This window comes from Asanoa iriomotensis, assembly GCF_016862515.1.
Classification (GTDB): Bacteria; Actinomycetota; Actinomycetes; order Mycobacteriales; family Micromonosporaceae; genus Asanoa; species Asanoa iriomotensis.
Window position 1 is genome coordinate 1 of the sequence record NZ_BONC01000031.1, and the last position, 54121, is coordinate 54121.

Annotated in this window: 59 protein-coding genes, 1 tRNA gene, 3 pseudogenes and 1 riboswitch (1 of these 64 cut by a window edge); of the genes and pseudogenes, 31 read left to right on the forward strand and 32 right to left on the reverse strand. The window is 71.3% G+C overall.

Annotation, left to right across the window (positions count from 1 at the left end; all coding sequences use genetic code 11):
• From cbiE to cobF, 9 genes are all read right to left on the reverse strand, one after another.
• Window positions 1–1126, reverse strand: a 1126-nt coding sequence (gene cbiE, locus Air01nite_RS21595) for a precorrin-6y C5,15-methyltransferase (decarboxylating) subunit CbiE (protein ID WP_203704630.1), incomplete at its 3' end; no start/stop codon positions are given.
• Window positions 1119–1919, reverse strand: coding sequence for a precorrin-4 C(11)-methyltransferase (gene cobM, locus Air01nite_RS21600; protein WP_203704631.1), 801 nt, complete (start codon window positions 1917–1919; stop codon window positions 1119–1121). The genes cobM and cbiE, both read right to left, overlap by 8 nt.
• Window positions 1916–2629, reverse strand: a complete 714-nt coding sequence (gene cobI, locus Air01nite_RS21605) for a precorrin-2 C(20)-methyltransferase (RefSeq protein WP_203704632.1) — start codon at window positions 2627–2629, stop codon at window positions 1916–1918. The genes cobM and cobI overlap by 4 nt, the downstream gene beginning before the upstream one ends.
• Entirely contained in the window at window positions 2620–3954 is a 1335-nt protein-coding gene (locus Air01nite_RS21610; RefSeq protein ID WP_239090867.1) for a cobyrinic acid a,c-diamide synthase CobB, read from the reverse strand. The genes cobI and Air01nite_RS21610 overlap by 10 nt, the downstream gene beginning before the upstream one ends.
• Complete coding sequence (gene cobO, locus Air01nite_RS41220) at window positions 3948–4562, reverse strand: cob(I)yrinic acid a,c-diamide adenosyltransferase (RefSeq protein ID WP_239090868.1); 615 nt, start codon at window positions 4560–4562, stop codon at window positions 3948–3950. Before cobO ends, Air01nite_RS21610 begins: the two co-directional genes overlap by 7 nt.
• 2 nt (window positions 4563–4564) lie before the next feature.
• Complete coding sequence (locus Air01nite_RS21615; RefSeq protein ID WP_203704634.1) at window positions 4565–6556, reverse strand: VWA domain-containing protein; 1992 nt, start codon at window positions 6554–6556, stop codon at window positions 4565–4567.
• Between the two features lie 57 nt (window positions 6557–6613).
• A riboswitch (cobalamin riboswitch) is annotated at window positions 6614–6786 on the reverse strand.
• 35 nt (window positions 6787–6821) lie between these two features.
• Window positions 6822–10367: a cobaltochelatase subunit CobN gene (gene cobN / locus Air01nite_RS21620; RefSeq protein ID WP_203704636.1), complete on the reverse strand. Its 3546-nt coding sequence runs from the start codon at window positions 10365–10367 to the stop codon at window positions 6822–6824.
• Entirely contained in the window at window positions 10364–11116 is a 753-nt protein-coding gene (locus Air01nite_RS21625; protein ID WP_203704638.1) for a cobalt-precorrin-6A reductase, read from the reverse strand. Before Air01nite_RS21625 ends, cobN begins: the two co-directional genes overlap by 4 nt.
• Window positions 11113–11859, reverse strand: coding sequence for a precorrin-6A synthase (deacetylating) (gene cobF / locus Air01nite_RS21630; RefSeq protein ID WP_203704640.1), 747 nt, complete (start codon window positions 11857–11859; stop codon window positions 11113–11115). Before cobF ends, Air01nite_RS21625 begins: the two co-directional genes overlap by 4 nt.
• Before the next feature lie 41 nt (window positions 11860–11900).
• Here cobF and Air01nite_RS21635 point away from each other — a divergent pair, with 41 nt between their 5' ends.
• Window positions 11901–12689, forward strand: coding sequence for a (2Fe-2S)-binding protein (locus Air01nite_RS21635; RefSeq protein ID WP_239090869.1), 789 nt, complete (start codon window positions 11901–11903; stop codon window positions 12687–12689).
• Here the strand turns inward: Air01nite_RS21635 and Air01nite_RS21640 are convergent.
• The gene (locus Air01nite_RS21640) at window positions 12671–13150 is read right to left on the reverse strand and encodes a MarR family winged helix-turn-helix transcriptional regulator (RefSeq protein ID WP_203704644.1); all 480 of its coding nucleotides are present in this window, start codon (window positions 13148–13150) and stop codon (window positions 12671–12673) included. The genes Air01nite_RS21635 and Air01nite_RS21640 overlap by 19 nt on opposite strands.
• Window positions 13151–13240: 90 nt before the next feature.
• Between Air01nite_RS21640 and Air01nite_RS21645 the strand changes: the two genes are divergently transcribed.
• Both Air01nite_RS21645 and Air01nite_RS21650 read left to right on the forward strand, forming a co-directional pair.
• A complete protein-coding gene (locus Air01nite_RS21645) occupies window positions 13241–13876 on the forward strand; it encodes an FMN-dependent NADH-azoreductase (RefSeq protein WP_203704646.1) in 636 nt (211 codons plus the stop codon).
• Window positions 13877–13890: 14 nt separating this feature from the next.
• Window positions 13891–14727, forward strand: coding sequence for an alpha/beta hydrolase (locus tag Air01nite_RS21650; protein WP_203704648.1), 837 nt, complete (start codon window positions 13891–13893; stop codon window positions 14725–14727).
• Between the two features lie 10 nt (window positions 14728–14737).
• Here the strand turns inward: Air01nite_RS21650 and Air01nite_RS21655 are convergent, their stop codons facing one another.
• A complete protein-coding gene (locus Air01nite_RS21655; protein ID WP_203704650.1) occupies window positions 14738–15571 on the reverse strand; it encodes a hypothetical protein in 834 nt (277 codons plus the stop codon).
• Window positions 15572–15753: 182 nt separating this feature from the next.
• On the opposite strand from Air01nite_RS21655, the gene Air01nite_RS21660 reads away from it, so the two are divergent.
• Both Air01nite_RS21660 and Air01nite_RS21665 read left to right on the forward strand, forming a co-directional pair.
• Complete coding sequence (locus tag Air01nite_RS21660; RefSeq protein WP_203704652.1) at window positions 15754–16068, forward strand: ArsR/SmtB family transcription factor; 315 nt, start codon at window positions 15754–15756, stop codon at window positions 16066–16068.
• Window positions 16065–16472, forward strand: a complete 408-nt coding sequence (locus tag Air01nite_RS21665) for an SRPBCC family protein (RefSeq protein ID WP_203704654.1) — start codon at window positions 16065–16067, stop codon at window positions 16470–16472. Before Air01nite_RS21660 ends, Air01nite_RS21665 begins: the two co-directional genes overlap by 4 nt.
• Before the next feature lie 60 nt (window positions 16473–16532).
• Here Air01nite_RS21665 and Air01nite_RS21670 read toward each other — a convergent pair whose 3' ends face one another.
• A complete protein-coding gene (locus Air01nite_RS21670) occupies window positions 16533–16964 on the reverse strand; it encodes an SsgA family sporulation/cell division regulator (protein ID WP_089247988.1) in 432 nt (143 codons plus the stop codon).
• Window positions 16965–17258: 294 nt separating this feature from the next.
• On the opposite strand from Air01nite_RS21670, the gene Air01nite_RS21675 reads away from it, so the two are divergent.
• Window positions 17259–17792: a TIGR02611 family protein gene (locus Air01nite_RS21675; RefSeq protein WP_203704743.1), complete on the forward strand. Its 534-nt coding sequence runs from the start codon at window positions 17259–17261 to the stop codon at window positions 17790–17792.
• Between the two features lie 49 nt (window positions 17793–17841).
• Window positions 17842–17913: transfer RNA gene (locus tag Air01nite_RS21680), tRNA-Val, on the forward strand.
• Window positions 17914–18306: 393 nt separating this feature from the next.
• Here the strand turns inward: Air01nite_RS21680 and Air01nite_RS21685 are convergent.
• Window positions 18307–19053, reverse strand: coding sequence for a phosphotransferase family protein (locus tag Air01nite_RS21685; protein WP_203704656.1), 747 nt, complete (start codon window positions 19051–19053; stop codon window positions 18307–18309).
• Window positions 19013–19996, reverse strand: coding sequence for a helix-turn-helix transcriptional regulator (locus Air01nite_RS21690; protein ID WP_203704657.1), 984 nt, complete (start codon window positions 19994–19996; stop codon window positions 19013–19015). Before Air01nite_RS21690 ends, Air01nite_RS21685 begins: the two co-directional genes overlap by 41 nt.
• 43 nt (window positions 19997–20039) lie before the next feature.
• On the opposite strand from Air01nite_RS21690, the gene Air01nite_RS21695 reads away from it, so the two are divergent.
• Window positions 20040–20594, forward strand: a complete 555-nt coding sequence (locus Air01nite_RS21695) for a DinB family protein (protein ID WP_203704659.1) — start codon at window positions 20040–20042, stop codon at window positions 20592–20594.
• A gap of 9 nt (window positions 20595–20603) precedes the next feature.
• Window positions 20604–20990: a hypothetical protein gene (locus tag Air01nite_RS21700; RefSeq protein WP_203704661.1), complete on the forward strand. Its 387-nt coding sequence runs from the start codon at window positions 20604–20606 to the stop codon at window positions 20988–20990.
• Here the strand turns inward: Air01nite_RS21700 and Air01nite_RS21705 are convergent.
• Window positions 20987–21508: a TetR/AcrR family transcriptional regulator gene (locus tag Air01nite_RS21705; RefSeq protein ID WP_203704663.1), complete on the reverse strand. Its 522-nt coding sequence runs from the start codon at window positions 21506–21508 to the stop codon at window positions 20987–20989. The two genes, Air01nite_RS21700 and Air01nite_RS21705, sit on opposite strands and share 4 nt — an antisense overlap.
• Window positions 21509–21637: 129 nt before the next feature.
• On the opposite strand from Air01nite_RS21705, the gene Air01nite_RS21710 reads away from it, so the two are divergent.
• From Air01nite_RS21710 to Air01nite_RS21725, 5 genes are all read left to right on the forward strand, one after another.
• On the forward strand, window positions 21638–23047 hold the full coding sequence (locus Air01nite_RS21710) for an amidase (RefSeq protein WP_203704665.1): 1410 nt from the start codon (window positions 21638–21640) through the stop codon (window positions 23045–23047).
• A gap of 24 nt (window positions 23048–23071) precedes the next feature.
• Window positions 23072–23488 (forward strand): nuclear transport factor 2 family protein, encoded by a 417-nt coding sequence (locus tag Air01nite_RS21715; protein WP_203704667.1) that lies wholly within the window; start codon window positions 23072–23074, stop codon window positions 23486–23488.
• A gap of 440 nt (window positions 23489–23928) precedes the next feature.
• Entirely contained in the window at window positions 23929–24321 is a 393-nt protein-coding gene (locus Air01nite_RS21720) for a hypothetical protein (RefSeq protein WP_203704669.1), read from the forward strand.
• Between the two features lie 759 nt (window positions 24322–25080).
• On the forward strand, window positions 25081–25320 hold the full coding sequence (locus Air01nite_RS42095; protein ID WP_505606726.1) for a DUF4279 domain-containing protein: 240 nt from the start codon (window positions 25081–25083) through the stop codon (window positions 25318–25320).
• Window positions 25280–25555 (forward strand): DUF4279 domain-containing protein, encoded by a 276-nt coding sequence (locus Air01nite_RS21725; protein WP_373310443.1) that lies wholly within the window; start codon window positions 25280–25282, stop codon window positions 25553–25555. The genes Air01nite_RS42095 and Air01nite_RS21725 overlap by 41 nt, the downstream gene beginning before the upstream one ends.
• Window positions 25556–25658: 103 nt before the next feature.
• Here the strand turns inward: Air01nite_RS21725 and Air01nite_RS21730 are convergent, their stop codons facing one another.
• The 4 genes from Air01nite_RS21730 to Air01nite_RS21745 all read right to left on the reverse strand — a co-directional run bounded on the left by Air01nite_RS21730 (window position 25659) and on the right by Air01nite_RS21745 (window position 28523).
• The gene (locus Air01nite_RS21730) at window positions 25659–26951 is read right to left on the reverse strand and encodes an IS256 family transposase (protein WP_373310441.1); all 1293 of its coding nucleotides are present in this window, start codon (window positions 26949–26951) and stop codon (window positions 25659–25661) included.
• 197 nt (window positions 26952–27148) lie between these two features.
• Window positions 27149–27730, reverse strand: a complete 582-nt coding sequence (locus Air01nite_RS21735; RefSeq protein ID WP_203704671.1) for an HD domain-containing protein — start codon at window positions 27728–27730, stop codon at window positions 27149–27151.
• A gap of 23 nt (window positions 27731–27753) precedes the next feature.
• A complete protein-coding gene (locus Air01nite_RS21740; protein ID WP_203704672.1) occupies window positions 27754–28221 on the reverse strand; it encodes an SRPBCC family protein in 468 nt (155 codons plus the stop codon).
• Window positions 28218–28523 carry an ArsR/SmtB family transcription factor gene (locus tag Air01nite_RS21745; RefSeq protein WP_203704673.1) on the reverse strand — a complete coding sequence of 102 codons (306 nt, stop codon included), beginning with the start codon at window positions 28521–28523 and terminating at the stop codon, window positions 28218–28220. The genes Air01nite_RS21740 and Air01nite_RS21745 overlap by 4 nt, the downstream gene beginning before the upstream one ends.
• A gap of 63 nt (window positions 28524–28586) precedes the next feature.
• On the opposite strand from Air01nite_RS21745, the gene Air01nite_RS21750 reads away from it, so the two are divergent.
• Genes Air01nite_RS21750 through Air01nite_RS21760 form a run of 3 tightly spaced genes read left to right on the forward strand, consistent with a single transcriptional unit; the run spans window position 28587 to window position 30907 of the window.
• On the forward strand, window positions 28587–29162 hold the full coding sequence (locus tag Air01nite_RS21750) for a dienelactone hydrolase family protein (RefSeq protein WP_203704674.1): 576 nt from the start codon (window positions 28587–28589) through the stop codon (window positions 29160–29162).
• Between the two features lie 15 nt (window positions 29163–29177).
• Complete coding sequence (locus tag Air01nite_RS21755) at window positions 29178–29810, forward strand: 4'-phosphopantetheinyl transferase family protein (RefSeq protein WP_239090870.1); 633 nt, start codon at window positions 29178–29180, stop codon at window positions 29808–29810.
• Window positions 29807–30907, forward strand: a complete 1101-nt coding sequence (locus Air01nite_RS21760; RefSeq protein WP_203704675.1) for a DNA glycosylase AlkZ-like family protein — start codon at window positions 29807–29809, stop codon at window positions 30905–30907. Before Air01nite_RS21755 ends, Air01nite_RS21760 begins: the two co-directional genes overlap by 4 nt.
• Before the next feature lies 1 nt (window position 30908).
• On the opposite strand, the gene Air01nite_RS42100 is transcribed toward Air01nite_RS21760, so the two are convergent.
• Window positions 30909–31235 carry a cellulose binding domain-containing protein gene (locus tag Air01nite_RS42100; RefSeq protein WP_505606727.1) on the reverse strand — a complete coding sequence of 109 codons (327 nt, stop codon included), beginning with the start codon at window positions 31233–31235 and terminating at the stop codon, window positions 30909–30911.
• Window positions 31223–33007 (reverse strand): annotated as a pseudogene (locus Air01nite_RS21765) (glycoside hydrolase family 44 protein); the annotation flags it as partial. The gene Air01nite_RS42100 and the pseudogene Air01nite_RS21765, both read right to left, overlap by 13 nt.
• A gap of 149 nt (window positions 33008–33156) precedes the next feature.
• Here Air01nite_RS21765 and Air01nite_RS21770 point away from each other — a divergent pair.
• Genes Air01nite_RS21770 through Air01nite_RS21780 form a run of 3 tightly spaced genes read left to right on the forward strand, consistent with a single transcriptional unit; the run spans window position 33157 to window position 34873 of the window.
• Window positions 33157–34086: a helix-turn-helix domain-containing protein gene (locus Air01nite_RS21770; RefSeq protein WP_203704677.1), complete on the forward strand. Its 930-nt coding sequence runs from the start codon at window positions 33157–33159 to the stop codon at window positions 34084–34086.
• Between the two features lie 7 nt (window positions 34087–34093).
• Window positions 34094–34549 (forward strand): RrF2 family transcriptional regulator, encoded by a 456-nt coding sequence (locus tag Air01nite_RS21775; protein ID WP_203704678.1) that lies wholly within the window; start codon window positions 34094–34096, stop codon window positions 34547–34549.
• Window positions 34550–34573: 24 nt separating this feature from the next.
• On the forward strand, window positions 34574–34873 hold the full coding sequence (locus tag Air01nite_RS21780) for a thiamine-binding protein (protein WP_203704679.1): 300 nt from the start codon (window positions 34574–34576) through the stop codon (window positions 34871–34873).
• On the opposite strand, the gene Air01nite_RS21785 is transcribed toward Air01nite_RS21780, so the two are convergent.
• Window positions 34862–35518, reverse strand: a complete 657-nt coding sequence (locus tag Air01nite_RS21785) for a class I SAM-dependent methyltransferase (protein WP_203704680.1) — start codon at window positions 35516–35518, stop codon at window positions 34862–34864. The two genes, Air01nite_RS21780 and Air01nite_RS21785, sit on opposite strands and share 12 nt — an antisense overlap.
• Entirely contained in the window at window positions 35515–35799 is a 285-nt protein-coding gene (locus tag Air01nite_RS21790; protein ID WP_203704681.1) for a hypothetical protein, read from the reverse strand. Before Air01nite_RS21790 ends, Air01nite_RS21785 begins: the two co-directional genes overlap by 4 nt.
• Window positions 35800–35861: 62 nt before the next feature.
• On the opposite strand from Air01nite_RS21790, the gene Air01nite_RS21795 reads away from it, so the two are divergent.
• Window positions 35862–36503: a TetR/AcrR family transcriptional regulator gene (locus Air01nite_RS21795; protein ID WP_239090871.1), complete on the forward strand. Its 642-nt coding sequence runs from the start codon at window positions 35862–35864 to the stop codon at window positions 36501–36503.
• Window positions 36504–36507: 4 nt separating this feature from the next.
• Window positions 36508–36930 (forward strand): annotated as a pseudogene (locus Air01nite_RS21800) (YybH family protein); the annotation flags it as partial.
• On the opposite strand, the gene Air01nite_RS21805 reads toward Air01nite_RS21800, so the two are convergent.
• Window positions 36914–38266, reverse strand: coding sequence for a transaminase (locus Air01nite_RS21805; RefSeq protein ID WP_203704683.1), 1353 nt, complete (start codon window positions 38264–38266; stop codon window positions 36914–36916). The pseudogene Air01nite_RS21800 and the gene Air01nite_RS21805 sit on opposite strands and share 17 nt — an antisense overlap.
• A gap of 36 nt (window positions 38267–38302) precedes the next feature.
• Between Air01nite_RS21805 and Air01nite_RS21810 the strand changes: the two genes are divergently transcribed.
• Complete coding sequence (locus Air01nite_RS21810) at window positions 38303–38905, forward strand: nitroreductase family protein (protein WP_203704684.1); 603 nt, start codon at window positions 38303–38305, stop codon at window positions 38903–38905.
• Here Air01nite_RS21810 and Air01nite_RS21815 read toward each other — a convergent pair.
• Window positions 38894–40453 (reverse strand): glycoside hydrolase family 10-like protein, encoded by a 1560-nt coding sequence (locus tag Air01nite_RS21815; protein WP_239090872.1) that lies wholly within the window; start codon window positions 40451–40453, stop codon window positions 38894–38896. The two genes, Air01nite_RS21810 and Air01nite_RS21815, sit on opposite strands and share 12 nt — an antisense overlap.
• 126 nt (window positions 40454–40579) lie before the next feature.
• Between Air01nite_RS21815 and Air01nite_RS21820 the strand changes: the two genes are divergently transcribed.
• From Air01nite_RS21820 to Air01nite_RS21830, 3 genes are all read left to right on the forward strand, one after another.
• Window positions 40580–41098, forward strand: coding sequence for a GNAT family N-acetyltransferase (locus Air01nite_RS21820; protein WP_203704686.1), 519 nt, complete (start codon window positions 40580–40582; stop codon window positions 41096–41098).
• A complete protein-coding gene (locus Air01nite_RS21825) occupies window positions 41095–41478 on the forward strand; it encodes a RidA family protein (RefSeq protein WP_203704688.1) in 384 nt (127 codons plus the stop codon). Before Air01nite_RS21820 ends, Air01nite_RS21825 begins: the two co-directional genes overlap by 4 nt.
• A 72-nt stretch (window positions 41479–41550) precedes the next feature.
• Window positions 41551–42657 carry a damage-control phosphatase ARMT1 family protein gene (locus tag Air01nite_RS21830; protein ID WP_203704689.1) on the forward strand — a complete coding sequence of 369 codons (1107 nt, stop codon included), beginning with the start codon at window positions 41551–41553 and terminating at the stop codon, window positions 42655–42657.
• Here the strand turns inward: Air01nite_RS21830 and Air01nite_RS21835 are convergent.
• Both Air01nite_RS21835 and Air01nite_RS21840 read right to left on the reverse strand, forming a co-directional pair.
• Complete coding sequence (locus tag Air01nite_RS21835) at window positions 42623–43531, reverse strand: transglutaminase-like domain-containing protein (protein ID WP_203704691.1); 909 nt, start codon at window positions 43529–43531, stop codon at window positions 42623–42625. The genes Air01nite_RS21830 and Air01nite_RS21835 overlap by 35 nt on opposite strands.
• Window positions 43528–44376: a MerR family transcriptional regulator gene (locus Air01nite_RS21840; protein ID WP_239090873.1), complete on the reverse strand. Its 849-nt coding sequence runs from the start codon at window positions 44374–44376 to the stop codon at window positions 43528–43530. The genes Air01nite_RS21835 and Air01nite_RS21840 overlap by 4 nt, the downstream gene beginning before the upstream one ends.
• A 213-nt stretch (window positions 44377–44589) precedes the next feature.
• Here Air01nite_RS21840 and Air01nite_RS21845 point away from each other — a divergent pair, with 213 nt between their 5' ends.
• Both Air01nite_RS21845 and Air01nite_RS21850 read left to right on the forward strand, forming a co-directional pair.
• The gene (locus tag Air01nite_RS21845; RefSeq protein ID WP_239090874.1) at window positions 44590–45627 is read left to right on the forward strand and encodes an LCP family protein; all 1038 of its coding nucleotides are present in this window, start codon (window positions 44590–44592) and stop codon (window positions 45625–45627) included.
• 10 nt (window positions 45628–45637) lie between these two features.
• Entirely contained in the window at window positions 45638–46300 is a 663-nt protein-coding gene (locus Air01nite_RS21850; protein WP_203704693.1) for a class I SAM-dependent methyltransferase, read from the forward strand.
• Here Air01nite_RS21850 and Air01nite_RS21855 read toward each other — a convergent pair.
• A complete protein-coding gene (locus Air01nite_RS21855; RefSeq protein ID WP_203704694.1) occupies window positions 46285–46596 on the reverse strand; it encodes a hypothetical protein in 312 nt (103 codons plus the stop codon). The two genes, Air01nite_RS21850 and Air01nite_RS21855, sit on opposite strands and share 16 nt — an antisense overlap.
• Before the next feature lie 308 nt (window positions 46597–46904).
• Entirely contained in the window at window positions 46905–48062 is a 1158-nt protein-coding gene (locus tag Air01nite_RS21860; protein WP_203704695.1) for a cytochrome P450, read from the reverse strand.
• A 124-nt stretch (window positions 48063–48186) separates the two neighbouring features.
• Between Air01nite_RS21860 and Air01nite_RS21865 the strand changes: the two genes are divergently transcribed.
• Together Air01nite_RS21865 and Air01nite_RS21870 are read left to right on the forward strand one after the other, a co-directional pair.
• Window positions 48187–49236: a TetR/AcrR family transcriptional regulator gene (locus tag Air01nite_RS21865; protein WP_203704696.1), complete on the forward strand. Its 1050-nt coding sequence runs from the start codon at window positions 48187–48189 to the stop codon at window positions 49234–49236.
• 68 nt (window positions 49237–49304) lie between these two features.
• Window positions 49305–50123, forward strand: coding sequence for an alpha/beta hydrolase (locus Air01nite_RS21870; RefSeq protein ID WP_203704697.1), 819 nt, complete (start codon window positions 49305–49307; stop codon window positions 50121–50123).
• Between the two features lie 16 nt (window positions 50124–50139).
• Here Air01nite_RS21870 and Air01nite_RS21875 read toward each other — a convergent pair whose 3' ends face one another.
• Together Air01nite_RS21875 and Air01nite_RS21880 are read right to left on the reverse strand one after the other, a co-directional pair.
• Window positions 50140–50709 carry a mycothiol transferase gene (locus tag Air01nite_RS21875; protein WP_239090875.1) on the reverse strand — a complete coding sequence of 190 codons (570 nt, stop codon included), beginning with the start codon at window positions 50707–50709 and terminating at the stop codon, window positions 50140–50142.
• Window positions 50710–50718: 9 nt separating this feature from the next.
• Window positions 50719–51720, reverse strand: a complete 1002-nt coding sequence (locus Air01nite_RS21880; RefSeq protein WP_239090876.1) for a zinc-binding alcohol dehydrogenase family protein — start codon at window positions 51718–51720, stop codon at window positions 50719–50721.
• A gap of 291 nt (window positions 51721–52011) precedes the next feature.
• Here Air01nite_RS21880 and Air01nite_RS21885 point away from each other — a divergent pair, with 291 nt between their 5' ends.
• The gene (locus tag Air01nite_RS21885) at window positions 52012–52278 is read left to right on the forward strand and encodes an SHOCT domain-containing protein (protein WP_203704699.1); all 267 of its coding nucleotides are present in this window, start codon (window positions 52012–52014) and stop codon (window positions 52276–52278) included.
• An 86-nt stretch (window positions 52279–52364) separates the two neighbouring features.
• Here Air01nite_RS21885 and recQ read toward each other — a convergent pair.
• Window positions 52365–54121: pseudogene (gene recQ, locus Air01nite_RS21890) on the reverse strand (DNA helicase RecQ) (its annotated part continues 70 nt past the right edge of the window); the annotation flags it as partial.

Below are 54121 nucleotides of genomic sequence, written 5' to 3' on the forward strand. Positions count from 1 at the left end.
GGTTGGTCGCCGCCAGGCGGTGGCGGCCCGCGAGGTCGGTCAGGCGGTTGGCCTGTAGCTGTGCGCCGCCCGTGGTGTAGCCGGCGGCGGCGAGGGCGGCGGCGGTCGGGCCGATCGGCTCGACGGCCGCGAATGCGGCGACCACCCGGGACGGGCGGCGGTCGAGCACGGCACCCAGCACGTCCGGCCCGCCGCCGCCCACGAAGACCGCGTCCGGGTCCGGTAGGTCGGCCAGGGCCTCGGGTGCCGTGCCGGTCACGACCCGTACGTCGACGCCGTGTTGCGCCGCGTTGGCCCGCACCAGGTCCGTCGCCGCGGGGTCGCGGTCCACCGCGATCACGGCCGCGCCGAAGCGTCCACATTCGACGGCGACCGAGCCGGACCCGGCGCCGAGGTCCCAGACCAGCGTTCCGGGTACCGGCGCCAGGTGGGCCAGCGCGACCGCGCGTACCTCCGCCTTCGTGATCATCGAGGCGCGGTGGTGGAACGCCTCCTCCGGGAGCGCCCACCCGTCCGGCATGCGCACGCCGCCGGCGAGCCAGCCGGCCGGGCCGGCGGCACCGTCCTCGGCCAGCACGAGAACCACGTTCGGGTCGGTCCAGTCGCCGTCCGGGCCGGTGAGCCGTTCCTCGGCGGTGCCGAGCCGGGAGGCCACCACGATCCGGCGGCGCCACCCCTCCAAGGCCGCCGCGAGTGCCGGCGGGTCCGCGCCGGGGCCGGTCAGCACAGCCACCTTCGGGTACGCGCGACAGACGTTCGCCGCCCGGCGCAAGCCGTCGTCCCGGCCGTGTGCCGACACCACGACCGCGTCGTCCCACGGCAGTCCCAGCCGGGCGAACGCCTGCGCCACCGACGACACCGCCGGTCGCACCACGGGGTCCACGCCCGCCCGGCGCAGTGTGCGCACGATGCCGAAGAAGCCGGGGTCGCCGCTGGCCACCACCGCGACCGGTCCATCGTGGTCGGTGATCCGGTCGACGGCCGCGGCCACGTCGCCCATCACCACCCGTTCGGCGTTCGACGACACGTCGGCCAGGTGTCGGGCGCCGCCCACCAGCAGCGTGGCCGGGCCGACCGTGGCCGGCAGGGGGCCGCCGTCGTGGCCGTACACCGTCACGTCAGGCATGTCGGGCCTTCAGCTCTTCGCGGGCCGTCCGCTCGGCCTTGCGGTGTCCGTGGAAATGGCCCGGGTGGTAGAGGTGGCTGCGCGTGCCGTGCGCGGCCAGCGCCGGCCCGACCAGGAACAGCGTGTGCTTCCACAGCTTGTGCGCCCGGACCGTCTCGGCCAGCGTGCCGATCGTGCACCAGGCCAGCAGCTCGTCGGGCCAGCTCACCCGCGAACCGATCACCACCGGTGTCTCGGCCGGGTAGCCGCCGGCCAGCAGTTGCTCGGCGAGCTGTTTGGCGCGCGCCGCTGACAGGAACACCGCCATCGTGGTGCCGTGCCGGGCGAAGTCCGCGATCCGCTCCCCGTCGGGCATCGGTGTCTTGCCGCCCTCGAGCCGGGTCAGGATCACCGACTGGGCCACCTCGGGCACCGTCAGCTCCCGGCCGGCCGCCGCCGCGACGGCCGCGAACGCCGAGACACCCGGCACGATCTCCGTCTCCAGGTCGAGGTCCGCACAGGCGTCGAGCTGCTCCGCCACCGCGCCCCACAGGCTCGGGTCGCCGGAGTGCAGCCGCACCACGTGCAGACCCTCGGCCGCCGCGCGGTGGTAGATCTCGACGACCGCCTCCAGCGGCACGGCCGCCGAGTCGACCACCTCGGCCCCGGGCCGCACGTGCGTGAGCACCTCGGCGGCGACCAGGCTGGACGCCCAGACCACCACGTCGGCCTCGCCCAGGCGGCGGGCCGCGCGCAGCGTCAGCAGGTCGGCGGCGCCCGGGCCCGCACCGACGAAGCTCACCCGACCGGTCACAGCTTTCCTCCCCGCCGCTCGCGCACGGCCGGGATCAGCACCGTCGCCAGGTACGGCAACGGACCGTCGACCGCGTCGAGCGGCTGCACCTTCTCGTCCGGCAGCCCGAGGTGGCTGCCCACCACGGCACCGCGCCCGGCGGCCGCCGAGGCGATCGCCGCCATGTGCCGCCCGCCCTTGTAGACCACCACGGTCGCGTCCCGTTCCAGCGCCGCGTGCAGCGCGCCCAGGTCGCCGCGGGCCATCGGCAGCAGCACCAGCTCCTCGCCGCCCTCGACCAGCGGCCGTCCGGCGGCGGCGGCCAGCGCCTGCATCGCGGTGATGCCCGGCACGGTCTCGATCTCCACCTCCGGTACCAGCCCGCGCACGGTCTCCGCCAGATAGCCGAAGGTCGCGTACACGTTGGGGTCGCCGATCGTGGCGAACGCCGCCGTGCCGCCGGTCTCCCGCAGCCACTGCGCGACCCGCCGCCCGGCCTCGTCCCAGTAGTGCTCGCGCCGGCCCGCGTCCGTCCGCTCGTTGAGCGCGAACACCAGCCGCTCGATCCGCTCGTGGGCGGCGTGCGCCCGCACGGTCGCCTCCGCGCGCCCGACATCGGCCGGATCGAGCACGGGTACGAACACCCGGCCGGCGGTCGCCAGCGCGCGCACGCCCTTGAGCGTCATCAGCTCCGGATCTCCGGGCCCGACGCCGACTCCGATCAGGCGCATGCCGCCACCAGCCGTTCCGCGATCTCCGGGGCACCGGCCCAGTGCAGGTGCAGGTAGGAGGCGTGCACGTTGCCCGCCACGAAGCCCTCGCCGGGCTTGTCCCGCCAGGCGTACGCGGGCGCCTCCCCGGCGCCGGGCGTGGTCGCCGTGCGGTGGAACTCGTGCCCGGTGAGCCGGGTGCCGACCGGCGCGAGCCAGCTCGGCGAGATCGCCACCGCGTCCCGGTAGCCGAGCGTGAGCCGGCCGGTCATCTCGGCGTCCGCCGGCAGCACGCCGCACATCGGTGCGCCGTCGAGGCTGCGGGCCAACCAGAGCAGGCCCGCGCACTCGGCCGCGACGGGAGCGCCGGCGGCGGCCAGCCCGGCCACGGCGGCCCGCAACGGGACGTTGGCGGACAGCTCGGCCGCGTACACCTCGGGGAAGCCGCCGCCGACGACCAGCGCGGCGGTCCCGGGCGGCAAAGCCTCGTCGTGCAACGGGTCCACGGTCACGACCTCCGCGCCCGCGGCGGCCAACAGCTCGGTGGTCTCCGCGTACGAGAAGCTGAACGCCGGCCCACCGGCCACCGCGACCACCGGCCGGTCAGGCCGAGAAGCAACCGGTGGCGACCACGGCTCGACCGCCAACGGCGGCGCCGTGGCGGCCGCCGCCTCGATAGCGGAAAGGTCCACACTGGACGCGATCAGCTCGGCCAGCGCGGCCATGGCCGTCGCCGCCGTCGCGTGCCGTTCCACGACGGGCACGAGCCCGAGATGCCGGGACGGCGCGGCGACCGCCTCCGATCGCCGCAGCACGCCGAGCACCGGGGTTCCGGTCTCCTCCAGCGCCTCGCGCAGGATCGCCTCGTGCCGGTCCGAGCCCACCTTGTTGAGCACCACGCCGGCCAGCCGCAGCGTCGGGTCGAAGCCGCGGAACCCGTGCACCAGCGCGGCCACCGACCGTCCGACCGCCGAACCGTCGACCACGAGCAGCACCGGCGCGGAGAGCAGCTTGGCCACCTGCGCGGTCGAACCGTGCTCGCCCGCGTGCGCCCGGCCGTCGAAGAGCCCCATCACACCCTCGACGACCGCGAGGTCGGCGCCCTCGGCGCCGTGCGCGAACAGCGGCGCGATCCGTTCCTCGCCGACCATGACCGGGTCGAGGTTGCGGCCGGGACGGCCGCTGGCCAGCGCGTGGTAGCCGGGGTCGATGTAGTCCGGACCGACCTTGAACCCGGCCACCCGCTTGCCCCGGGCGGCGAACGCCGCCAGCAGCCCGCCCGCGACGGTGGTCTTGCCGTGCCCGGACGCCGGCGCGGCCACCACGATGCGCGGGGTGGTCACCACTCGATGCCCTGCTGTCCCTTGCGGCCGACGTCCATCGGATGCTTGACCTTGGTCATCTCGGTGACCAGGTCGGCCGCCTCGACCAGCGCCGGCGCTGCGTCCCGCCCGGTCACGACGACGTGCTGGTTGCCCGGCCGGGCGCGCAGCGTCGTCACGACCTCGGCGACGTCGACCCAACCCCATTTCATCGGGTACGTGAACTCGTCCAGCACGTAGAACCGGTAACGCTCGTCGGCCAGGTCCCGCTTGACCTGCGCCCAGCCCTCGGCCGCTTCGGCGGCGTGGTCGCGCTCGTCGCCGGGCCGGGCCAGCCACGACCAGCCCTCGCCCATCTTGTGCCAGGTGACCGGCGCGCCTGCCCCGGTGGCCTCGTGGTGAGCACCCAGCGCTTTGAGCGCCGACTCCTCGCCGACCCGCCACTTCGGACTCTTCACGAACTGGAACACCACGATCGGCCAGCCGGCGTTCCAGGCACGCAGCGCCATCCCGAACGCGGCCGTCGACTTGCCCTTGCCGACGCCGGTGTGCACGGCGAGCAGCGGCTGCCGCCGCCGTTCCCGCGTGGTCAGGCCGTCGTCGGGAACCTGTTCGACCTTGCCCTGTGGCATCGTCACACCGCCTTGAGGGTGGCGGCGGACAGCGCCGCGAGCGGGAGGTACTCGGCGTCCAGGGCACCGGCCAGCGTGCGGGCCATGCCGAGCTTGACCGGGCCGGTCTCGCAGTCGACCACGACGCTCGGCACGCCGGCGAGGGCCGGTGCGACCGTGCGCGGGTCCGGGCCGCGGGTGTGCCGGCCGTCGGTGACCACGACCAGCAGCGGGCGGCGCAGCGGGTCACGGCGCCGCTCGCCGGCCAGCGTGCGGGCGGCGGCGGCGAGGCCTGCGGCCAGCGGCGTGCGCCCGCCTGTGCGCAGGTCGGCCAGCCGGCGCACGCCGACCTCGTGGCTGGAGGTCGGGCGCAGCACGGTGGTCGCGTCGGTGTCCCGGAACGTGATCATGCCCACCGTGTCGCGCCGCTGGTAGGCGTCGCGGAGCAGCGAGAGCACGGCGGTCTTGACGGTGGCCATCCGGGCCCGGGCGGCCATCGAGCCGGACGCGTCGACCACGAACAACACCAGGTTGGCCTCGCGTCCGATGTGGACCGCCTCGCGCAGGTGCCGCTCGCGGATCGCTATTCGGGCAAGGAACGGTCCGTTGTTAACGCTATGCGTTAACAACGGACCGTTCCTTGCGCTCTGGTCCCGGGCGGCGGCGAGGACGGTGTCGGGCAGGTGCACGGCGCCGATCCGCCCGCGTGGGGCACGGGAACCGGCGACCCGGCCCCGGGCGGCGTAGGCGGGCGAGCGGCGTCCACTGTGGCCGTAGCGGCCACGGGAGCGTGCGGTAAGGGTGCGGGTCTTGTAGGCGGAGCCGACCGGGGCCGCCGCGGCCGGCGGGGGAGTGGCAGGTGCGCCGCCCGGCCGGTCCTCGGCGTCGGGCGCGGCAGCGGCACCGCCGCCGTCCGGGCCGCCCGCGTCCGGGGGCGGATTCTCCGAGCCCTGGCCGCCGCCCTGGTCCGGGTCGTCGTCCGGCTCCGGCGGCGGCTGTTCGGACCCGCCGGCCTGCTCGAGCGCGTCGTCCAGGGCCTGCTGGTCGGCGCCCGGCGGGTCGAACGGGTCGCGCCGTCGCCGGTGCGGCAGGGCCAGCCGGGCCGCGTCGTCGACCTCCTGGTCGGTCACGATGGCCCGGTCCCGCCAGGCGGCCAGCGCGACCGCGGTGCGGGCGATGACGATGTCGGCGCGCAGCCCGTCGACGCCGTACGCCAGGCAGATCCGGGCGATCCGGTCCAGTGCGGCGTCCGGCAGCGTGACCTTCGGCAGCCGGGCCCGGGCCGCCACGATCCGCTCGGCCGTCGCGGCGTCCGCGTCGGCGAACCGCGCGGCGAAGCCGTCCGGGTCGGCCTCGTAGGCCAGCCGGCGGCGGACCACCTCGGCCCGGTCGCCGGGCTCCTGCGGCGCGCCGACCTCGACCACGAGCCCGAACCGGTCGACGAGCTGCGGCCGCGGCTCGCCCTCCTCCGGGTTCATCGTGCCGACCAGCAGGAAACGGGCGGCGTGCCGGAGCGAGACGCCGTCGCGCTCGACGAACGCGCGGCCCATCGCGGCCGCGTCCAGCAGCAGGTCGACCAGGTGGTCGGGGAGCAGGTTGACCTCGTCGACGTAGAGCGCGCCCCGGTGCGCGGCGGCGAGCAGGCCCGGCTCGTACGCCTTCGTGCCCTCGGTCAGGATCCGCTGCACGTCGAGGGTGCCGACGACCCGGTCTTCGGTGGCGCCGACCGGCAGCTCCACGAGCCGCGACCGCCGGACGGTCCGCGTCGCGCCGGCGTGCGGGCCGTCCGGGCAGGTCGGGTCGGGCGCGGCCGGGTCACAGGCGAACCGGCAGCCCGGCACCACCGCGATGTCCGGCAGCAGCGCCGCGAGCGCCCGTACCATCGTCGACTTCGCGGTGCCCTTCTCGCCGCGGACCAGGACGCCGCCGATCACCGGCGACACGGCGTTGAGCAGCAGGGCCTGGCGGAGGTCGGCGAGGCCGACGACGGCGGAGAACGGGTACGCGGCACTCATTGTGCGTGCAGGCGCGACGACATGGCGCAATCCCTTCCGCGGGTGTCCACGCCCGCGACGGTTCGACGGCGAGCGGCCGAGTGTCCTGGCTCCCGGATCGACGCTTCCCCTCGGCCTTCCAACCCTTGCGGGCCGTGACCAATCGGGTGAGGGTTCGCTCCCCGGTGACAGTGGCGGGACCGCCCCGGAATCGCACCGGGTTCCTCCGCACCGCTCGTTCCAACATGCTGACCCACTGACGCGGGCCGCGTCAAAGGGAGTGAGATTACGCTCCCTCGAGGTCCCCTTCCGTCCGGAGGTACTCGGCACGCAGCGCGTCGATGGTCTCCGGCGACGGTGAAGCCCACAGACCCCGCTCGGCCGCCTCCAGCAACCGCTCCGTGATGCCGCGCAGGGCCCACGGGTTGGACTTGTCGAGGAACTCGCGCACCGACGGGTCCAGCACGTAGGCGGCGGCCAGCTTCTCGTACATCCAGTCGTCGACGACGCCGGCCGTCGCGTCGTACCCGAAGAGGTAGTCGACCGTCGCGGCGAGCTCGAACGCGCCCTTGTAGCCGTGCCGGCGCATCGCCTCGATCCAGCGCGGGTTGACCACCCGGGCGCGGAACACCCGTTTCGTCTCTTCTGCCAGCGACCGGGTGCGTACCTCGTCAGGACGGTGCGAGTCGCCGATGTACGCGGCCGGGTCGCTGCCGCGCAACGCGCGCACCATCGCCACCATGCCGCCGTGGTACTGGAAGTAGTCGTCGGAGTCGGCGATGTCGTGCTCGCGGGTGTCGACGTTCTTGGCCGCCACCGCCATCCGCCGATAGACCGTCTCGAGGTCGCCGCGCGCCGCCCGCCCGTCCAGCCCGCGCCCGTAGGCGTAGCCGCCCCAGACCGCGTACACCTCGGCGAGGTCGCGGTCGTCGCGCCAGTTGCGGGCGTCGATCAACGGCAACAGGCCGGCACCGTACGCGCCGGGCTTGGAACCGAAGATCCTGGTGGTGGCCCGCCGCCAGTCGCCGTGCTCGGCCTGGTCGGCCAGGGCGTGCTCCCGGACGAAGTTGTCGGGCTCGTCGAGGTCGGCGACCGCGGCGATCGCGTCGTCCAGTAGGGCGATCACATGCGGGAACGCGTCGCGGAAGAAGCCGGAGATGCGGACCGTCACGTCGATCCGGGGCCGTTGGAGCTCCTCGCGCGGGACGATCTCGAAGCCGGTGACCCGGCGGGAGGCGTCGTCCCAGACCGGGCGGGCGCCGATCAGCGCGAGCACCTCGGCGATGTCGTCGCCCTGGGTGCGCATGGCGCTGGTGCCCCAGACCGTCAGCCCGACCAGGGCCGGCCAGGTGCCGGTGTCCTCCCGGTGGCGGGCGAGCAGCGAGTCGGCCAGCGCGCGGCCGACGTCCCAGGCGTTGCGCGACGGGATCGCCTTGGGGTCGACGGAGTAGAAGTTGCGGCCGGTCGGCAGCACGTTGACCAGGCCGCGGGTGGGCGAGCCGGACGGGCCGGCGGGCACGTAGCCGCCGTCGAGCGCGTGAGCGACGGCTTTAAGCTCGTCGGTGGTCGCGGCCAGCCGCGGGACGACCTCGGTGGCGGCGAAGCGGAGCACCTCGACGACCGCTTCGGGCGTGCTCTCCAACACCTCGGTTGCGGCAACGGTTGCGGCATCCGCAGCCCACGCGTGGCTCTCCATCGCGAGCACCAGCCGGCGGGCCGTGTCCTCCAAGGCGTCGCTCTCCAGCGCGGTGTCGTCGAGGCCGAGGTAGACGGCGAGGGCCTCGCGCAGGCCCGGCAGGGCGCCGCGGCGGCCACCCCAGACCTGGCGGGCGCGCAGGATCGCCAGCACCATGTTGACCCGTGCCTCGCCCTCGGGCGGCGCGCCGAGGATGTGCAGGCCGTCGCGGATCAGCGAGTCCTTGATCTCGCATAGGTAGCCGTCGACGTGCAGCACGAAGTCGTCGAAGTCGTCGTCGCCCGGCTGCTCGTCGACGTGCAGGTCGTGGTGCAGTTCGGCGGCGTGGATCAGCGTCCAGATCTGCGCCCGCAGGGTCGGCACCTTCGTGGGGTCGAGCGCGGCGACGGTGGCGTACTCGTCGAGGAGCTGTTCCAGGCGGGCCATGTCGCCGTACGTGTCGGCGCGGGCCATCGGGGGCACCAGGTGGTCGACGATCGTGGCGTGGCCGCGCCGCTTGGCCTGGGTGCCCTCGCCCGGGTCGTTGACCACGAACGGGTAGACGAGCGGGAGGTCGCCGAGCACGGCGTCCGGTGCGCACTCCTTCGACAGGCCGAGCCCCTTGCCGGGCAGCCACTCCAGGGTGCCGTGCTTGCCGAGGTGCACGACGGCGTCCACGTTGGACCGCAACCAGCGGTACGCGGCCAGGTAGTGGTGCGACGGCGGCAGGTCCGGGTCGTGGTAGATGGCGATCGGGTTCTCGCCGAAGCCGCGCGGGGGCTGGATCATCAGCGTGACGTTGCCGTACCGGAGGGCGGCCAGGACGATGTCGTTGCCGTCGACGTAGAGCTCGCCGGGCGGGGCGCCCCAGTGCTCGGTCATCGCCTCTCGCAGGCTCTGCGGGACCTCTTCGAACCATTGCTGGTACGTGGAAGCGGGCACCCGGATCGGGGCGGCGGCGAGCTGCTCCTCGGTGAGCCATTCGACGTCGTGGCCGCCGGCGGCGATCAGGGTGTGGATCAGCGTGTCCCCGTCGGTGGGCACGTCGCCGACGTCGTAGCCGGCGTCCTTCAACGCTTGGAGCAGGGCGACCGCCGAGGCCGGGGTGTCGAGGCCGACCGCGTTGCCGACCCGGGAGTGCTTGGTCGGGTAGGACGACAGGACGATCGCGAGCCGCTTCTCGCTGTTGGGGATCGCCCTCAGCTTGGCGTGTCGCACGGCGATGCCCGCCACGCGGGCGGCGCGCTCCGGGTCGGCGCGGTAGACGGGGACGCCGTCCGGACCCGGCTCCTTGAACGAGAACGGCACCGTGATCAGGCGGCCGTCGAACTCCGGGATCGCCACCTGCATGGCGGCGTCCATGGGGGTGAGTGCGGCGTCACTTCGCTCCCACGCTTGCTTGGTGGTGGTCAGGCAGAGGCCCTGCAGCACGGGGACGTCGAGGGCGGCCGGTGCTTCGACCGACCAGGCGTCGTCGTCGCCGCCCGCGGACGCGTCGGCCGCCGTGGTGCCGCCGGCCGCGAGCACGGTGACGATCAGCGCGTCGCAGCCCTGGAGCAGCTCGTAGAGGCCGGTCTCGGCGGAGCGCAGGGACGCTGCGTACACCGGCATGGGTGTGCCGCCCGCCTTGGCCACCTCCTCGGCGAGCGTGTCGACGAACGCGGTGTTGCCGGCGAGCGCGTGGGCCCGGTAGAAGACCACGCCGACCTTCGGGCCCTTCGCGGTGCTCTGCTCGCCGTGCCGCCCGTACGCCGGGAACTCGACCGGAGGGTCGAAGCCCTCACCGGCCATCAGCAGGGTGTCGGCGAGGAACCGGTGGAGCTGGAGCAGGTTGGCCGGTCCGCCGGCGACCAGGTAGCGCTGCGCGTCGGCGACCACGCCGGCCGGCACCGTGGACAGCGCGGTCAGCTCGGCGTCCGGCACGGCCTCACCACCGACCGCGACGACCGGCAGGCCGGCGGCGAGCACCGCGTCGACGCCCTCGGGCCAGGTGCGGCGGCCGCCGAGCAGGCGCAGCACCACGCCGGTCGCGCCGTCGAGCAGTGCGGGGAGGTCGTCGGTGGTGAGCCGGGAAGGGTTGGCGACCCGCCACGGTGCGTCGGCGGAGCTGGCGGCCAGGAGGTCGGTGTCGGCGGTGGAGAGCAGTACGAGCGTCACGGTCCGGAGACTAGTTCGCGGACCCGGACGGCGGCCGCGGCGGGTGTGTCGACGGTGGGCATACCATGCTGTATCGGGCGATTGACCAGGATCACCGGTATGCCGCGTTCACGGGCGGCGTCGAGCTTGGCGCGGGTGGCGTCGCCGCCGCTGTCCTTGGCGACGACGACGTCGATGCCGTGCCGGTGGATCAGGCCGCGTTCACTGTCCACGGTGTACGGTCCACGGTCCAGGATCACGCGTACGTTGGTGGGCAGGTCGTCGGCGGGCGGCTCGATGCAGCGCACGAGGAGCAGGGGGAGCGCGCCGCAGGCCGGGTTGGTGGTGAACACGTCCAGCCGCTGGCGGCCCGTGGTGATGAACGCGCGGGCGCCGTGGGTGGGCAGGACGGCGGCGGCGGTCTCGAGGTTGGGGACGCGGTTCCACCGGTCCTTCGGCTGCTCGGTCCATCCTGGACGGAGCAGGCGCAGCCTCGGCGCGCCGTGCGCGGCGGCCGCGTGGGCGCCGACGGTCTCGGCGAAGGGGTGGGTCGCGTCGACCAGGATCGCCGGCCGGTGCCGGTGGAGCCATTCGCGCAGCCCGTCGGCGCCGCCGAAGCCGCCGGTGCGGGTCGTCCCTTGTGGCGTGTGCGGTTGTCGGGTCCGGCCGGCGTAGGAGGTGACGACGTGCAGGTCGTCGTGGCCGGTCAGCAGGTCGGCCAGCTCGCGGGCCTCCGTGGTGCCGCCCAGGATGAGGACGGTGGTGGTCATCGGTCCCGGCGGCGGAGCAGGTAGGTGTCCATGATCCAGCCCTTGCGGGCGCGCGCCGCCGCGCGTACCTCGTCGATCTCGTCCCTAGTCTCGTGCAGTTTTCCGGCACGCAGGATCTCGTCCTGGGTGCCGAGGTAGGCGCCCCAGTAGATGTCGACGTCGTCCTCGACCGCGCGGTAGGCGTTGCGGGCGTCGAGCATGACCACGAGATCGTCCACATCGGAAGGCATGCCTTCAGTGGCGAGGCGGCGACCGGTGGTGATCTGCACGGCGCGCCCGACGCGGTTGAGCCCGATGCGGTGGCGGGCGGCGAGGGCGGAGACGCTGGAGATGCCGGGGATGACGGCGTACGTGAAGGTGATGCCGTCGATGTCGTCGAGGATGGCGATCGTGCTGTCGAACAGGGCCGGGTCGCCCCAGACGAGGAAGCCGCCGGTCTGGTGCTCGGTGAGCTCGTCGCGGATCAGGTCGCGGTAGTTCGCGGCGCGCTCGCGACGCCAGTCGTCGACGGCTGTCGCATATCGCGTCGCCGCGCGGTCACGCTCCGGGTCCTTTACGGACGCGACGCGCGCTCTCGGCGCGTACTCGCGCAGCATTTCCCGCCGCAGGTCGGTGAGGTCGCGCTTCTCGTCGCCCTTGTCGACCAGGAAGGCGACGTCGAGGCGGCCGAGCGCCTTGACCGCTTCGAGGGTTAGCTGGTCAGGGTCGCCGGCCCCGATCCCGATGACGAGCACCTCGCGCATGGATGCAAAGTCTGCCCCATCGAAGGTCTACGCTCACACGCGTGCCACCCCACCAGTCCGCCGCCGCCGGCCCGGCGCTGGCGGCCGCTGCCGCGATCGGCCCGTATTTCTCGTGGGAGGCGTGGTCCGACGGCGCGGGCTGGCAGCCGTTCACCTCGCTGCTGACACCGTCGGTCGCCGCCTCACGGGTGGCGGTGGCGAGATCGACGCTGGTCAGCGCGTTCGGGCTGGCCCCGTCGGAGGTGCCGGAGCGGGTGGTGGCGTCGGTCTGGTTCATGGGCGTGGTGTCACGGCTGCTGTCGCCACCGCTGGGGGCGGCCGTCGCGGGCGGTGCGTTGCCCCTGGCCACCCGGGCAAACCTGTGGTGGCGCACGGTGCCGTCGGGCCCGATGCCGATGGCGTACGGGGTGGTCCTCGCGCAGGCCGACCTGTCCCCGGCGCAGGTGGCTTCGGCCCTGGTCGGCGGCCCACTGGCGGAAACGGTGACGCCGTTGCTCGGTGTCTTCCGGGACACGTTCAGGCTCTCGCCGAAGGTGCTGTGGGGCAACGTCGCGTCGGCCCTGGCCGGCGCCGCCGGCGTCCTTGCCGACACGATGCCCCGCCACGCCGCGCGGGTGGGCGCGGTGCTCGACCACGCACTGACCCTGCCACCGCTGGCCGGCACGGGCTCGGTGGTCCGCCCGAGCCCGGCGTCACCACGGCGTTTCCTGGTACGCGCGAACTGCTGCCTGTACTACCGCATCCCCGGCGGCGGCACCTGCGGTGACTGCGTGCTGACACCGGAGGCCGACCGGCTGCGGGCGTGGTCGGCCTATCTCTCGTCGGGGTAGGGCAGGTTGGCGTAGCCCGCCGCGGTCGCGACCCGTTCGCCGATCGTGGTGAGCTGGTCGATCTCCGCCGGGTCGAGCAGGTCGACCAGCACCCGTCTGACCGTCTCGACCTGCCCGGGCGCGGCCGCGACGGTGATCTCGTACCCCTTGTCGGTCAGCCGCACCATCGTGCCGCGTGCGTCGTCGGCGACGTCCTCGCGGGTGATCAGGCCGCGCTCCTCCATGCGCCGGAGCTGGTGACTGATCCGGCTGCGGTCCCAGCCGGTCCAGCTCGCGAGATCGCGTACGCGCAAGCTGCGGTCTTTGGCCTCGGACAGCGGCACCAGCACCTCGAAGTCGGTGCGGGAGATGCCGGTCTCACCGAGCTGCCGGACGAGGGCGACCTCGATCGCGCGCTGCATGCGCAGGTAGGCCCGCCACATGCGCCGCTCCTGCGGGTCCAGCCAGCGGGGTTCGGTCATGTGGCGGAGCTTACCGGAGCTTTTGTTGACGCGTCAGCATCTTGGTCCTAGCTTTGCTGACACATCAGCAAAACCCGCTGGAGGTTTGACATGTCGTTGTTCCGGCTCGACGCGAGCATCCGCGTCGAGGGTTCACACAGCCGCGAGGTCGCCGACATCGTGGAGTCGGAGTGGCGCGCGGCACACCCCGACGACCGGATCGTGCGCCGCCACATCGGCACGGACGTGCTGCCGGCGACGGCGTGGGCGGACGCCAACATGGCGAAGTACCTCCCGCCGGACAAGTGGAGCGGCGCCCAGCGTTCGGCCGCCGCGCTGGCCGCGCGGCTCACCGACGAGCTGGTCTCGGCGGACGCGTTGCTGTTCGCGGTGCCGCTCTACAACTACGGCGTCTCGCAGCACTTCAAGACCTGGGTCGACACGGTCCTCGCGGACCCGCGGATGGCGCCCGGCGCCCCGCCCCTCCTGGCCGGCAAGCCGGCGGTCCTGGTCACGGTCCGCGGCGGCGCCTACGGCCCGGGCACGCCGCGTGCGGGTTGGGACCACGCGACGCCCTGGATGCGCCGGATTCTGGGGGAGCTGTGGGAGCTGGACCTGCGGGTGGTCGAACGCGAGCTCACCCTGGTCGGCGTCGTCCCGGACCTCGACCAGTTCACGGAGCTGGCGGCGGAGCTGGGTGCCCGGGCGGCGGACCTGGCCCGCTCACACGGCCGCGCCCTCCGCTGACTACCGTGCCCGGGGTGACCACAGAGGTGCCGTTCCGCCCGCTCGTCGTCGACCAGACGGACGTTCGCTACGCCCATGGGCCTGACTCGCGTCGGCGGGTGGGGGTGCCGGTCGGTGAGACCGTCGAGTTCGGCTGGGACGACAGCTGGGTCTACCCGGGCACGTCGCGGAAGTTCTGGGTGCACGTGCCGGCTCAGTACGACCGGGCGCAGCCCGCGGCGCTGGTCGTTTTCCTGGACGGGCAGTGGTATCTCGATCCGGATGGCGAGGTTCGCGGCGCGATCGTCCTGGACAATCTGATCCACAGTGGTGACATCCCCGTCACCATTGGACTGTTCGTCGATCCTGGCGTGCTGGCGGACGCGCAGAACCCGAAGAATCGCAACGTCGAGTACGACGCGTTCGACGACCGTCTGGTCACCTTCCTGCTGACCGAGATCATTCCGCAGGTCGCGCAGCGCTACGCGATCACGGAGGACCCCGAGCGGTGGGGCATCTGCGGCGGCAGCAGCGGCGGGAACGGCGCCTTCACCGCCGCGTGGCTGCGCCCCGACAAGTTCCGCCGGGTGATCTGCTGCTTGTCCAGCTTCGTGCAGATGCCTGGCGGCAACCCGTACCCGGAGTTGATCCCCAGCGTCCCCCGTAAGCCCCTGCGCATCTTCATGCAGGCGGGCCACCGAGACCTCCAGTGGAACGAGCCCGAACACAACTGGCTCGCCAGCAACCTTCGCGTCGCGGCCGCGTTGGCCGAAGCGGGCTACGACTTCCGACTCGCCCTCGGCGACGGAGGCCACAGCCCCAACCACGGCGGCGTCCTCCTTCCGGACGCCCTGCGCTGGTTGCTCGCCTAGGAACTAAGCCTCAGTCGAACAGGCAGATGGCTGCCGTGGCGTCGTCGTGGCGCTTGTAGCGCGGTCGGGTGTAGCCGTCGCCGTCCGCGGCTTCTGCCGCCCGTACCCGATCGATCAGCTCCTGTGGACCTTTGTCGGTCAGTAGGTCCAGGAGCTGCGACCAGTCGAGCAACCCGAACTGGTCGACGATGCAGGACGCGCCGTCGGTCAGGAGGGCCGCGCGTCTCAGGGCGCCGGTGCCATGTAGCGGGACGCTGCCTTCTACGGCGTGCGCCGCCGCCTCTGGGTTGGCTGCGGCGATCCAGTAGCCGTCCGGGCGGTTGACCAGTTCCTGCTGGCCGAGTCGGGCCGCTCGGATGCGTTGCGCGTGTTCGTTGCTGCCGATGGGCACGTCGCCGGCCAGTGCTTTCGCGCGCAGCGGGGCGACCGCCTCGGTGAAGCGGTCGTCCGTGATGAGCTCGGCGCCCGAGCCGCGGTCGATCACCAGCGGGCTGTCGCAGAGCACGAGGTAGTCGGCTTCGTCACCGTGCGTGCGGAGCAGCGTCACCGTCGCGGCCGGGGTGTTGGGGTGGTTCAGGTCGCAGCCACCGCCATGGTCGTCTCGCACCAGTTCGATCGCCTCGGCCAGCGTCTGCGCCAGTGGGGCCGCGGCGGAGGTCACGCCGCGTCGCAGCAGGTGGCCCGCCAGCCGCTGGACGTACCACGCCGGGCCGTGGAGGCAGCCGCTGTCGAGCGTGGCGTGTGCGGTGACGCCGTCCAGGACTCCGACGAGGCCGGCGGCCGCGAACGCGATGTCCTCGTTCTCGCGACCTGGTGCGGGTGCCGAGGCCAGGCGTACTTCCATCAGGAGCGGCGGCGGCGGATGAACAGCAGGGCCACGCCGGCGATGACCGCGGTCGTGCCCAGGCAGCAGAACGACAGCAGCGCCAGGTGCCAAGGCTTCACAGCTCCCACGACAGCAGTAGTACCACACAAAGCGTCGGAGATTGTTGACATGTCGGGAGTCTCCGACGTATTTTTCTCGGCGTGGCTGAGGATGACGTGTTTCTGGCGCTCGCCAACCCGGTGCGGCGCAGGCTGCTGCGGTTGCTCGCCGACGGGCCGCGTACCGCCGGCGATCTTGCCAATCAGTTCGAGCTGAGCCGGCCCGCGATCGCCGAGCACCTGCAGGTGCTGCGCCGCGTCGCGCTCGTGCGGGACGTGCCGCAGGGGCGCCAGCGGCACTACCACCTCAACGCCGAGCCGCTCGCGCAGGTCGGCGAGTGGCTGCACCCGTTCGAACGGTTCTGGCGCGAGCGGCTGCGCTCGTTCGCCGACGTCGCCGAGGAGGAAAGATCATGACAGCACCGAGCACCGACACGATCAGCGTCGACCAGTTCGTCGCCGCGTCGCCCAGTAGGGTCTGGCGCACGCTGACCGACCCCGAGTTGCACGCGCGCTGGTGGGCGCCGGGAGACATCGCCGCCGTCGTGGGGCACCGCTTCCATCTTCAGATGCCCGTGTACGGAGAGATACCTTGCGAAGTCGTCGAGGTCGTCCCCGAGGAGAAGTTCGTCTATACGTTCAACGAATCCTGGACCCTGACCTGGCGTCTGGTGCCGGAGGGTGACGGGACGCGGCTGCTGCTCGAGCACAGCGGGTTCGACTTCGACAAGCCGCGTGACCGGGAGGCGTTCGAGCGGATGGGGCCGGGCTGGCGCGAGGTGGTCATTCCGCGGTTGGCGATGCTGGCGCGTACCGCATGACCGCATGAAAGAAGGCGCCGCGCGGAGTCGGCAGATCCGCGCGGCGCCCCCTTTCGTTTGCTATCTACCGGCCAGCAGCCGGTTGACCGCCGCGTCGACGTCCAGGTGGTCGGTTTCGCGACCGCGCGGTACGACGACGTAGGTCCGCCGCAGGAACCGCACGAGCACGCTGCGCGGCACCTCGAAAAGGGCGTTCCCGTCAGGTGACGACAGGGCCAGTGCGACGAAGTCGCCCCGCGGCGTGGCCCACGGCCAGACCCGGACGTCGCCGATGCCGGCGGGCTCGTCGAGGCCTGTGACGAGGAGCTCACGGGCGAACGACCAGCTCACCGCCTCGCCGCCGGCCGAATCGGCGTGGAACAAAACGTGGACCGCGTACGGGTCGGCTGGGTCGTAGCGCAGGCTGGCGCGCACCGGCAGAGCGGTGGCGTCTGGTGCGACGAGCCGCAGTGAGGTTTCGACCTCAACGGTCGTCGGTCGGATGACACTCATGTACGTTCTCCCCCCGGCACCGCTGCGGGACGCGCTTGCCCCGCGTTTCCCATACTCAGGTGATACTTCTACTTACGCTCCGTCAATCGCTGATCTCACCCAGTAGTGGGAAGGCGGTGCGTAAGTGCGGTACAACCCCGGCAAAATGCGTATAATGCCGGACTTGCTGTGGTACTGCGCACCGTCCGGCGTCGGGTAGCTCAGACGTCGACTCAGTTCGGTAACGTCGAGCAGTCCCGTTGAGTGACGGGGCGGGGCGGAGCCGGAGTGGATTGGCCGATGAAACCATCCTCAATGGAGCAAATAGGCACTGGTACGGAGCTCGCGGCTGCGTCGGGGGAGGACGAAGAGCGGAGGCACGGGGTGACGCTCGATCGGGGTAGCCCGCCCGAAAATTCGGAACCGGATGCCCGAACGGGCGCTTCCACACCCACCCGCACCCACCGTGGTCGCATCGGCGAGACATTGGACCTGATTCGGGCAAATCCGACCGGACGGATGATCCTCCGCGTATCCGTAGCGATTGCCGGGCTCGCAGTGGTCGCTCTGGGTATTCTGCTCATACCGCTACCCGGCCCGGGCTGGTTCATCGTGATCGGCGGCCTGGCCATCTGGGCGGTGGAGTTCACGTGGGCCAAAAAGCTCCTCAACTTCACCCGCCGCAACGTCCGCGCCTGGACATCGTGGATCGGCCGCCAACCGCTGCCGTTACGCTCGGTAATCGGCGTCGTCGGCCTCATCTTCGTGGCCGCCGTCGTCTGGGCGTCGGTCAAGGTCAGCCTCGACATCGACCTGATCACGGAGACCCGCAACGTCTTCGGCTGGTGAGGCCGGTGTGCACGGCAGTGTCGGGATCAGGTATTGTCGTCCGCGCTGAGGGCGATTAGCTCAGCGGGAGAGCGCTTCGTTCACACCGAAGAGGTCACTGGTTCGATCCCAGTATCGCCCACGCGCTTTGGGTGCCCCTGTCCGCGGAATGCGACGGACAGGGGCGCTTGTCATGTTGGCCCCGGGGGCCGAGCCCCCGGGCACCCCCACGGGGAGTGGGCGCGGTTTATCCCTTTTGTTGCGGCTGCGGTGTCGGTCGGGGTCGCGGCCGGTGAGCCAGCGGCAAGTCCCGTCGGGCCTTCAGGGGCGCCTCCACAGAACTGTGAGGCCGGCGGGGGCCGGGCGAGCACGCGACCGGTCCTTCGGCCGGTATCGGCCGGAAGCCGCCGCGTGAAGGAGGCTGACCTCGGCGGACTTGGCGTTCCAGAACGCCTCGGCGTCGCCTGTGAGCAGCTCGGACGCTGTTTGCGCCGCGTTCCGCCGAGCTTTCGTAGCCCGTCGGTCTCGTGCGGCCCTACATTCGGGCTCTGAGGACGTCGAACTCGCAGCCCGGTGTGTTCGGGTCGAAGCCGTGTTCGACCAGCCAGCGGGACGCTGTCAGGCTGCGCCACGACCACCAGCCGTGGATCACGTCGAGGTCCACGTCGGTGCCGTAGCCGGCTACCACGTCGGCAAGGTGCTCCTCGTGTCCGAGCGTCAGGACGGCCAGGTCGAACAGGGCATCGCCCTGGGCCGCCTCGGACCAGTCGATCACGCCGGTGACCTTGTCACCTTCGACGAACACGTGGGTGATCTGCAGGTCGCCATGCGTGAACACCGGTGTCCATGGGCGGAGCGCGGCCTCGGCGACCTCGCGGTTGCGGGTGACCAGGTCGGTGGGTAGGACACCGTTCGCGACGAGCCACTCGCATTCGACATCGAGGCGCGATGCGAGGTCGTCGAGGCGCCGACCCGGCCATGGTGGCAACGGCGCGTCGTGCAGCAGCCGCACGGACGCACCCGCGGCGGCCCAGGCCGCCGGCGACGCGGGCGACGGTTCGCCGAGACGGCCGAGTGCCCTCCCCGGCACGGCGGCGAGTGCGAGCGCCGGCGGATTCCGCCACAGGACCTCCGGAGTCGGGATCGGCGCCAGTGCCATCGCCTCGACCTCGACGTCGATGCGCGTCTGGTCAGCATCGATCTTCACGAACACGTCGCCCACGCGCAGCGTCGCGCGCTCGTCATGGGCGACGACGACCTGGACCCCTTCCACGTACGCCATTATGTGGCGCAGCACGCGCCAGTTGTTCGGACAGGGCCACGACTGCCGCTCTCAGGTCGTCGCCGCCGACGACCTCGAAAAGCATTGGTAGGGCGGCCAGTTGGCGGGCGTACCAGCGTGGGTTGTCGGTCGTGGCTCGCAGGCGGGTCCGGTCGTCGCCGTCGGCTTCGATGCGGCCCAGGCTGCGCGGCAGCCAGCGGGCCGCCTCGGTGAGCGGTGCGTGGAGCAGCACGTCGACCTCGTGCGTCCAGTGCTGTGAGAGGTGTTCCTCCAGCGTGCGCAGGGCGTCGAGATCCGGCGGCGGGGTGAAGGTCCGCGGCGTCGACAGCACCGCGGTGACCCGGTCGACGCGCAGCACGCGCACGGCGTCGGCCTGGTGCGACCAGGCGAGCAGGTACCAGCGGCTGTGTCGCAGGACGACGGCCCAGGGATCGACGCGCATCGTCCGCTCCGGGCCGCCGCCGCCGGCCTGGTAGCCGAGTTCCAGCGTCCGCGTCGCCTCGCACGCCGCGATCAGCTCGGTCACGGTCTCGTGGCGAACCGCCGCGGGCGCCTTCGCGGGGCCGCGCCGCAGCCGGATCGGTTCGGCGACCTGGCGCGGCAAGGCACGGAGGATCTTCGCTAGGCCGCCGCCCACCAGGTCGTCGGCGTCGGCCGCGCCGGGATGTCCTTCCAGGACCGCCATCACCAAGCCGGTCGCCTCGGCCGCGGTGAGCATCAGCGGCGGGAGCCGCAGTCCCCGGCCGATGCGGTAGCCGCCGCGCGGCCCGCTCACCGCGTCGATGGGTACGCCCGCCTCCCGCAGGATCGCGACGTAGCGCCGGGCGGCCCGGTCGCTGACGCCGAGCCGCCGCCCGAGCCGCTCGGCCGTGATCCCCGGGGTGTTCTGGATCGCCTCCAGCGCCTGCAGCGCCCGCGCGGTCGGGCTGAGATCGTCTCGCATCGCGGAAGTATCTCGTCCGGGATTCGCTCTATCGTCATGACCCATGACGCACGTGACCGAACCACCGGCCGCCGGCAACGAGGTCGACACCCTGCTGGGCGCGCTCGAACGCCAGCGGGGCTACATCGCCTGGAAGTGCGGCGGCCTGGACGCCGCCGGGCTGCGCACGACCCTGGGACCGTCGACCATCACGCTCGGTGGCCTGCTCAAGCACCTGGCCGCCGTCGAGGAGCACACGTTCGCGACCAAGCTCTTCGACCGCCCCATGAGCGAGCCCTTCGGCAGCGCCGACTGGACCTCGGACCCGGACTGGGAGTGGCACTCGGCCGCGGCAGACGCGCCGGAGACCCTGATGGCGCTCTGGAAAGAGTCGGTGGAGCGATCCCGCGCACTGGTCGCTGAGGCGCTGGCGGCCGGCGGCCTCGATTACCTCGGCGCGGCCAAGTGGCCCGACGGCCGCCAGGCAAGCCTCCGCCGGCATTTGATCGACATGATCGAGGAGTACGCGCGCCACGTGGGCCACGCCGACCTGATCCGCGAGTCGATCGACGGGGTGGTCGGCGAGGACCCCTTGCCCCAGAGCGCAGAGGCTTCCTAGGTTGTGCCGATGGACAAGGTCGCGGTGGACCAGGTGGCCCTGGCCGGCACGGGCATCGCCGGCGTGATCGCGATATCCGCGTCGGAAGGCGCGTACGAGCCGTTCGACGCGGTTGCCGGCACCGTCCTGGCGATCGTCCTGATCTCCCTCTACCGCCCGCGCCCGGCACAGACCACAGCCGGCGCCTGGGCGGCAGCGGTCCCCGCCGCGGCCGTCGGCGCGTTGCTGTTCTGCCTGATCATCTCGCCGCTGGTCGAGTCGATCGTCCCGGACCCATCGACCCAGAACCGGTCCCTGGCGATCAGCAGCACCCTGTCGATCATCTGGCTCTTCACGGCAGCCGTCGGGGCCACGGTCCTGGCCCACACGGCCCACCGCCCGGCCCCAAGGCCCTAGCGTTCGTCATCCAACGACGCGAGCGCCTCCGTCAGGATGCGGTCGCTGATCGCGGTGCCCGCGGTCGCCCGGGCCAAGATCAGCGCGCCCACGGCCGTGCTCATCGCCGCCGCACCGCCGAGCTTGTCCGCCAGGTACTCGACCCCCGTGGCGTAGGTGGCGGCAACGTCGGCGTCGGCGCCGGGCATGTCGCGCGCGAAGCCGGCGACGGGGCAGCCGTCGCCCGGAGAGTCGCGGTGCTCGGGCGAGAGGTAGTAGTCCAGGAAGCTCCCGCGGCCGGTCTCGTCGATCGCGGCCAGGCGCTCGCCGATCTCGGCCAGCCCCCGCAACAACGCCTCGACGGCCAGGGCTTCCTTGGACGTGAACTGTTTGTAGAACCCGCCATGGGTCAGCCCGGCCCCCGCCATCACGTCCGCGACGCTGACCTGGGCCACGCCACGCTCGCGGAACAGCCGCGCGGCTGTCTCGACGACCCGCTCGCGGTTCTCCCGCGCCTGTGCCTGCGACACCCGACTCATGCCTTCCAGCTTAGATGATGATTCTCATCCAAGTAGCTGCAAGGCTCGGATGACGGCGGTAATCTAAACCGAATGGATCTTCATGCGCGCTGCTCAACGCGCACCGCGGTCTGAGAGAGGAGCCCCATCATGGTGACCACCGACCTCAACTACCTCGACGCGACCGAGATCGCCGAACTGATCCGCGCCGGGAGGGTTTCCTCGGTCGAGGTGGTTCAGGCGCACCTGGACCGCATCGAGACCGTGAACCCGAAGACCAATGCCGTGGTCACGCTCGCCGAGGGCGCCCTGGACGCCGCGCGGGCGGCCGACGAGCAGCTCGCGGCAGGCGCGGAGGTGGGGCCACTGCACGGCGTGCCCGTCACGGTCAAGGACTCGTTCGACACCGCCGGGGTGGCCACCCAGCGCGGTTCGCCGATCTTCGCCGGGCGCATCCCGGACACGGACGCCACCGCCGTGGCGCGCCTGAAGCAGGCCGGCGCGATCCTGCTGGCGAAGACGAACCTGCCGGAGTTCTCGTACTGGATCGAGTCCGACAATCTCCTGACCGGCAGGACGAACAACCCCTGGGACCTCGAGCGGTCGTCGGGCGGCTCCAGCGGCGGTGAGTCCGCGGCGATCGCTGCGGGGATGTCGCCACTCGGACTCGGGAGCGACCTGTCCATCTCACTGCGCGGCCCGGCGGCCGACACCGGCATCGTGGCCCTCAAGGCGACACACGGTCGCGTGCCGATGACCGGGGTCTGGCCTCGGGAGCCGCGCCTAGACTGGCACGCCGGCCCCATGGCCCGCACGATCCGCGACCTCGCACTGGCGTACTCGCTGCTGGCCGGTCCGGACGGCGCCGACGGCTTCTCCGACGTCCCGCGCGAGCTCGACACCGGTCTGGGCCCCGCACCCGACCGCCCCGTCCGCGTCGGCTGGCTCGTCGACTCAGGACTGGGCCCAGTCGACCCCGAGGTCGCGGCAACGGTGCAGGCGGCCGCGGAAACCCTGCAAGCAGCGGGAGCCCAGGTCGAGTCCGTGACCATCCCGGCCATGGAGCGGGACAACCCACTGGAGATCTTCACCCGACAGCACGTCATGGAGATGAAACCGTCGGTCCGGGAGGTCACCGCGGGCCACGAGGACCAGATGTTCACGTACTCCAAGACCTTGCTGGGCTCGCCCGACACCCCGATCGAGGACTACGTCCAGGCCAAGGAGGGCATCGAGCGGCTCAGGGACGCCTTCACCGCCTATTTCCAGCGGTACGACCTACTGCTGCTCCCGGTGACGACGATCCCGGCCCACGCGCACGGACTCGAAAAGATCACCCTGGCCGGCCAGACCCTGGACCCGTTCCACGTGAGCTCGACAACGGTCCCGTTCAACCTGACGGGCCTCCCAGCCCTGTCAATGCGCTTCGGCACAACCCACGACGGCTTGCCCATCGGCGTGCAACTGGTAGCCAACTGGCACGCGGAGTCAACGATCCTCCACGTCGCCACGCAACTGGAGTCGATGAGCCCGGTCCGCGACCAGCACCCCGCCATCTGACGGCCGAAAAGAGAACGAACGACCATGCCCTTCGCCGACATCACGCGCAACGCGTACACGAAGACCGAAATGACCGACGCGGTCACCCGCCTGTTCCAAAACCAGGACCGAGGCCCGATTCTGCCGATGCTCAGCGACAACGTCGTGCTCACTCTGCCGGCCACCCTGCCCTACGGCGGCAAGTTCACAGGCAGAACGGCCTTCGACGAGTTCTTCGCAAAGAGCCCAGCCAACAGCCCGGTCTGGAAGTCCTTCGACATCAAGGTCAACGAAATCATCGCCGCCGACGACCACATCATCGCCCGCCTAACCAACAAGGCCGTACCCACCGCAACCGGCAAGGAAGTGATCTTCGAAAACCTCTGGCTCTTCAAAGTAGCCAACGGCCGCATCACCAGCGCCCAGCTCTACGCCGACACAGCAGCCGCAACAGGCGCTTAAACGGCGCCCACAACCCGGTCGCCAACATCCGGTCGGCAGCCAGTTCGCAGGCCGACGCGTCACCGTCCGTCTGGACCAGGCCCTGATGCAGATCACTGACCAGGGTGTGTTGCTGCCCAACCCGCTGTCGCCGACCGACATGGGCCGCATCCGGGACGCCCGCCCGGCCGGACCAACTCCGCGCCGTCTGCCGATCCGCTGCGAGTCGGCTGGCGTGTCAGCAGCCGCGGTTCGCTCGTCATCGCCGGCCAGAAGATTCATGTCGGCATCCGCCACGCCGGCCGAACCGTCACCGTCGAAGCAGCCGACACCACCTACCGCATCTATGACGCAAGCAGCCTCATTTATGAAGTCGCACGCACCACCACCAAACCGATCGCCCGATTCAAAGCCCACAAACCGGAAACACCTCGGCGCCGGTCCGACGCTGATGTGAGAACGTGACCTATGTGACCGGACCCAACCCGCCCACCGAACCGCCGAGGCCGACGATGGCCACGATCTTCCCTGACGCGACCGCCCGGGTCGCCGGTGTCCTCCGCGAGTTGGGTCATAGCGACCTCGCCGATTCCCTTCCAGCGCAGCATTTCCACGGTCGTTGCCACTGCAAGCCCGGATGCACATTCGTCTTGACCGCCCCGCCGGGCAGTTCGGGCAGCCTCATGATCTGGCTCGAAGTCTCCGAGGAGACCGTCGGCGAAGTTAGCGTCGATCCCGACGGCCAGACAATCACCAACCTCGACATCGGCGATCCCACGACACTCGGGATCCCCCCGACCTGGCTCGAAGATGGCCTCTCGTCTGTCCCCGAACGCACAAGGCCGCCAACCTAACGAAGATCGTCTAGCCGGAGCTGTTACGGATCATCTGACCCAGATCTGTAACGGATCAGGTGGAGTCCGACATCTGTCGGCAGCCGGTGCCGGCAGCCGGTGGCCGGTGGCTGGTGGCTGGTGGCTGGTGGCTGGTGGCTGGTTGAGTTCGACCAGGTCGCGCTGGCCCGCACCGGCGGTCGTCCGGCCGGGCCTTCGCCATTTCCGTCGACACAGCAGGCCGCCCCGGCGTTATAGAGGTCGAACGGACCGTTAACCGCTGCGGCAGCGTCTCTCTCGGTCAAGACATCCTCCTCGCCGCCGAGAACCTTGGCGGCCGCCGTGTCGGCATCCGCGTCGACGCCACCACTCTGACGTTCTTCGATCAGAAGACCCGTCAGCCCTTCGCACCCGCCCCAACCCCGCTGACCGGTGAGAAGTCATCCGGCTGCGAGGTGCGCGTCCGGCTGGACCGCCACCCCAAGCGGCCACTGGACGGACGCGGGGCCTCCAGCGGATTCGTCATGGTCGTCGGCCAGAAGATCGTCTTGGGCCGAGTGCCCGCGGGCAAGACCGTCAGCATCTACGTCACCGCCGCCACCTCACCGTCGAATGCGACGACGGACCGCTTAGGTCCCGACGGACCAACGACCAACCGGTTCGCAGCATCAAAGCCCACCGCTCTCGAAAGCCAGAACATCCAGCTCAGACGTGATGCCGGCTCGCCGGCCGGCGCTAAGCGCAGCGCCACCCGACGGTCATCGTCGATAGCATGCAGCCATGCGCGTGCACCAGTACGTCTACTTCGCGCTGGCCTCCAGCCAGGTTCCGGCTACCGGCATCACCGCCCGCCTGGGCGTTGAGCCCGACGAGGTGAAAATCCGCGGCAGCCGTCGGACCCAGCCGCCCTTACCCGCTTCACACCTGGCGGATCGTTTGCCGCAAGCCTGGCCTGACAGTCGACGAGCAGATCGACCAGATAGTCGATCGCTTGCACGCTCATGCCGACCGAATCGGTGAGCTCGCCGCCGAACTCGACCAAATAGACGGAAGCCCTGGCTCCAGCTTTCTGCAGGTCGTGCGGGTCTTCGAACACCCCGACGGCGAGGACGAAGACCTCACCAGCCCAGTAGAAGGACTGGAGAAGCTACCCGGACAACACCAGCTCCTCGGCTGGCACCTCAACGCCAGAGCCTTGGACTTCCTGCGACGCACCCGCGCGGAACTCGACATCGACGAGTACGCCTACGGATGACCCAAGCACGCCCCGGGGTCCGACTGCGGCGTCAAGATCACCGCGGCGTGCCGCCGTGATGCCCAAAGGGGACTATCTCGATAACGGTGTTTCCGGCGATCTTCTAGTAGGTTTCAGCGGCTGGGAAGCGGTCGCTGAAGGTGATGGCGAAGGCGTTGAGGGCGGGTTTCCAGCGGATCGTCCATCGGGTCCTGCCGGTTCCGGTCGGGTCCAGTGACCGGGTTACGAGATAGAGGCACTTTAGCGCGGCCTGCTCGTTCGGGAAGTGACCGCGGGCCTTGATCGCCCGCCGGTAGCGGGCGTTGAGCGACTCGATCGCGTTGGTCGAGCAGATCACCTTGCGTATCTCGACGTCGTAGTCCAGGAACGGGATGAACTCGCTCCAGGCGTTGTCCCACAACCGGATCACCGCCGGGTATCGGTTGCCCCACTTGTCGGCCAGGTCATCGAACGCCGCCCTGGCGGCGGCGGCGTTGACGGCGGTGTAGACCGGCTTGATGTCGCGTTTGAGCTCGTCCCAGTACTTGCGGGAGGTCAGCCGGAACGTGTTACGGATCAGATGGATCACGCAGGTCTGGACGATCGTCTGGGGCCACACGTTCGTGACCACCTCGGGCAGGCCCTTGAGACCGTCGCAGACCAGGAAGAACACGTCCCGCACGCCGCGGTTACGCAGGTCGGTCAGCACGCTCATCCAGAACTTTGCGCCCTCGCCCCCCGAGCCGGCCCACAGGCCGAGGATGTCTTTGTCGCCCTCGAGGGTGACCCCGATCGCGGCGTAGAAGGGCCGGTTCGCGACCTGCCCATCGCGGACCTTGACCACGATCGCGTCGATGAACACCGCCGCGTAGATCGCGTCCAGGGGGCGGTGGGACCAGTCGGTCATCTCCTCGACCACCTTGTCGGTGATCCTCGAGATGGTTTCCTTCGACACCGACGCGCCGTAGATCTCGGCGAAGTGCGCCGAGATCTCTCCGGTCGTCAAACCCTTGGCATACAACGAGAGCACGACCTCGTCGACTCCAGAGAGCCGCCGCTGGCGCTTACGGACGATCTGCGGTTCGAACGTGCCCGCCCGGTCCCGGGGCACATCGACGGACACCGGCCCGGTGTTGTCGGTCAGCACCGTCTTGGACCTGCTGCCGTTACGGATGTTGCCCCCGCCGGCGGCGGCGCCGGCCGGGTCGTGCTTCTCATAGCCGAGGTGCTCGGTCATCTCCTCGTTGAGCGCGGTTTCCAGGACGGTCTTGGTCAACTGCTTGAGCAGCCCGTCCGGGCCGGTCAGCGACAGCCCCTGCTCCTTGGCCAGCCGCACCAGCTCAGCCGCCGCCAACTCCTCAGCAGACGGCTCCGGCCTCTTCTTCCTCGGGGTCACATCGTTCAGTGTCGCGGTCATCACGGCACCTTCCTCACCCGGCATCACGCCGAGCGGGTCAGGCCGGAAACACCGTTAGATCCACAGTCCCGCCCAAAGTGACGTGGGCTTCCCCGCTGCGCATCGGGTGACGGTCGAATCCATTCGCGCCGACGGAGGACTGAAGCACCTCGTTGGCGTAGGTGGACGTACTCGCGCACGCGCACGGCAAGACCCTTCTACGCCGCTGGGTGGCGTGCCTGGAAGGCGAGGCGGTCGTCGGCGTTTGCGGCGAGGCCTGACAGCACGTCGTCGAGCGTCAGGAAAGCCTGCCAGGGCTCCTGGTCGGTGGCGCGGACGAGGTGGTCGACGACCTTCTGCTCCAGGTCGACCACGCGCTTTCCTTTCCAGATCTTGTCGGCCACGCTGACCAGTAGGTCCTCGATGGTGATGTCCGGGAGGGTCCAGGACGCGTGCGTGCGGGCGAAGCGGGCCAGCGCAGGGCCGACTCCACGTTGGAGCAGCAGTTCGTGGCCGGCCCGCTCGTGTGCTGAACCCGGACCCGACAGTTCGTTGACGTGCACCGTTTTGCCGATGTCGTGCGTGGCCGCGCCATAAAGGACTGCCGCGCGGTCGAAAGGAAGATGAGGGGACAGCGCGGCGGTCAGGGACCAGGCGACGTCGTGGACCGCGCGCAGGTGGGCGGCCAGGCGTGGTGGCGCGTCGAGGGCCGTGAGGAGGTCGCACACCTCGTCCGGCAGCGGGCGGAGTGGTGGATCGCCGGGGTCCGTGAGGGCGTGGTGCAAGGCGGGTGACGTCACCGCGCCAACGGTAACCGCGACCGCTAGTTGAACAATGCCAGGTAGCGGTCCAGGTAGAGCGGCCAGCCGTTGGAGCCGGCCACGCCGTCGCGGACTGATTCCCAACCTGGGCCGTGGCGGTCCAGGTGGCGGTGTTCCAGGTCCAGACGCGTGCGGTCGGCCGCCTCGGCGACGAAGCGCACCTCGACCTCGCTGGCCAGCGAGGGATCCGTCTCCACCTGCCACGTCGGGCTGATGTCCCAGCTGAAGACCACCCGGTTCGGCGGCTCGTACGCCAGGATGCGCGCCCACCGGCACTCGCTGCCGTCCTCGGCCCGGTCGTAGATATGGCCCCCGACCCGTGGCTCGAAGACCGTTTCCACGATCGGCGACTCGAGCAGGTTGTGTTCCCGCGGCTTGAAATCACCGAACCGGGCCGTGAAGACCTCGAAGGCCTTGGCGATCGGTGTCTCCACGACGATTGAGCGGCGTACGACGGCGTCCTGGGTCATGGCTTCTCCTCCTCCGTGATCTCCTGGTAGCTGGACAGCGCGCGGGCCCAGAACGTGTCGAGTTGGTCCCGCAACGCCGCGACGCCCGTCGGGTTCAGGCGGTAGATCCGGCGTGTGCCGTCCGCGCGGTCCGTGACCAGGCCCGCCGACTTGAGCACCTTCAGGTGTTGTGACACCGCTGGCCGGCTGATCGGCAGCGTCGCCGCGAGCTCGCCGACCGCCTGCGGGCGTTCGGCCAGGGCCGCGACGATGGCGAATCGGCTCGGGTCGCCGAGTGCTTCCCAGGCTTGGTAAGTGGCCACGAACCGAAAGCTACGACTTACCAAGGACCACGTCAAGGGGGCGAGCCATCTATGGTGAGTCGCATGGCTGAGGTTCTCCTGTTCCACCACGCGCAAGGGTTGACGCCGGGGGTGCTCGCCTTCGCCGGCGAGCTGCGCGAGGCCGGGCACACGGTGCACACTCCGGATCTCTACGACGGTCACACGTTCGAGTCCCTCGACGAGGGCATGGCGTACGCGAAGCAGGTCGGCTTCGACACCCTGCTCCACAACGGTGTCGCCGCCGCCGACGGGCTAGCCGAGACCGTCGTCTACGCCGGCTTCTCCCTCGGCGGGATGCCCGCGCAGCTGCTGGCACAGACCCGCCCCGGCCGGGGCGCCCTGCTCTTCCACACCAGCATCACGCCCGAGGAGTTCGGTGGTGCCTGGCCCGCCGGCCTGCCGGTGCAGATCCACGCCATGGAGGCCGACCCGTTCTTCGCCGAGGAAGGCGGCGACATCGACGCCGCCCGCGCGATCGTCGCCGCGGCCGACTCGGGGGAGCTCTTCCTCTACCCCGGTGACCAGCACCTGTTCACCGACTCCAGCCTGCCGGCCTATGACAAGACTGCCAGCGAGCAGGTCCTGCGCCGCACGCTGGAGTTTCTGGCCACCCGCTGAGACGGGTCGCCGACCGTGCTCGAGGGACTGCTGCCGGCCGGCGTGCGGGCCGTGGAGATGTTCGCCGATCCGCCCGAGGCGGTGCTGCACCCGGACGAGCAGCCGCTCGTCGCCCAGGCCGTCGAGGTGCGCCGGCGTGAGTTCACCACCGGCCGGCACTGCGCGCGGCTCGCGCTGGGCCGGCTCGGTCTGGCGCCGGGGCCGATCGGCAAGGATGACGGCGGCGCACCGCGGTGGCCGGCCGGCGTCGTCGGCAGCATCACGCACTGCGCCGGCTATCGCGCGGCGGCGGTGGCCTGGTCGCGCGAGTTGGGCGCCGTGGGCATCGACGCCGAGCCGGCGGATCCGTTGCCGTCCGGGGTGCTTCCGCTGGTCGCCCGGCCCGCGGAGCGCGACTGGCTGGCCGGCGCGCCGCCCGGTGTCGCCTGGGACCGCGTGCTGTTCAGCGCCAAGGAGTCCGTCTACAAGACCTGGTTCCCGCTGACCGGGCGGTGGCTGGACTTCCTCGACGCCGAGGTGGCCCTCGACCCGGCCCGGGGCAGTTTCGTCGCGCGGATTCTGGTGCCCGGCCTCGGCGACCTGGCCGGCCGGTTCGCGCTGCGCGACGGCCTGGTGGTGACGGCCATCGCGTGGGGGCTGGTCGGATGACGGCGCACCAGCTCAGCGCGGCCGATGCCCGCCGCATCGCCGTCCGCGCGCAGCTCCTTGGCCGGGAGCGGCCCACCGGCCTGCTCGACCTCGTGCGGCACCTGACGCTGTTGCAGATCGACCCGACCGCGGCGGTCGCGCCCAACGCCGACCTGGTCGCCTGGAGCCGCCTCGGGCCGGGCTACGCGCCCGCCGACCTGGTCGCGGCGCTGGAGAAGCGGTCGCTGGTCGAGCTGTGGGCGAGGATCCGGCCGGCCGAGGACATCGCCCTCTACCGGGCGGAGATGCTGGAGAGCCGCGACCGCCCGGCGGTCACCGACTGGCAGAAGCGGCACCGGGGGTGGATCGAGGCGAACGACGGCTGCCGCCGCGACATCCTCGCGCGGCTGGCCGCGGAGGGTCCGCTGCCGTCGCGCGCGATCCCGGACACCTGCGCGGTGCCGTGGAAGTCGACCGGCTGGACCAACGACCAGAACGTGATCCGGCTGCTCGACAGCATGTCGGTGCGCGGCGAGGTCGCGGTGGCCGGCCGGGTGGGCCGCGACCGGCTCTGGGACCTGGCCGAGCGGGTCTGGCCCGACGACCCGATGGTGCCGCTGGCCGAGGCCGCCCGCCGCCGCGACGAGCGCCGGCTGCGTGCGCTCGGCATCGCGCGCGCCACGTCGACCAAGGTTCCGATCGAGCCGTACGACGTGGGAGCGATCGGCGAGCCGGCCGTGGTGGAGGGTGTCAAGGGCAAGTGGCGGGTCGACCCGGAGCAGCTCGGTCAGCCCTTCACGGGCCGGGCCGCCCTGCTGTCGCCGTTCGACCGGCTGATCCACGACCGGAAGCGGACGCTGGAGCTGTTCGGTTTCGACTACAGCCTCGAGATGTACAAGCCGGCCGACAAGCGCCGCTGGGGCTACTACGCGCTGCCGATCGTGCACGGCGACCAGCTCGTCGGCAAGCTCGACGCGACCGCCGACCGCAAGGCCGGGGTGCTCCGGGTCGACGCGGTCCACCAGGACGAGCCGTTCACCGAGGAGGCGACCGCCGCCGTCGACGGCGAGATCGCCTCCCTGGCGAGCTGGCTGGGGCTGGAGGTGCGCCGGCCCTAGGTCACGGCTCGGTGCCGGCGACCCGGATGCCGTCCACGTAGACCGTGATCCGGGCGTTGGTCGCGTAACCCGGCGCACTTGGGCGGTAGCTGTGGTCGTCGAGCTCGGTCAACGCCGACCAGTCCGACTTGGACAGACGGAGCTGGAGCTGCCCGGTCGACGCGTTCGGCGCCAGCGAGCCCGAGGTGAAGCCCACCTCGAGGTACGCGTCCGCGCCCGGCCGACCGGTGGGCAGCGTGACCGCCCGCCGGGTGACCGTGCCGCAGCCGACCTGGGCCCAGTCGCACCACGTGTTGACCGTCGGGAGCCGCCGTCGCGGGTGAACCAGTAGCGCACCGTGACCCGGCTCAGCGGCACCGCGGTCGCGCCGCCGTTGTCGACCTGGATGCCCGGCTTGATCTGGTTGTCGCCCGGCGCCCGGTCGAGGTTGAGATAGCGGGCCGTCACCGTCGGGGGAGTGCTGTCGGCGCGTGGCAGGACGAACAGCGTGACGCTGTCCGCCGGGAACGTCGTCTCGAACGCGCCCGCGGACACCGGCTGGTCGGCGGCCCGGACGATCGCGGCCGGGTTGTCGGCGCCGTAGCGGTAGACGCGGGCCGTGCCGGAGCCGCGGCCGGCCAGGGACACCGGCGAGGTCTGCGCGGCGCCGCTCTTGTTGACCACCATCACGGTCAGCGCGCCGTCGGTGGACCGTTCCGCCCCGTACACCGACAGCAGTGACTGGTCCGCGCTCGTCGCCCGGACGCCGATGTCGCCGAAGCGGCCGCCGGCGCCGTCGTAGTTGCGGTACATCCGGAACGCGTACGCGCCCGGTTGCGTCGACGACGGTGGTGCCCACAGCGTCGCCAGGTCGAGCCGTTCCCGCCCGAAGATGCCGAGGATGTCGGCCTGCGCTAGGGCGCCGTTGACGTGGTCGAGCGCACCCCAGTTGTACTCGGTGATCGCCGTCTTCGTGCCCGGATAGTTGGCCGCGACCAGGTCGCGCATCCGGGGCACCACGCGCGTCGTCGTGTTGATCCAGCTTTCGTCCACATAGGTGGGATCCCAGAGGGACCGGGTGGACCGCAGCCGCAGGGCGTTGGTGGCCGGGTCGTTGCCGTTGCCGAACGCGACGCCGTTCGCCTGCGGGTAGAAGTGCATGTCGAAGTAGTCCAGCACGCGGGTGCCGTGCGCCTGCTCGTACGCCCGGAGCTGTTGGAGATACCAGGTGGTGAACGGCAGCCCGCCGCGGGCCGCGCGGTCCGGCGGGTCCGCCCAGCAGCCGGTGCGGCCGCAGGTCTCCTGGTCGAGCCCGGAGTAGTCCCAACTGGTCCAACCCCAGCCGACCGGGCCGAGGGTCGCGGCGCCCGGGTCGGCCGCCTTCACGGCCGCGCCGATCTCGATCGCCCGGTCGCGCAGCTCGGCCGAGCTCGCGCCGAGCGGGTGCACGTCGCGATGCGTGCTGTGCCAGATGTCCGGCTCGTTGTCGAGGTTGTAGAACCGCACGCCGCCCTCGTCGGCGGTCCCGTACTTCTCGGTCAGGTGGTCGATCCACGAGGTCACGTACGAAGCGCCGACCGGCGCGCTCGTGTCCCGCGGGTCGTTGCCCGTGACGGGCGTGCCGTCCGGTTGGATGCCGTTGCCGCAGTCGGGGCGCCACTCGTCGGTGCGCTGCTGCGGCCCGTACTTGGCGACGGAGAAGCCGCACGAACCGTCCCGGGCCTTCGGCGCCCAGCCGATCAGCGGGACGGTCAGGATCGTGTCGGTGTCGGTGGACCGGTCCTGCTCGACGAACTCGTCGGTGGACGACCCGTCCGGCAGCGCGGCTGGGTCGTCGTTCTCCTCGGCGATGTTCTCGAAGAACCAGTCACTGGCCCGGTTCGTGGTGTCGTAGCGGTAGTCGTACCGCGTGGTGGCGTTGCCGCCCCACCGGCGGACCGGGAGGTCCAGCTCGTCGGCGAGCGCGGCGTCGGCGAAGTTCATGCCGTAGACGTGTGGACTGATGGGATGGCGGTCCTGCGCCGCGTCGACGGTCAGCGCCGGGCCAGCGGCGGCCGCGGCGCTCAACGGGGCGATGGCGGGTGTGACGGCCAGCAGGATGGCGGCCAGGGAAGGGCGCATGCGGAGTCCAGGGGGTCGAGACGACAGGGGTGAGCGGCCCAGCCCGGACCGCCTGAGATTAACCGACGTCCATCGATCTCCGCTACCACGGTCGGGTTGGTCGACGCGTGTGGGATGCGCGCGGGCGCGTTCGCGGCTACCGTCGGGCGATGGCCCTAATCGGTCAACCGGCAGGAGACGGCGCGGCGTCCGCGCCGGCGCCCGGCTGGGCCGGAGTCGGCACGGTCACTCTGCGCGAGCTGTCCGACCTGCCCGACCTGACCGCCGCGCGACGCAGCGACCACCACGTCCTCGTGCTGGTCACGGTCGGCCACGGCCAGCATGAGATCGACTTCCGCGCGTACCCGTGCCGGCCCGGCACCCTGCTCTGGGCGCGGCCCGGTCAGGTGAGCCGGTTCGGCGGCAACGCCGGCCTCGACGCGATCGTCGTGTGCTGGGAGCCGACCGCGGTCGCCGAGGTCGCCGACGACCCGGCGCTGCTCGACGGCGGGATCGGGCCGGCCTACTGGCAACTCGCCGGCGAGGACGAGGACGCGGTCATCAACGAGGTGAGCCAGCTCGTCGTCGACTGCCAGCGGCACCGCTCCGGCACGCTCGCGGCGGGGTTGTTGCGCCACCAGCTCGCCGTGCTGCTGCTCCGAATCGCGCTGCTGCCCGGCCGCGCGCCCGCCGAGCGCGGCGACGCGTACATCCGGTTCCGGTTGGAGGTGGAGAAGGACTTCACCCGGACCAGGCGGGTCGAGGAGTACGCGGAGCGGATGGGCTACTCCGTCCGCACGGTCACCCGGGCGTGCCTCGCCGCCACCGGACGCAGCGCCAAACAGGTCATCGACGACCGGGTGACGCTGGAGGCCATGCGGCTGCTGGCGGTCACCGACGAGCCGATCGCCGACATCGGGCGGCGGCTGGGCTTCCCGGAACCCACCAACTTCGGTCGGTTCTTCCACCGCGAGGCGGGCACCAGCCCGGGCGCGTTCCGCACAGCGCAGCGGTTTGGGCCGCGGTTGCCCGCACAGCGGCGGCCGATCGGGAGTGATCCGCACGGGCGCCCGGCACCGCGGGTCGCCGGCGAGGCATGATGGTCCCGTGCAGATTTCGGCGCGCGGCGACTACGCGGTCCGTGCGGCACTGAGCCTCGCCGCGGCGTACCCGTCGGTGATGTCGGCCCAGGCTTTGGCGGCCGACCAGGACATGCCGCGCAAGTTCCTCGAGGCGGTCCTGGCCGACCTGCGGCGGGCGGGCATCGTCCGGGCGCAGCGCGGCGCCGAGGGCGGCTACACGCTCACCCAGGCGCCGCGCGAGGTGACGATCGGCGCGATCCTGCGGGCGGTCGACGGTCCGCTGGCCGGTGTGCGGGGGCTGCGTCCGGAGGAGACCGCCTACGAGGGCTCCGCCGAGAACCTGCCCCGAGTCTGGATCGCGGTGCGCGCCGCCGTCCGCGAGGTGGTCGACGAGACGACGCTGGCCGACGTGCTGAGCGGCAAGCTGCCGGCGCACATCCGGAAACTCACCACACTCCCCGACGCCTGGCAGCCGCGCTGACCCACGCCGGGTAGCGTGCGGGACATGTCTGTCCTGGTGGCGTTCAGCGTGACCCCGTTGGGCACTGGTGAAGCGGTCGGTGAGCTGGTCGCGGAGGCGGTCCGGGTGGTCCGCGCGTCGGGCCTGCCCAACCGCACCGATGCCATGTTCACGACGGTCGAGGGCGAGACCTGGGACGAGGCGATGGGCGTGGTCCGCGCCGCCGTCGCCGCCGTCCAGGCCCGCGCCCCACGGACCTCGACGGTCATCAAGGTCGACTGGCGCGAGGGCGTGACCGGCGCCCTGGACACGAAGGTGTCGACAATCGACCGCCTACTCGGCTAGACCCACGTAGCGCAGGCCCGTCAGCGCGATGCCGGCCGATCGCTCGTCGTCGTCGGACAGGCCGAGGTCCGCGAAGAAGTAGGGCGCGGCCTCGACGGAACGGGTCCTGAACCGGCGGCCCAGGGCGGCGACGATGGCGTCTCCCCGGTGCAGCCGTTCCGTCGCGGCCCACTCGTCGAGATATGCGGGCCACGGCGCGCCCGACTCCCGCCACCGTGCGGCGTGGCGGTGCAGCCAGCCGTCGCCGGGCGGCAACCGGTCGAAGCACCAGGTGGCCGTCCGCTCGTCGAACCGTTCCCGCGCCCATTCGACCACGACCACGATGGCGCCCGGCCGGGTCGCCGCGGCGATCCGCTCGAGCACGGCGTCGAGGTCGTCGACGTGATGCAGGGACGTGCAAGCCACCACGGCGTCGGCCGGTGCCGGCGGCGACCAGCGCTCGAACTCCATGCGGCGGTACTGCGGGCCCTCGGGCGCCTCGGGGTCGACGCCGACAGCGTCGTAGCCGGCCGCCGCGAGCGCCGGCAGGAACCCGCCGGCCGGCCCGCAGCCGATCTCGACCACCCGGGCCGGCGCCGGCGGCAGCGCGGTGCGGACGAAGGTCCAGGTGGCGCCGAGCCACCGCCGGGTCGCGTCGTCGGTCATCGCTCGTCGACGACCTCGGCCGTCTCGACGCCGGTGACCGTGACCAGCGCGAACGCCTCGGCGGCCAACGGCAGGCGGGCGTTGACCGCCGCCTCGGCGTGGGCGGCCGACGACCAGGTCCAGGTGTCGGTCCAGGTCGCGCTGTCGTCCCGGGTCAGCTTGGTCGCGACCGGGCCGTCGAACGCGGACCGGACCGCGGCGATCAGCTCGGCCCGCTTGGCCAGCAGGGCGTCGGTGTCGGTGGTGTTGGCGGTGAACTTCGTGACCCGCACGATCGACATTTCCGGTCTCCATTTCGCTAGAGTTGCTCACTAGTGACTGACTCTAGAGTTACACTAGTGGCGTGACGAGCGTCAAGGGCCGGGCACCGAACCGGCGGACCGCGAAAGCGCGGGAGACCCGCACCCGCATGCTGGACGCGGCGCGGGAGCTGTTCATCGCCAACGGGTACGGCGTGACGACCCTCGCCGACGTCGCGGCCGCCGCGGGCGTGGCGGTGCAGACGATCTACTTCACGTTCGGCAACAAGCGGTCGCTGTTCAAGGAGATGGTCGACGTCACCATCGCCGGCGACGACGAGCCGGTCGCGACGATGGACCGCCAGTGGTACAGGGACGCCCTGGCCGCGCCGACCGCGGTCGCGCAACTGCGCGCGCAGGTGGCCGGCGCCCGCGGGGTGCTCGACCGGGTCGCGCCGATCGTCAAGATGGTCACGCTGGCCGCCGCGGCCGACCCGGACATCGCCGACCTCTGGCCCCGCGACGCGGACCCGCGCTACACGGTGCTGTCGACCGCCGCGCGGGCGCTGGTGGCGAAGCCCGACGCGCGACCGGGCGTCTCCGAGGCCGAGGCCGCCGACCTGCTCTACGCGATCCTCTCGCCGGAGCTCTACCTGTTGTTCGTACGCGAACGCGAATGGTCACCGGACCGCTACGAGAAATGGGCGTTCGACACCCTGCGCCCCCAACTCTGCGTGGAGGATTGACCCCATGCCGACCGACGCCGACCGCGCCGCCATCGACCGCCTGATCCGCGACTGGGTCACCGCCGTGCACTCCGGTGACCTGGCGGGCGTGCTCGCCGACCACGCCGACGACATCGTCATGTTCGACGTGCCACCGCCGTACGCCGGAGTCCGTGGTCTCGACGCCTACCGCGCGACCTGGCCGGACTTCTTCACGTGGCAGGCGCAGGGCGCGGAGTTCGCGCTCGAGTCACTCGACGTGACCGCCGGCGACGACGTGGCCTTCGCGCACGGCCTGCTGCGCTGCGGCACACCCGACGAGCTGGCCGCGAAGCCGGAGCTGCGGCTGCGGCTCACCGTCGGGCTGCGCAAGCGCGACGGCCGCTGGCAGGTGACCCACGAACACCACTCGTTCGCGGACGACAGCGGGGCTAGCCCACCAGCTCCGTAACCGCCGCCGCGAACAGCTCGTGGTGGGTGGCGACGTCGGCCAGCGTCGTCTCCGGGCACATCAGCGCCATGTTGTGGAACGGGGTCAACAGCACACCCCTGTTCAGCAGGTACGCGTGTAGGAAGTCCTCGAGCTCCCCGTCGGCCGCGGCGGCCGAGGCGCCGCCGCTGGTGGGTGCGGGGTCGCAGAAGCGGTATTCGACCCGCGCGCCGAGCTGGGCGACCGACCACGGCAGGCCGAAGCGGTCGATCACCTCCTGGACCCCGTTCGCGAAGGCCGTCGCCACGGAGGTCATGCCGTCGAACGCGGGCGCGGTGAGCACGTGCTCCAGCGTGGCCCGGGCCGCCGTCACCGACAGCGGATTGCCGGCCAGCGTGCCGCCGACGCCGCCCATGTCGACCAGGTCCAGGTCGTCGCGGCCGCTCAACAGGTCGGCCAGCGGCGCGGACAGGCCGTACGCGCCGATCGGGACGCCGCCGCCGATCGCCTTGCCGATCGTGACCACGTCGGGCTCCAGGCCCCAGGCGGCGGTCGCGCCGCCGGGACCGGCCGAGAACGTGTGCGTCTCGTCGTTGACCAGATAGCTGCCATAGCGCCGGGTCAGCTCCCGCACGCCGGCCAGATAGCCGGGCGAGGGCAGCACGATGCCGATGTTGGTCAGCGCCGGCTCCATCAGCACCGCGGCGACGTCGCCGTGCGCCAGCTCGCGCTCCAGGCCCGCGAGGTCGTTGTATTCGGCCACCCGGCTCGTCGTGGTCACGTCGCAGGGCGCGCCCACGTTGCCGGGCCGGCTGACCGAGTCGCCGTCGGGGCCCACGACGATCAGCGACTCGTCGACCGAGCCGTGGTAGCAGTAGGAGTTGACCAGGATCCGCGGCCGCCCGGTGACCGCCCGCAGCAGCCGGATCGCCCACCGGTTGGCGTCGGTCGCGGTCAGCGCGAAGCTCCACCGCGGCACGCCGAACCGCCGGGCGAGCTCCGCGCCGACCCAGGCGGCGTCCTCGGTCGGCAGCATGGTGGCCAGACCGCCGCCGGCCGCGAGCCGCGCCGTGACGGCCTCGACGACCGGCGCCGGCGAGTGCCCGGCCATCGCGGCGGTGTCGCCCAGGCAGAAGTCGACGTACCCGTGACCGTCCACATCGGTCACCCGCGCGCCGCGGGCGCCGGCCGCGTACACCGGGAAGCCGCCGGCGGTCTTGTTCATCCAGGTCATCGGCACGCGACCGAAGAGGCTGCCGGCGGCCGCGTAGGCGTCCGCCGACCGGGGATGCGTGGCGACGAAGGCCGCCCGCTCCCGGGCGAGCAGGTCGGACAGGCGCTCGCGGTCGATCATCGCCGCACCGTACCAGCGCGGCGGTACCTTGTGGCGATGGAGTTTCAGGATGTTGTCCGTAAGCGCCGGATGGTCCGCAGCTACGAGCCCGACCGTCCCGTGCCGCCCGACGTCGTCGACCGGATCCTGCACAACGGCCTGCGTGCTCCCTCGGCCGGTTTCTCGCAGGGCTGGGGCTTCCTCGTCCTCGACACCCCCGCGGACCACGACCGCTTCCGCGCCGCGATGCGCCGCTCGGCCGAGCCGGAGCAGTGGTTCGCGTCCCAGTACGCCGCACCGTTGCTGATCGTCCCGTTCTCGCACAAGGACGCCTACCTCGACCGGTACGCCCGGGCTGACAAGGGCCACGAGGACCGTTCCGACGCCTGGTGGCCCGCGCCCTACTGGGACATCGACACCGGCATGGCGTCGCTGCTGATGCTGCTCACCGCGGTCGACGCCGGGCTGGGCGCGTGTTTCTTCGGCATGCCGATCGACGCGATCGAGCCGTTCAAGAAGGAGTTCGGCGTGCCCGCCGGCTACACGCCGATCGGTGCCATCTCCGTCGGCTACAGCGACGAGCCGCCCCGCGACCTGCGCGCCCGCCGCCGGCCCACCGGCGACGTGGTGTTCAGAGGCAACTGGGGCTCAACCGACTAGCACCGGCGCGCTTTCGTTGTTGGCGCGGTCCAGCGAGGTGACGCAGTAGCTGCCCACCGGGCCGATCCAGCTCGGCAGGTCGGTGGCGCGGATGGTGGCCACCAGGGTGGCGTTTCCCGCGCCGGGGTCGGCCTGGTAGACGGCGTAGCCGGTCACGTCGTCCACCGGCCGCCAGGTCAGCACCGTGCGGTCGCCGTCGCGCCGGGACCCGATGGGCCCCGGGGCCGGCGGCCGCGCGTCGCGCAGCCGCGTGATGGTCGGCACCAGGGCCGGCTGCGCGTAATGGGCGTCGCGGTAGCGGGACACCGCGCCGAGCCGGTCGGCCCGCACCTGCTTGGCGCTGAAGTGGATGCTGCCGGCCACCGCGTAGCGGTCGTTGAGCGCGAGCTGCTTGTCGAGCTCGGCGGGCTGGCTCCACGGCCCCGGCTCGCCGATCCGGTAGTCCGCCTGTCCGATGTAGAGCTGCACGCCGGTGTCCTTGACGGTCGCCACCCACCACGGCAGCAGCTTGGCGTAGTCGGCCTTGTCGAAGCCGATGTTCCAGTAGAGCTGCGGGACGATGTAGTCCAGCCACTTCTGCCTGACCCACTTGCGGGTGTCGGCGTAGATGGCCTCGTAGCTCTCCAGACCCTTGGTCGGCGAGCCGGCCGGGTCGCTGGCCTTGTTGCGCCAGATGCCGAACGGGCTCAGACCGAACCGCACCCACGGCTTCGCCGCCCGGATGCGCTCACCGATCTCGCGGACGAAGGTGTCCACGTTGGACCGCCGCCAGTCGCCCCGCGACATCCCGCCGCCGTAGCGGGCGTAGCTGCGGTCGTCGTTGAACTCGTACCCCTCCGGGTAGGGGTAGAAGAAGTCGTCGAAGTGCACGCCGTCGATGTCGTACCGGTTGACCGCGTCCAGGATCGCGTCCTCGACGTGCCGCCGCGCCTCGGGCACGCCCGGGTCGAAGTAGAAGCGGCTGTTGGCCTCGCCCTCGGGGAACGCCACCGCCCACTCCGGGTGCTTGCGCAGCGGGTGGTCGGGAGCGAGCTTGGCGAAGTCCGCGCCCGCGCCGCCGGAGGTGGCCGGCTGGCTGCCCCGGTACGGGTTGAACCAGGCGTGGAACTCGAGGTTGCGGGCGTGCGTCTCGGCGACCATCCAGGCCAGCGGATCCCAGCCCGGGTCCTTGCCGCGCACACCGGTCAACCACTCCGACCACGGCGCGTACGCCGACGGCCAGAACGCGTCGCCGCTCGGCCGCACGTGCACGAACACCGCGTTGTGGTTCATCTTCTGCGCGAGGTCGAGCCAGCCGAGGTATTCGGCCTTCACCTTCTCCTCGGGCAGCCCGGGCTTGCTCGGAAAGTCGATGTTGCTGACCGTGGTCAGCCACATGCCGCGCAGTTCGCGCTTGGCGACCAGGCTGTCCGTCGCACAGGTCGGCAGCGGTGCCCCGGCGGCGTCGGCGCGGCCGGCTTCCGAGGTGCGTTTGAGCAGGGTCGCGCCGGCGGGGACCGTCACCGCGAGAGCTACGACCACCAGCCCGATGAGCAACCGACGCTGCACGGCCACGACGGTAGGGCCCGGGTACGGATCTCGTCAATGGAACAAAGCCCGACATAAGGAAACGAGACCCGTTCGAGCCGAGCGCCCGCCCGCAGCTCCGACGGCCTGGGCTGATTGAATCGGACGATGGTTCAGATCCGCCCTCTCCAGGTGTCCGACGCCGAAGCGCTGGCCGCCGTACACGTCGCCAACAGGGAGTTTCTCGCGCCGTTCGAGCCGCCGCGCGCCGAGTCCTTCTACACGCCCGCCGGGCAGCTCACCCGGATCCAGGACGCGACCGCCGACCCGCGTCTCCACCGGTGCGTCATCGAGGCCGACGGCGAGCTGGTCGGGATGGTGTCGCTCAGCGTGATCGAGCGCGGACCGGCCGAGTCCGCCCACCTCGGCTACTGGGTGGCCCAGGCCGTCAACGGGCGGGGCATCGCGTCCAAGGCGACCGCGCTGATGATCGACGTCGCGTTCGGCGAGTTCGGCCTCCACCGGCTGCAGGCGGGCACGCTGCTCGACAACCTCGGCTCGCAGAAGGTGCTCGCCCGCAACGGGTTCGAGCGGATCGGTGTCGCACCCTCGTACCTGCGGATCGACGGCCGCTGGCAGGACCACGTCCTGTTCCAGCTCATCAACGACGATTGGCGGCCCGCGTGACACAGCGGCGGAGCATCACCAGCGGTTCGACGTTCGAAGAGCGCATCGGGTACGCGCGAGCGGTCGTCGACGGCGACCGCGTCTACGTGTCGGGCACCACCGGCTACGACTACGCGACGATGACGATCGCCGACGACGTGGTCGCCCAGTGCGCACAGGCCGTCCGCAACGTCGAGGCGGCGCTGGCCGAGGCGGGCTGCACGCTGGCCGACGTGGTCCGGGTGCGCTACCTGCTGCCCGACCGCGCCGACTTCGAACCGTGCTGGCCCACGCTGCGCGCGGCGTTCGGCGCGGCGAAGCCGGCCGCGACCATGATGGTCTGCGGGCTGGCCGAGCCCGCGATGCGGTTCGAAATCGAGGTCGACGCCCGGCGCCGCTGACCCCGAAAGGAACGGTCCGTTACTAACGCTATGCGTTAGTAACGGACCGTTCCTTTCAGCGATGATGGTGGCGTGCGGACGACACCTCCGGAGCTGCTGGTCGGGACCCCTGGACGGTACGCGCGGGAGGTGTTCCACAACCGGCACCCCACGCTGATCGAGCGGGTCGGTGCGGCGCATCCGTATGCGGCGGCACAGCGGGCGGCGCTGGGCGCGCTGCTCGACGAGTCGCTGACGGGCGTGATCGGCCGGCTGCCCGACGACGCGCCGGACCTCGCCGACTGGGACGCCTGGGATCGTGGGCACTTCGGCCGCCCGTGGGCGGACGCGCCGTTCCTGTGGGCGGAGAGCTACTTCTACCGGCGGATCCTGGACGCCGTCGACTACTTCCGGCCCGGTCCGTGGCAGGGCGTCGACCCGTTCCGCCCGATGAAGGACGCGGAACTGGTCGACCCGGACCTCGACCGGGATTTCGCCTGGGTGGCGGACCTGCCGGCCGAGCCGACGGACGCGGGGCTCGCCACGGTGGTGCAGGCCGCGGTGTTCGGCAACCGGGTCGACCTCAGCTTCCGGATGCAGGAGCCTCTTGACCCCACCGCGCCGGACGAGCTGCTGGTCGACCGGACCGCGTTCCTCGCGGACGCGTTGGCCGAGCCGGGTCCGGTGTGCATCGTCGCGGACAACGGCGGCCGCGAGATCATGGCCGACCTGGTGCTGGCGGGGTGGCTGCTCGACACCGGGCTCGCGGACCGGGTCACGCTGCACGTGAAACCCGCACCCTACTACGTCTCCGACGCGGTGGCGTCCGATGTGGATGCCGCTCGCGCGCGCCTCGGGCGGGCGGCGGATCCGCGCATCGCCGTGCGTACACACGCGTTCTGGTGCGCACCGCTCGACTTCCACGACCTGCCCGCGGACCTCGGTGCCGACCTGCGCGGGCACCGGGTGGTCGTCGTCAAGGGCGACCTCAACTACCGGCGGTTGGTCGGCGACCGCGACTGGGACCCGGCGACGCCGTTCGCGGACGCGGCCGCCGACCTCGGCGTGCCGGTCGTGGCGCTACGCACCTGCAAGTCGGAGGTGGTGGTCGGGCTCGACCGGGCCACCGTCGAGCGGATGGACGCCGCCGAGCCGCGGTGGCGGGTCAGTGGGCGGCACGGCCTGGTGCAGGCGCGCTGACCCGGGTGGCCAGGTCGACCACGAACGTCTCGCCGGTCGGCGACAGGCAGGTCACGTGGCCGCGCGGGTTGAGCCGGTCGTCGGCGGCGTAGCGGCGGGCCAGTTCGGCCTCGGCGGCCTCATCGCCGGCGTCGGCGGCCAGCAACAGTGCGGCGATCTCGTCGGCGAGTTTTGCGCCGCCCTCGTCGATGCTGTCGGACATGTCGCCCCAGACGTCCCACAGGAGGACCTCGTCGCCATAGCGGGCGGCCAGTTCGCCGATCACGTACCCATGGATGAACCAGTCGCCGCGCAGCGGCATCGACGGGTCCACGCCGTAGGTCGCCGGGTCGATCTCGCCGCGCCGGTAGGCGGTCCACACCGCGGCGGCGGTCGCGAAGGGTGCGTTGACGTCCTCGGGACGGGGCATGTCGTCGGGGTCGAACGGCCAGTCGCCGGGGCCGATCTGCGGGTCCGCGAGCACCCAGCGGTCGCCGTCCCAGTAGTCGGCGACCACGTGGTCGTGGTGCCAGCCGGGCACGAAGAAGTAGTCGGCGAAGCCGATCCGGATGCGGGCCGGGACGCCCTGGTGTCGCAGCATCGCGACGGCGAGCAGCGAGAAGTCGCGGCAGCAGCCACCGACGCGGCTCTCGGGGGCGCGCGGCTGGTCGAGCGGCGCGTCGTGCCGGCTCTGGTCGGTGGCCAGCAGGCGGTCGATCCAGCGGTGGTTGACGTCGTCCGCGTGGTCGGCGGGCAACCGCACCCGGGGGTCGCGGTAGTGGGTGATCACGTTGCGCACCACCGCGGCCAGCTCGCGCGGGTCGGTGGGCAGCTTGTCGAAGAGGTGCGCGTAGGCCCCGGGGTCGCTGAAGGCGGTCTGCCGGGTGTTGTTCATCGAAGCTCACTCTCCATTGTGGTCGTCCTGACGGGAACCGCCACGTGTACGAACGGGTCGTCGTCGCCGATGTCGCACCATTCGGCGAAGTAGATCTCGCGCGGTGCGCCCGTCACCGGCAGGGCGGCGGCGCGCACGTGGTCCTGGACGTCGTCGTACGCGAGCATGATCTTGGGATAGAAACAGTCGCCGCGTGGGACCGTGACGGCGGCCATGGTCTGCGCCGGCTCGACCCGGATGGCGATGTCGCGGGCAGGTTCGACGGTGCCGGTGAACGGGAGTCCGATCTCGACAGTCGCCTCACTGTCGGGCGTGACGTGGCCGTGGAACAGGATCCAGCGCTCGCCGAGCGGTTGTGCTTGGGCTGCACGCAGATGTGCACCGATCTCGGCGGCGCACGCGAGGGTGGTCGGCACCAAGGATTGCTGGTCGCAGTCGCGGGTGATGCAGGCGACCTTGGTCTCGGACCGGTCGAGCAGGGTCACCGGGTAGGGGATGCGGGGCGGGCCACCCTGGGTGAGTTGTTGCCGCAGGTATTCCACGCTGCCCCGGCGCGAGTTGACCTGCGCCTCCTGTGCCTGCCACCAGCGTTCGAGCCGGATCGCGGCCTCGGTGTCGTCGCCGGCGAGCACCTCGGCGACCACGGCGAGCGGCATGTCGAGTTGGCGCAGCAGGCTGATCCGGCGAGCGCGTTCGACCTGCTCGGTGCTGTAGCGTCGATAGCCCGTGGCCGGGTCGACGTTCGCTGGTCGGAGCAGACCGGACACTTCATACAGTCGCAGGGCCTTTGCTGACAAACCTGTCCGCCGGCCGAACTCACCGATGGTCAGCTCACGCACGTCCATGAGAACAAGTCTTCACCTTGCCCAAGGGTCAAGGTAAAGAGCGCAACGCATTGGGTATCAGGATGCGTCTCTCTAGATAAGCGACCGGGAGGACGCCGCATGCCGCCCGACAATCCCCCCAAGTCCGAATCCGCTACCGATACCTCTCCGAAGAGCCGACTCTCGTCCATCCCTCGCTGGGCCCGGGTCTGTGTGATCGTCGGTGCGATCCTGATGGTCGCGAGCGGCGGCCTGATCGTCACGTCGCAGGCGCTGCTGGCCCGCTACGAGGGCGCGGTCACCACCGAGGACCTGTTCGGCGAGGGCAACGAGGTCGAGCCCGAGAGCGACATCAAGGGCCCGCTCAACATCCTGCTGGTCGGCATCGACCCGCGCGAGGAGACCCAGCTGCCGCTGGCCGACTCCATCATGATCATGCATGTTCCGGACGGGCTCGACCGTGGCTACCTGTTCTCGCTGCCGCGCGACCTGGTGGTCGACATTCCGGCATTCCCGAAATCGGGCTACAAGGGCGGCGAGGACAAGCTCAACGCCGCGATGGCCCGGGGCAGCCAGGTCCCCGGCGGAGGCAAGCCCGACCGGGCCAAGGGATTCGAGTTGCTGTCGAAGACGGTGAGCGCGTACACGGGGATCGAGCGGTTCGACGCCGGTGCCATCGTCAACTTCAGCGGCTTCAAGAAGATCGTCGACGCGATGGGCGGCGTCACGATGACGGTCGACCAGGACGTCGTCTACTCGGAGCACATGACGCCCGAGGGGAAGCACCGGCCCAACAACGGGTGCGGGTGTGAGCATCCTTATTACGGGCCGCGCGCCAAGTACGTGAAGGGCACGCACAAGTTCAACGGGTGGCAGGCGCTGGACTACGTGCGGCAGCGTTACGGCGTCAAGGACGGCGACTATGGCCGGCAGCGGCACCAGCAGCAGTTCGTGAAGGCGATGGCCCAGCAGGCACTTAGTAAGGATGTGCTGACGGATTTCCCCAAGCTCGACCGGGTGATCCGGGCGGCGGGGGAGTCGCTGGTGTTCAACGGGCGGGGGCACAGCGTGGCCGAGTTCGCCTTGGCGCTGCGCCACATGCGCGAGGACTCGATCACAATGATCAAACTGAAGGGCGGCACGGTACGCAACTCGAGCGGCTCGTACGCCGGCGAGGCCCTGCAGCCGGAGGCGAAGCAGTTCTTCGCGGCGATCAAGGCGGGCACGGCCGACGCGTACATCGCCGCGCATCCGGAGATGGTCAACAGGTAGCGTTCCCGGAATGTCGGAGAGCCGGATCCGGGACACGTACGACACGGTCGCCTCGGCTTATGACGCGGCATTGCGGTCCGAACTCGCGGCGAAGCCGGTCGACCGGGCGCTGCTCGACGCGCTGCTCGAGCTGTGCCCAGGTCTCGTCGCCGACGTGGGCTGCGGCCCCGGGCACGTGACGCGCTATCTGGCCGCGCGCCACCGGGCGGTCGTCGGCATCGACCTGTCGCCGGCGATGGTGGAGATCGCCCGGTCGGCGGCGCCGGAGCTGAGCTTCGAGGTGGGCTCGATGCTCGACCTGCCGGTGGCTTCCGGTTCGTGGTCGGGGATCGTCGCGTTCTACTCGATCATCCACCTGGACGCGGCGTCACGGGCGCGGGCTTTCGGGGAGTTCGCCCGCGTGTTGACGCCGGGCGGGTGGGTGCTGGTGTCGTTCCACGTGTCCGCGGCCGACCAGCCGCCCGGCAGCGCGCATCACTTGAGTGAGTGGTTCGGGTCGTCGGTGGACCTGGACGCTTACTACCTGGACCCGGCGTCGGTCACCGCGGACCTGGAGTCGGCCGGCTTCTCGATCGCGGCCACGACCCTGCGCGAGCCGATCGCCGGCGCCGAGTTCCCCAGCCGGCGGTGTTACCTGTTGGCCCAAGCCTCTGCGGCTCAAGGCACGCCGTAGAGCCGGTTGAGGTCGAGCAGATGGTGGCCTACTACGGAGTTGTCGACCACGTCGAGCACGAGCACCAGGAACACGTTGGGTGTCTCGCTTCGCACGAGGACGTGCTCGTAGGCGCTTGCGGGCATCCGCCAGGCGTAAGGAACCGCTCCGGCCGAGAAGTCGTGACCACCGAAGTCCTCGGGCGGAATGGCCTCGAAGTAAGGCCAGAAGTCGAACGGCGGCTCCTCGTCCGGGTCGACTCTGACCGGATGCGGCGCCATCGTGGCTTTGTATCGGTCCTCGGTGAGCTTCGGCATCGGATCAGGATGGCAAGCCAGGCCGGCTGACGCGAGGCAAGCTCGGATGCCGCGCTTGTCCGGCAGGCCGGCCGCCTTTCTCGCACGGGGTGGTGCTTTGGGCATGTGCTCGACGGAGCACAGGCGGATGAGCGTCAGTGGTCGCCCTTTGCAGCCGAGCTCTATGGCGTCGCCGAGGCGCTTCCGCGGCGCGGCGGCCGTGGTCCCGATTTTTGTCGATCAACGTGGTGATGGTCCGGGATATCCCTCGGGACGCCGCCTGGCGGAGGCTGGGTCGTCGCGGGGCGCGTTGATCGGCAAGGCGGGCGCTAGGCAAGGCGGACCCTCAGCGACGGCAGGCGCCAGGTGGCGGGGTCGGGGATTCTGTCGGTCTTGGCGGCCACCGTCAGGTTCGGGTGGCGGTTGAAGAGTGCGGTCAGTGCCACCTCGGTTTGGACGCGGGCCAGCGGTGCGCCGAGGCAGAAGTGGGCGCCGTGGGCGAAGCTCAGGTTGTTGTTGGGCGTGCGGTGCACGTCGAAGCGGTCTGGTTCGGTGAAGGCTCTGGGGTCTCGGTTGGCGGCGGCCAGCACGGCGGTGACCGGCTCGCCCTTGTGGATCCGCTCGCCGCACAGGTCGACGTCCTCGCGGGCCTGGCGGGGGATGGTCAGCAGTTGCGGGCCGCACCAGCGGAGGAGTTCCTCGACGGTGCCGGGGGCCTGGCCGGTGCGGAACGCGGTGAGTTGGTCGGGGTGGTCCAGCAGGGTCGGGATCGCGTTGACGATCAGGTTGGTCGGGGTCTGGCCGGCGAGCACGAGGTGCCAGACGAAGGTGATCAGTTCGGCGTCGGTGAGGCCGTCGGCTTCGAGGAGTTGGCTGAGCACGTCCGCGCCCGGCGATGTCCGGCGGCGGGCCACCGTCGTGCGTGCGCCCTCGATGATCGCCGGGATCGCGTTGGCGAAGGCTTTGCCGTGGCCGGCCGCGACGGCGGCGCCGTAGACGTGCCACTGTGGACGGTCCTCGGCCGGCACGCCGACCAGCTCGCAGATCACCTCCATCGGCAGCGGTGTGGCGAAGTGCCGCAGCAGGTCGACGGTGCCGTCCGGGTCCGCGGCGCGGTCGAGTCCGTCGAGCAGTGAGTCGACGATGGCTTCCACCCGCGGACGCAGGTCGGCGGCGCGGCGGGCGCTGAACCCCGGCGTCACCAGGCGGCGCAGGCGGGCGTGCTCGTCGCCGTCCATGTGCTGCATGGTGCGCAGGTAGGGCAGGCAGTGGGCAGGCACGTCGAGGCGCTGGAAGCTGTCGTCGCCGAGGGCGAACCGGTGGTCGGCCAGCATGGCCCGCGCCTCGGCGTGCCGGGTCACCGCCCACATGGTTCCGAAGCCGGGTGCCACCAAGGCGACCACGGGTGCCTGCTCGCGGGCGTGCGCGTACCCGGTGAAGGGGTCTCGCAGTAGTTCCGGATCGCTGAGCGTGAGCTCGAAGGCCACTCTCCACCTCGCTGGATGTTAATATCAGATGTTCTCATCATCTGAATGGTGGCGATATCTTGACACGGACATCCACCGCGACGCCACCCCCGGCGCCGCGCCGGGAGGCGACGGGAGACACGGCATGGCCAGGCTCAGCCGAGCCGAGGCGCAACAGCGCACGCGGGAGAAGGTGCTGGCCGCGGCCCGCACGGAGTTCCTGGAACGCGGCTACCGGGCGACCAAGATCGACGCGATCGCGGAGCGGGCCGAGCTCACCCGGGGCGCGGTCTACTCGAACTTCCCGAGCAAGCGCGCGCTCTATTTCGCGGTGCTGGGGGCGGCCGCGATGACGGACGCCCCGGACGCCGAGCCGACTGCGACGTCGCCGCGCGAGGCCCTCGCCGAGTTCGCCCGCGCGTGGACCGCACGGTTGCCACTGTGGACCGACGACGACCGTTCCCCGTCGCGGTTGGGCGTGGACCTGCTGCCGGAGATCATGGCCGACGAGCGCACCCGCTGGCCGTACGCGCAGCTGATGAAGCTCAATGCCCTGCTGCTGGGCCTGGCCCTGGAGAACCTGGCGTTCGCCCACCTGCGCACCCGCACCGGCCGCCGGGTCCGCATCGCGGAGAGCGCACTGACCACATTGCACGGAGCGACCCAGTTGGCCGCCGCGGCACCGGGTTTCGTGGAACCGTTCGACGTGGTCCGGTCCTGCGCCCAACTCGCGGACCTGGACCTCGACGACGCGTGGCTCCCACCACACCTGCCGTACGCGGTGCGACCCCGCCCGGTCGACGAGCGCTGGTCGCCGCCGCCCGGCGGCCCGTCCGGTGGTGTGGTCGCCATTCTGGGCCTGCACCGCCTGGGCGCGGTGGAGGAGGCGGTCCGCGCGACCCCGCCGGGCACGGACGTGACACTGGTCCTGGTCAGCAGCGACCCGGGGGAACTGTCGGCCCTGGCCCGCCTGGCACTGGCCGAGGTGGAAACGTGCCTGCGGGCCGCCTTCCCACCCACGGCGCTGCCGCGACTGGCGGTGCTGCACGACGACACGGGCGCACTGGCCGCGGCGGCCGGCGTGCCGGCGGTCAGCGACGCGACGGAAGCGGCGATCCTGATCCGCGACGGCCGCATAGTCGCCCGCGCGGAGGGGTTCGGAGCGTGCCACGCCGCGGCCACCGCGGCGACGTGAGCGACGGCGGGCAGGAAGCGGAGGAGGAGTCGGCGGACGGCACGCGCGATGCCGCAGAATGATGTGGTGTGCGCACACTTCCGCGGGTCGTGCTCGCGCTGGCGGTGGTCGGCGCGCTGCTGCTCGTCACGGTGTGGCTGGTGCAACGCCGGCTGATCTACTTTCCTGACCGGTCGGCGGTGGGCCCAGCAGCCGGCGCGGTGGTGGGCGGCCGGGACCTGCTTCTGCGTACGAGCGACGGCTTGACCCTCGGCGCCTGGCTCGTGCCGCCGTCCGGGGTGGAAGACCGGCGGGCCGCCGTGCTCGTCGCGCCCGGCAACGCCGGCAACCGGCAGCACCGGGTCCCGCTCGCGGTCGCGTTGGCCGCGGAGGGGTTCACGGTGTTGCTGTTCGACTACCGCGGCTACGGCGGGAACCCTGGCAGCCCGACCGAGGACGGGTTGGCCCGGGACGTGCGCGCGGCCCGGGAAGCCCTGCTCGACCAGCCCGGCGTCACCGCGGACCGGGTCGTCTATCTGGGTGAGAGCCTCGGCGCGGCGGTGGTCACCGAGCTCGCCACCGAGCACCCGCCCGCCGGCCTGGTGTTGCGGTCGCCCTTCAGCGACCTGGCCGCCGTGGGGAGCGCGCACTACCCGTGGCTGCCGGTGCGTCTCCTGCTGAAGGATCGGTTCCCGGTGGCGGACCGGATCGCCCACGTGGACGCGCCGACGGTCGTGGTCCTCGGCACGGCGGACACGATCGTGCCGCCCGAGCAGAGCCGCACGGTCGCTGACCGCGCCGCCCGCCTGACGCGGGTCGTCACCGTCGACGGCGCGGACCACAACGACCCGTCCCTGGTGGCCGGTGATGCGGTCGTACGCGCCGTCGTCGAGGTGACGCCCGTGTAACTCATGCGCGTCGTGCCTACGGCGCGGTCGGTTGCCAGCCCGCCGGCGGATAGACGCCGACCCGGCCGTCGACCGCCTCCCGGAGCATGTCCGCGTGTCCGGTGTGGCGCGCGTACTCCTCGGTCAGATCACCGAGCAGCCGCCGCATGTTGTATCGGGATCCGTCCAACCAGGTCCGATGCACCATCTGGTCGAGCCCGCCCTCCGCCAACGCGGCGGCGAGCCGCACCCGCGACCGGGCGACGGCACCGTCCCACAGTGCGTACAACTCGTCAGGAGTGTCCTCGGCCGCCGACCCGAACTCCCAGTCGTTGCTGCCGTCCCACCCGTTGGCATCCCACGGCGCTCCGATCGGCTCGCCGGTCATCCGCAACGTGAACGTGCCGTCCTCGACCGCCGCGAGATGCTTCAGCAGCCCGCCGATCGTGGTGGTGCTGGCGCCCACCCGGGCATTCAGGCCGTCCTTGTCAAGACCGGCAACCTTCCACCGGAACTTGGCGCGCACCCGCTCGAGCGCGCCGACGACCTGCTCGGCCTCCGTGCCCGCGAACGGTGGCTCCCACCAGTAGTCACCCTGATTAATCACCCCCGCACCCTAGGCGGTGCTGACGACCACCTTGCCGATGGCGCCGGAGCTTTCGACCCGGGCGTGGGCGTCGCGGAGGGTAGCCGCGTTCAGTGGACTCAGGCGAGTGGTGGCGGTTGTGCGGAGGCGGCCCGCGTCAACGAGTCTCGCCGTCTCCGTCAGCAGGTCGTGCTGGTAGCTGTCCGCCGGGAGCAGCATCGGGCGCGTGAACATCAGCTCCCAGTGCCAGGTCACGCTCTTCGCTTTGAGGGGGAGCAGGTCCAGGCCCTCGGGCTCGTCCGTCGCCGCGATGTGGCCGAGGGGGCGGATCAGCGCCGCGTACGTCTCGATGTTGCCCTTCGAGAACGGGCTGATGATGTAGTCGACGCCGTCCGGCACCAAGGCGTGCACCGAAGCCATCAGGTCGTGCCGGTCGACGACGTGGTGGGCGCCCATCTCCGTCGCCCACTGGCGCGACTCGCCGCGGCGGGCGGTGCCGATGATGGTCAGACCCGTGCGCGCCCGGGCCAGTTGCACGACCATCGAACCCACGCCGCCGGCCGCGCCGACCATCAGGAGCGTGCCCGTGCTCTGCGCGGTCAGCCCGAAGTGGTCGAAGAGCATCTCCCACGCGGTGATCGTGGTCAGCGGCAGCGCGGCGGCGTCGGCGAAGTCGAGGGTGGCCGGCTTCGGGCCGACGATGTTCTCGTTGACGAGCTGGAACTGCGCGTTGCTGCCGGGACGGTCGATCTGGCCCGCGTACCAGACCTCGTCACCGACCGCGAACCTCGTCACCGCGTCGCCGACGGCCGTGACCACGCCCGCGGCGTCGTACCCGAGGATCCGGAAGCCCTTCGGGTCGCTCCCCGACCGCGACTTGACGTCGGCGGGGTTGACCGAGACGGCCTCGACCCGCACGAGCAGGTCGTGCGGGCCGGGCGTGGGCACCGGCACCTCGGCGTCGACCAGACTCTCCGGGTCGGAGACCGGCAACGGCCGCCGATAACCCACGGCGCGCATCACACCATTCATCACTTCAAGTTAGGGCCTGCCTCTTGTGCCATGGCGGCGCCCCGCCGGGCCCAGGCGGCGTCCGACCGCACGCGGAGACCGCCCGGATACAACGCCGGTATCCGACCGGTCACCGCGCACGCCCGGACGCCGCCTGGACCTCGCCGGCGCACCACCCTGGCACAAGAGGAAGGCCCTGGGCCTGCGCCCGATTGCGTACGCCGGATGTCGCTTCCGGGCCGACGTCGGGCCGGGCCGCGTGGGGGACCGTCGAGAGCGTTACGGACAGTCCTTCTCGGTGAGGAGCTCACGATGTTGGCACAGCTCACGACGCACGCCGCCGATCCCGCGTGGCACAACGGTCCCTGGAACCACGGCGGTCCCGGTTGGTGGATCGTGTTCCCGATCCTGTTCTGGGTGCTGGTGGTGTCGGTGATCGGCTATTTCATCTGGAACCGGTCGCCGCGCCGCAGCGCCCGGCACGCGGCGCAACACACGCTGGCCGAGCGGTACGCGCGCGGTGAGATCGACGAACACGAGCTCCGCGAGCGCCGCGCCAACCTGCGTGACAACGGCTAGTCGTCGTAGTCAGGCTCCACCAGCTCCTCGTCACCCCACAGATCGTCGTCGTCGGCAGTGGACCTCGGTTTCGGGGCCGCGGCCGGCGCGGCGGTCGGCATCGACTCGGCCAGCACGTCGAGCACCTGCTGGCCGTATTTGGCCAGCTTGTTCTCGCCGACCCCGCTGATGCGGCCGAGCTCGGCCAGCGTGTGCGGCTCGTCGGTGGCGATCTGGCGCAGCGTCGCGTCGTGGAAGATCACGTACGCCGGGACGCTCTGCTCCTTCGCCGTCGCCGCCCGCCAGGCGCGCAGCCGCTCGAACGTGCCCACCGCCTCGCCCGCGAGCGCCGGCGCCGCGGCCTTGGGCGTCTTGGCCGCGGCCCGCGGCGCCTTCACCGGGTCGCGCCGCAGCATGACCTGGCGTTCCTTCGACAGCACCGACCGGCTCGCGTCGGTCAGCGACAGCGTGCCGTAGTCGCCCTCGACCGCGAGCAGCCCCTGCGCCAGCAGTTGCCGCACCGCGCCCCGCCACTCCGCCTCCGACAGCTCCGTGCCGATCCCGAAGACCGATAGCTGGTCGTGCCGGAAGCGGGTCACCTTGTCGGTCGACCGTCCGAGCAGGATGTCGATCAACTGGCCCGCACCGAACCGCTGGTTGCGCTCCCGGTCGAGCCGCAGCACCGTGGACAGCAGCTTCTGCGCGGCGATCGTGCCGTCGAACGACGACGGCGGTGTCAGGCACGTGTCGCAGTTGGCGCACGGCTCGCCGTCGGCCTCGCCGAAGTAGGCCAGCAGCTGGACCCGCCGGCACGTGACCGTCTCGCACAGCGCCAGCATCGCGTCGAGGTGCTGGGCCAGCGCACGGCGCCGGTTGCGGTCGGCGTCGGACGTCTCGATCATCTTGCGCTGCTGCACCACGTCCTGCAGCCCGTAGGCCAGCCACGCCGTGGACGGCAGCCCGTCGCGCCCGGCCCGGCCCGTCTCCTGGTAGTAGCCCTCGACCGACTTCGGCAGGTCGAGGTGGGCGACGAACCGCACGTCGGGCTTGTCGATGCCCATGCCGAACGCGATCGTGGCCACCATGACCAGGCCGTCCTCGCGCAGGAACCGCGACTGGTTGGCCGCGCGCGTGCGGGCGTCGAGGCCCGCGTGGTAAGGCAGCGCCGCCACACCGTTGGTCACCAGCAGCTCCGCGGTGCGCTCGACCGACGCCCGCGACAAGCAGTAGACGATGCCGGCGTCGTCCTTGTGCTCGGTGCGGAGGAAATCGAGGAGCTGGGTGGTCGGGCTCTTCTTCGGAACGATCCGATATTGGATGTTGGGCCGGTCGAAGCTCGCCACGAACCGCTTGGCGTCGGTCAGGTTGAGCCGGGTCGCGATCTCGTCGCGGGTGGCGGTGGTCGCGGTCGCGGTCAGCGCGATCCGCGGCACGTCGGGCCAGCGCTCGTGCAGCACCGACAGCCCCAGGTAGTCGGGCCGGAAGTCGTGACCCCACTGCGCCACGCAGTGCGCCTCGTCGATCGCGAACAGGGATATTCGCCCGCGCTCCAGCAGGCGCATCGTGTTGACCGAGCCCAGCGCCTCGGGCGCGAGATAGAGCAGGTCGAGCTCGCCGCGGGTGAACGCCTCCTCGGTGTCGCGCCGCTCGGCCCACTCCTGGGTGGAGTTGACGAAGCCCGCCCGCACGCCCAGCGCGCGCATCGCGTCGACCTGGTCCTGCATCAGCGCGATCAGCGGCGAGATCACCACGCCGACGCCGGGCCGGACGATCGCCGGGATCTGGTAGCACAGCGACTTGCCGCCGCCGGTCGGCATCAGAACCAGTGCGTCACCCCCATCGACCAGCGTAGATATGATTTCCG

Bases quoted from the DNA above. Each gene is read 5' to 3' on its own strand.
- cobI (WP_203704632.1), bottom strand. From the start codon at position 2,629: ATGCGCCTGATCGGAGTCGGCGTCGGGCCCGGAGATCCGGAGCTGATG.
- Air01nite_RS21690 (WP_203704657.1), bottom strand. From the start codon at position 19,996: ATGCGAGACGATCTCAGCCCGACCGCGCGGGCGCTGCAGGCGCTGGAG.
- Air01nite_RS21865 (WP_203704696.1), top strand. From the start codon at position 48,187: ATGGCCAGGCTCAGCCGAGCCGAGGCGCAACAGCGCACGCGGGAGAAG.
- Air01nite_RS21730 (WP_373310441.1), bottom strand. From the start codon at position 26,951: ATGACCGCGACACTGAACGATGTGACCCCGAGGAAGAAGAGGCCGGAG.
- Air01nite_RS42095 (WP_505606726.1), top strand. From the start codon at position 25,081: ATGCGCGTGCACCAGTACGTCTACTTCGCGCTGGCCTCCAGCCAGGTT.
- Air01nite_RS21790 (WP_203704681.1), bottom strand. From the start codon at position 35,799: ATGTCGATCGTGCGGGTCACGAAGTTCACCGCCAACACCACCGACACC.
- Air01nite_RS21625 (WP_203704638.1), bottom strand. From the start codon at position 11,116: ATGACCACCACCGTCCTCATCCTGGGCGGCACCACGGAGGCCCGCGAG.
- Air01nite_RS21855 (WP_203704694.1), bottom strand. From the start codon at position 46,596: ATGCCGAAGCTCACCGAGGACCGATACAAAGCCACGATGGCGCCGCAT.
- Air01nite_RS21675 (WP_203704743.1), top strand. From the start codon at position 17,259: ATGGAGCAAATAGGCACTGGTACGGAGCTCGCGGCTGCGTCGGGGGAG.
- Air01nite_RS21880 (WP_239090876.1), bottom strand. From the start codon at position 51,720: ATGAATGGTGTGATGCGCGCCGTGGGTTATCGGCGGCCGTTGCCGGTC.
- Air01nite_RS21710 (WP_203704665.1), top strand. From the start codon at position 21,638: ATGGTGACCACCGACCTCAACTACCTCGACGCGACCGAGATCGCCGAA.
- Air01nite_RS21850 (WP_203704693.1), top strand. From the start codon at position 45,638: ATGTCGGAGAGCCGGATCCGGGACACGTACGACACGGTCGCCTCGGCT.
- Air01nite_RS21645 (WP_203704646.1), top strand. From the start codon at position 13,241: ATGTCGTTGTTCCGGCTCGACGCGAGCATCCGCGTCGAGGGTTCACAC.
- Air01nite_RS21670 (WP_089247988.1), bottom strand. From the start codon at position 16,964: ATGAGTGTCATCCGACCGACGACCGTTGAGGTCGAAACCTCACTGCGG.
- cobF (WP_203704640.1), bottom strand. From the start codon at position 11,859: ATGCGCGAGGTGCTCGTCATCGGGATCGGGGCCGGCGACCCTGACCAG.
- Air01nite_RS21805 (WP_203704683.1), bottom strand. From the start codon at position 38,266: ATGATCGACCGCGAGCGCCTGTCCGACCTGCTCGCCCGGGAGCGGGCG.
- Air01nite_RS21705 (WP_203704663.1), bottom strand. From the start codon at position 21,508: ATGAGTCGGGTGTCGCAGGCACAGGCGCGGGAGAACCGCGAGCGGGTC.
- cobO (WP_239090868.1), bottom strand. From the start codon at position 4,562: ATGCCACAGGGCAAGGTCGAACAGGTTCCCGACGACGGCCTGACCACG.
- Air01nite_RS21640 (WP_203704644.1), bottom strand. From the start codon at position 13,150: ATGACCGAACCCCGCTGGCTGGACCCGCAGGAGCGGCGCATGTGGCGG.
- Air01nite_RS21665 (WP_203704654.1), top strand. From the start codon at position 16,065: ATGACAGCACCGAGCACCGACACGATCAGCGTCGACCAGTTCGTCGCC.
- Air01nite_RS21715 (WP_203704667.1), top strand. From the start codon at position 23,072: ATGCCCTTCGCCGACATCACGCGCAACGCGTACACGAAGACCGAAATG.
- Air01nite_RS21615 (WP_203704634.1), bottom strand. From the start codon at position 6,556: ATGAGTGCCGCGTACCCGTTCTCCGCCGTCGTCGGCCTCGCCGACCTC.
- Air01nite_RS21770 (WP_203704677.1), top strand. From the start codon at position 33,157: ATGGCCCTAATCGGTCAACCGGCAGGAGACGGCGCGGCGTCCGCGCCG.
- Air01nite_RS21785 (WP_203704680.1), bottom strand. From the start codon at position 35,518: ATGACCGACGACGCGACCCGGCGGTGGCTCGGCGCCACCTGGACCTTC.
- Air01nite_RS21820 (WP_203704686.1), top strand. From the start codon at position 40,580: ATGGTTCAGATCCGCCCTCTCCAGGTGTCCGACGCCGAAGCGCTGGCC.
- Air01nite_RS21685 (WP_203704656.1), bottom strand. From the start codon at position 19,053: ATGGCGTACGTGGAAGGGGTCCAGGTCGTCGTCGCCCATGACGAGCGC.
- Air01nite_RS21845 (WP_239090874.1), top strand. From the start codon at position 44,590: ATGGTCGCGAGCGGCGGCCTGATCGTCACGTCGCAGGCGCTGCTGGCC.
- Air01nite_RS21655 (WP_203704650.1), bottom strand. From the start codon at position 15,571: ATGGAAGTACGCCTGGCCTCGGCACCCGCACCAGGTCGCGAGAACGAG.
- Air01nite_RS21740 (WP_203704672.1), bottom strand. From the start codon at position 28,221: ATGACCCAGGACGCCGTCGTACGCCGCTCAATCGTCGTGGAGACACCG.
- Air01nite_RS21780 (WP_203704679.1), top strand. From the start codon at position 34,574: ATGTCTGTCCTGGTGGCGTTCAGCGTGACCCCGTTGGGCACTGGTGAA.
- Air01nite_RS21750 (WP_203704674.1), top strand. From the start codon at position 28,587: ATGGCTGAGGTTCTCCTGTTCCACCACGCGCAAGGGTTGACGCCGGGG.
- Air01nite_RS21810 (WP_203704684.1), top strand. From the start codon at position 38,303: ATGGAGTTTCAGGATGTTGTCCGTAAGCGCCGGATGGTCCGCAGCTAC.
- Air01nite_RS21700 (WP_203704661.1), top strand. From the start codon at position 20,604: ATGGACAAGGTCGCGGTGGACCAGGTGGCCCTGGCCGGCACGGGCATC.
- Air01nite_RS21760 (WP_203704675.1), top strand. From the start codon at position 29,807: ATGACGGCGCACCAGCTCAGCGCGGCCGATGCCCGCCGCATCGCCGTC.
- Air01nite_RS21835 (WP_203704691.1), bottom strand. From the start codon at position 43,531: ATGAACAACACCCGGCAGACCGCCTTCAGCGACCCCGGGGCCTACGCG.
- Air01nite_RS21695 (WP_203704659.1), top strand. From the start codon at position 20,040: ATGACGCACGTGACCGAACCACCGGCCGCCGGCAACGAGGTCGACACC.
- Air01nite_RS21840 (WP_239090873.1), bottom strand. From the start codon at position 44,376: ATGGACGTGCGTGAGCTGACCATCGGTGAGTTCGGCCGGCGGACAGGT.
- Air01nite_RS21885 (WP_203704699.1), top strand. From the start codon at position 52,012: ATGTTGGCACAGCTCACGACGCACGCCGCCGATCCCGCGTGGCACAAC.